Here is a 57671-nt window from a genome sequence, read left to right as displayed (position 1 = left end):
TTGATGGTGGCCAGCCTGCAATGACAGCACAAGATATTCTGCTAGCAATGAGCTTTGCAAAGCTGACTAAGCTACAAGACAACTTGATCCGCTTAAAATACTTTGGTGCAAACACCAAAGGCAATGTACAAATCTTTAGTGAAATTTTAGTCGGCAAGTATGAACAGCAGTTCACTGATGCGGGTGTGAATCAGATTTATCATCAGTCCATCGTGCTGATTGCATTGACCGAGTTTTGTTTGGTCCCTGCAAGTTATAAACCTACTGAGCGTGCACGTGCTTCAATTTGTGGCTGGAGTGATACGACTGTTAGAAATCATATGAAAATCTGTGTTGAGTACACACTTAAAGATTTGAATGCTGAGTTATCTTTTGGCGAAGATAAGATTTTTACCTGTATAAGTAAATCTAAGTAAACTTTGATATTGACTCAAAAGCAAAATGAGGTTAAATTTTACCACAATGGAAAACTCTAGATAAAAGCGCTGTAGTTCTCCATGGAACCGAAAGGTTCTTTAAACAAACTGCATGATTACCCCCTGAAAGTTCATGCAGTTTTTTTATGCCCGCATGTTGCACTGGTCGCAATCATGCGGGTTTTTTTATGGGATACGCAGACATGGGTAAAAAGAATCGAGCAGCTCACTGGCAGGAGCATGAGCAATCAGCCGACAAAGCTGAGAAGGCCAGAGCAAAACCGCTAAAAGATGACAAGGCCAAAGTATGGCGTAAAGCTTGTGCAGATTATCTACTGGCGAATCGATATTGCTATGACTGCACTAAGCGTGGTTATACAAGCCCAGCAGATCAGGTTGCGCACATTGATCAGCCTATCAGCCAAGTGAAGTTCTGGAACATCGATAACTGGCAGGCATTGTGTGAGCCATGCTTCCAGCGGATTACTGAGGGCAAGCCACTAACTGTGCAGGAACCCATACCTAAAGACGCAAAATTATATACGGTGAAGTAATGGCACGATTAACAAAGCTGGGTGGATCACTGCCCACACTTAAAAGTAATCAACCGACCTTGGCCAAACAAGAAAACTATGGCCAAGGTCGTGGCGGTCGGCCATGGCGTCGGATCAAACGTGAAGTGCATGTACGTGATAACTGGACGTGCTGCAAGTGCCAGCGTGTATCCATGAACCTTGAGTGTGACCATATCGTAAACAAAGCCCAAGGCGGAACGGATGACATGGACAACCTGCAGTCGTTATGCAAGCAATGCCATGACCAGAAGACACAACAAGAAAGCAAACACGGGATGCAACGCAAATGACCAAGATAGCAAAGCTCATAGTACCTGGTGGTATAGGTGTGATGGGAACTCATGTTGAACTTGAAGATGGAACACGCTTGAAGGGTGTTCAGTCAATCAAATTGGTGGGTGGTGTTGATAACCCTATTTGGCGTATGACTGTTGAAGTCACGCCAGAGTTTATTGACCAGTTGCCAATTGATGCTGAATTGACCACAGACATTGGTAAGCTTAATGACTTGACCGATGACCAGCTTGCCCAGATCGGACTGAAACGAATCAAAGATTAAAAGAACATACAGAACCGGCACACGTTAGCTTGGTTCAATGTTGGCAGCTCGGAATAGACGGCACGTTCATGTGTAAGCAAACTCATGATCTTCATTTACTCGACAGGATGTTGAGTCAAGGTGGGTATAAGATGGATTTGACTTTGGTGACGGCAAGCCATTAACACATCAGTTGGCCATAGTGAACGACTCTAATCCCTGTCGGCAACGGCAGGGATTTTTCATTAAAGAAACCTTTGCACGAACAGATACACAAAAGTTCGTTAAAATGATATAATGCTTTATAATCAACCACATAACAAAAGACACCGACATGGCATGGAAACAAACAGGGCAGCTGTCCCTAGCAGACAGTCTAGTTAATCACCACAAAGCCATTGAAGAACTCGATGAACTACACAACCTCATCAACTGGCAGACTATCGAACACACCTTACGTCATGTTCATAACAGCGACCGTGGCGAAAGTGCCTTTCACCCAGTCATCATGTTTAAAGTCTTATTACTACAAAAACTGTATGGCTTATCAGACCCAGCCATGGAAAAACAACTGGCACGAGACTTACTCTTTCGCCGCTTTGTCGGGCTATCGCTTACCGATAACGTACCTGACCACAGCACCATCTGGCGATACCACAAACACCTAGGCGAACTTGGACTTACCCAACCCTTATTCAACCAAATCAATGAGCAACTAGCCGAGCAAAATATTATCATCAAAGCAGGCAGTGTCAGCATCATCGATGCCAGTATCGTCGAAGCCAAGAACAAACGAGCTAAAAAAGGCAAACATACCGACAATACCCAAGACAAAGAAGCTGCCTACGTCAGTAAAAAAGACAGCACAGGCAAAGTGAAAACCACCTACGGCTTTAAAATCCATCTAAACTGTGATGAAGACAGCTTTGTCAAAAAAGTTGAAACCACCCCAGCCAATGTGCATGATTCACAATGTTTTACCACGCTTTTAACAGGGAATGAATCTGCTGTTTACGCTGACAGTGCGTATAAAAGCCAAGCCCATGACGACTATCTTGCCAAGCATGAACCACCGATAAACAATTATATTCATGATAGAGCATGGCGTAATACCCCTTTGACCGAACAACAAAAACGTTCCAATACCCAAAAGAGCCAAACCAGAAATACGGTGGAACGGGTATTTGGTCATTTTAAATTGCATTATGGGATGAGCAAGGCTCGTCATTTAGGGTTAATGCAATTTCATACCAGTACAGTGCTTGCTAGCATTGTGCATAATTTAAAAACGGCCCTAAGTCTGAAACAAAAATATGGATTGGCTTAGGGTTATTGTGTCTGTTGGTTGGCAAAACTAGCCAATAGATCTGAATTAACTGCAATTTAGGAGAGTGTTATGCCAATTCGGTGACTTTTTCTATCTTTTAACACCAATTCCAGTTTTTAGTTGAGTTTGAGATTGGTGTCGAGAGTAGGTCGCTGGTTTGTGCAAAGGTCTCTTAAATAATAACTTGGAGAACATTATGTTTAAGTTTGATCTTGGACAGAAAGTAAAAATTGGTATTTCAAAAAATGATGTAATTGTAACTGCTCGTGCTGAATACATTGATCGACCAAACCAGTATCTTTGTAAGCATTACGGTGAATCAGGTCTTCCTTCTTATGATTGGTTTGATGAATCCGATATCAGCTTATGACAGTTGATCTTCCATGGTCAGTTGTGACCATGGAAGACTATCGTGGAACATATATCGTGATTCATTTTATTAAAGTTTTCGTGGAACATTTTAATAAAATGAATGACTTGCATCATATTGGTGCACATTTTACCCCGTGGGGGGTATCAAATTTTAAAAAATTCGGTCCCAGCGGACACCGCCCCCTGTTCTCATTTATAAAAAAATTCCTGATTTGAGCAAAAGTAAATAAACTTTTTATTCAAAATCATAAATTTAGGTTAATTTTTTTAAATATTCAGCTTTAAAGGTGAAAATATGGCTTTGACTGAACAGATGAAAAAATTTGCTCGGGCCAAACTAAAAAATGATCCCGTAACTGGAAAGCAACTGTCAAATAAACAAGCGGCCATTGAAGCGGGCTATTCAGAGAAGTCGGCTGGGTCGAAAGGCAGCCAGTTGGCCCAAAATCCCGAGGTCATTACCTATCTGGACGGGCTTTTAAAATCAGGGGGAGAGGGGGCGGCGGTCTTTGAATCTATGCCTTTGGGCGAAGCCGCGATACAAGCCGACTTCAAGGAGATGGAGAGTGTATCAAACTCTTTAGAGTTTTTGCGTTCAATTTATAAAAATGCACGTTTGGAACGTAAGGTGCGAATTGAAGCTGCCAAAGCTGCTTTGCCATATGAATTTGGCAAAGTGGGTGAAATGGGTGTGAAGCAAGGCCGTGAAAATGCGGCTGGTGATGTTTCTGAAAATGACGATGACTTTGCAACTGCTGGTAATCAACGTGCAGCTCGGGGTCAACATAGAGTGAGTTGATATGTCTTCAATGTCCCCGATCTGGACAACAGCTTGCCCGGATTGGGAAAAGAAGATTCTTGCAAAAGAATCGCTGATTGCCTGCAAGCCGTTGTACCCAGATGAAGCCGAAATGGCTTTGAACGTTTTTAAAAAGCTGACATTGGTGGATGTTGCCGGAAAGCCGAAAGTAGGTGAAGTGACAGGTCAGTGGGTCTTTGATTTTGTTGGTGGTGTTTTTGGAGCTTATGATTACGAAAAAAATGAACGCTTAATCAACGAATTTTTTCTGCTCATTAGCAAGAAAAATACAAAATCAACGCTTGCTGCGGGCATCATGCTGACTGCGATTATTTTGAATGATCGTCATTCTGCTGAATTTATTATTTTGGCCCCAACGAAAGAGGTTGCAGATAATTCATTTAAGCCGATTCGCGACATGATTCGTGAAGATCCAAAGTTGAATGCGCTGTTTAGCGTGTCAGAACATACACGAACAGTCACACATCGTAAGACCAAGGCAACTTTGGCAGTTGTAGCAGCGGATACCGGATCTGTAGGCGGTAAAAAAGGCGCTTATATTCTTGTGGATGAGCTTTGGATTTTTGGTAAACGTGCAAATGCTGAGTCTATGCTTGAGGAAGCGACTGGCGGTATGGCTTCTTTCCCGGAAGGTTTCCTGATTTGGTTGTCTACGCAGTCGGATGAACCGCCAGCTGGTGTGTTTAAAAAGAAATTGGATTATGCTCGAAAGGTGCGTGATGGTGAAATTGATAACCCATCATTCTTGCCGCTGCTGTACGAATTTCCGCAAAGCATGATTGATGATGAAAGCTATCTGAACCCAGATTATTTCTACGTGACCAATCCCAACTTAGGGCGTTCTACCCATATTCGTTATTTGCTGAATAAGTATGAGCAGGCGAAAGAGAGTGGTGCAGATTCAGTTCAAATTTTCTTGGCGAAATATTTGAATGTCGAAATAGGAATGAACAAGCGTGCGGATCGTTGGGCAGGTGCAGATTTTTGGATGCTATCTGCATATAAAGATAAGTTGTTTGTTGAGTCAATTTTAGATCTTAGTGAAATTTGCACAATTGGTTTTGATGGCGGTGGCTTAGATGACCTTTTCGGCATGGCTGTAATTGGCCGTGATAAGCATGATCGTTCAAAATGGTACTGCTGGAACCGCGCCTGGGCGCATCCAATTGCGCTTGAGCGTCGTCAGGAAATTGCGCCGGCACTCAAGGATTTTGAGCAAGATGGTGATTTAGTTATTGTCCAAAATGTAGGTGATGACGTTCGTCAAGCTGCTCAAATTTGCAGGCGAATTTATGACGCTGGTAAGCTTCCTGAAAAAGCGGCAATTGGTTTGGATAAGTTGGGTATGCCATCGTTGCAGGATGGTCTGCTTGAAGAAATTCCATTTGAGTTGTTAATTGGTGTGCCGCAAGGCTTTCAGCTTTCAGGTTATGTCCAAACGACTGAGCGAAAAGTTGCTGAAGGAAAATTTTTGCATGCTGGACAGCGCATGATGAATTGGTGTGTTGGTAATGCAAAGGGTGTTTACCAAGGCAATGCAATGACAATCCGCAAGCAAGAATCAGGAAAAGCCAAAATTGATCCTCTGATTGCGACATTTAATGCTGTTGCGCTGATGTCAGCTAACCCAGAGGCTGCAGCGCAAAGTTATGGGGTATTTTTTGTATGACAAGAAATCAAAATATTCGTCAGGAGATTCGTCACCAGTTGGCAATTCAAAACCATTTAGGGGCCTGCACAACGACAGGTAAATCAGATAAAGAAATCGCTCACATTGATGAGCGATTTTTTTTGGCTTGTGAAAAGTTAGAAGCACTTCAAGCAGGCTTAAAGCGAAGTAAAACCAAGGAGTAGAAAAGCGATGAAGCTTGCTTACAGCTTACTCGAAGTCAAATCAGTCAATGATGAAGAGTGGAAGCTTGAAGGTATTGCAACAACACCGACGCCTGATCGTGTTGATGATGTTGTGGAACCTAAAGGCGCACAGTTCACTTTGCCAGTGCCGTTTTTGTGGCAACACGACAAACGACAGCCCATTGGTAATGTTACTGAAGCTCAGGTGACAGATGAAGGAATCAAAGTTGTTATTCAGATTGTGAAACCAGATGAAGTTGAATCGGATGAATTGAAGAAGCGCCTGCAGGAAGCATGGGACAGTATTAAAACAGGCTTGGTTCGCGGTCTTTCAATTGGATTCCGAGGTCTTGAAGTTGCGGATATTCAAGGCACTTGGGGCTATAAATTCATTAAATGGGATTGGTATGAATTATCGGCAGTTACGATTCCTGCGAATCAGGAAGCAACAATCACTGGCATTAAGACACTCTGCCATCCCGATCAGACAACTAAACAAAATACTGAGCAGCAGGAAAAAACTCTGCCGTGTAAACCGCCCGTAGTCACGCAGCCTGAATCAAAACATTTGGTCGTGAAATTGGCTGAAACATCAAAATCTTTTGGAGTAAAACTCGTATGAAACTTGCTGAACAGATTGCAAAATTAAAGGCAAATATTAAGTCACATCAAGACCAAATTGTTGTGAAATCAGGTGCATCAATTTCAAAGGGCGTTACGCCGGATGAAGCAACTGAAGCTGAAATTAAAGGTCTTCAGGATGAAATTGCTGTGATGCAAAAAAATCAGGACCGTCTTGAAGCTATTCAGAAATCACAAGCTGATTGGGGCGACTGTACAACACCAATTGAAGGTGACACTTCTAAAAAAGGTTTGAATTCTACCCAAGGCAACCCGCCAATTGTTGAAACTGAAAGCAACTTACCAAAAGGTATTGGTTATGCAATTGCTGTTAAAGCACAGGCTGTTGCTGCATTGAGCAAAGGCGCGGTGACTGCGTCACAAGTGTTGGACTCTTGGCATGCACCAGAGATTGTAAAAAATGCAGTTACACAAAAAGCTCTAATTGGTACAACGTCAGAGCCAACCTTTGGTGAATCACTTGTTGATTATCAAGTCCTTTCAGGTGAGTTTATTGAATTGCTGCGTGGTAAAACCGCAGTAGATAAGCTTGCATCTAAAATGCGTCAAGTTCCATTTAATGTGAAAGTTCCATCACAAACTGGCACATCAACAGTTGGCTGGGTGGGTGAGGCTAAAACTAAACCAGTGACTAATCCAACATTTAGCAGTATCACTTTGACGAAATCAAAAGTGGCGGGGATTGTGATGCTTTCGGAAGAGTTAGTACGCTTTTCGAATCCGAAGGCCGATGGATTGGTACTTGATGATTTAATTAAATCGACAGCGGCATTCATTGATGGTCAGTTCTTTGATCCTGCGAAAGCTGAAGCTACAGATAGCCCAGCTTCTATTCTAAATGGTGTGACCCCTGTGGATAGTACTGGCGAAACAGGTGCAGCTATTGAAGCTGATTTGGCAGCGGTAATTAAACAGGCTACTGATGCTGGCTTAACTTTGGAAGGTGCAACATGGGTGATGTCTGAAACCCGTGCTGCTAAGTTAAGTGTGCTGCGTGATGCACTGGGCAAAAAATATTTTGAAGGAATGAATATTAACGGTGCTAAAGAGCTTCTTACTTTGCCTGTTGAAATTTCTGCTGCTTGTACAGATAAGATTGTGTTGGTTATTCCATCACAAATTTTACTAGCTGATGATGGCGCTGTAGATTTTGCAATCAGTTCAGAAGCCTCAATCAATACAGGTACTGATGCTGCGCCACAATGGGTGAGTTTATACCAAAGTGATTTAATCGCGATTCGCGGAGAACGCTTCATTCGCTGGAAAGCACGTGGAATTGCCGCTGGTTATATTCAATTTACATAAACTTAAACTCTAAATTAAATTGCCACAAAGCTCCTTATTTTTAAGGGGCTTTTTTATGGACCAAGAAAATGCCAAAAGTTAAATTTTTAAAAGACCTTTGCTCTGGTCGTGCTGGCACTGTACATAGCCTGCAAGACTATGAAGCAAATGTACTGATTAAAATGGGTGCTGCTGAAATTTTTGATGATTCAGAACAAACTGAAGCTGCACGTTTAGCAGCTGAAAAAGAATATGAGCAGATACCGCCAGATGCTTTATTAAATTTAAATGGTCGTCCTGTAGTAGATGACTTTGGTGATATGGCTCAGCAACCAGAACCGTTACCAGAAACCGAAAAGCCTGCCAAAAAAGGCTCAAAAGCGTCTAAATAAGGGTGAATTTAATGGGTCTTTTTAGCAATATGTTTCGCAAAAAATCCTTATCACCGGTAAATGGCGGTGGCGGATGGCGAATACTGGAACCATTCATGGGCGCATGGCAGCGAAATATAGAGCTAAATCGTGAAGACTTACTTTCATTTCATGCTGTTTTTGCCTGCATTTCTATCATTTCAAAAGATATTGGCAAGCTGCCATTGGAGCTTCGCAAAAAAGAAAACGGAGTTTGGGTCAAAACCAAGGACAAAAACCTACCATTCTTTGAAAAACCAAATCATTTTCAAACCATGCAGCAGTTTCTTGAGTATTACATCATTTCCAAAGAAACCCGCGGCAATACTTATGTGCTCAAGCTGCGAAACTTTAAAGGTGATGTAGAGCAGCTCATTGTATTAAATCCTGACAATGTTACGCCTTTGGTCAGTGATGAGGGTGATGTCTTTTACCGCATTGGCATTGATAAGTTGGCCAAACAAACAGAATCAATCATCTTACCTGCTTCTGAAATCATTCATGACCGTTGGAACTGCTTGTACCATCCGCTGGTTGGGATTAGCCCTTTGGTCGCTTGTGGTTTATCAGCTTCGCAAGGCACAGCAATTCAAAAGTATGGCGCGAAATTCTTTGGTAATAATGGGCGTCCAAGCGGTATTTTAACCATGCCGGGAAAAATTGAAGAAGAAGATGCAAAGCGCATCAAAGAAGGCTGGGAACAAAATTATTCGGGCGAAAATATTGGGAAAACTGCAGTACTTGGCGGTGATGTGAAATACATTGCGATGTCTATGCCCGCTGCGGATGCGCAAATGATTGAGCAGCATAAATGGTCTGCTGAAATTTGTTGTTCTGTCTTTAATGTCCCACCTTGGAAAATTGGCATTGGCAGTATTCCACAAGGGCAAAAAGTTGAAGACATGGAACGGATCTACCTGAACAGTTGTTTGCAAAGTCCGATTGAAGCGATTGAAAACTGCTTTGATGCTGCTTTTGACTTAAAAGCCAAAGGCTATGAAGTATTTCTTGATCTTTCAACTTTGCTTCGTATGGATAGTATTTCACAAATGAACTTTTATTCGCTTGGCGTGCAGCGCGGTATTTTTGCACCAAACGAAGCGCGGGCAGTATTCAATTACGAACCTAAAACTGGCGGTGATACGCCATATATGCAGCAGCAAAACTATTCACTTGAAGCAATTTCAAAACGTGATTCGAAAGATGATCCGTTTGCTTCGGGTTCTGGAAAATCAAATGGAGAAGGTGATGGCGCTAACAGTGAATGACGTTGCGCGTCATCTTCGCTATGACGATGACGATATTGTGGCTTTAGACCTGAATTCCATTATGGACAGTGCAGAGCAAGCTGTAAAAGATCATGTACTGACGAAATATGATCCTGAAAACAAAATTCAGCAGCGGGCAGTTTTGATGATGTGTGGTTATTTCGATGAACATCGTGGAGTGAATAAAGATACCCCATCAAATGATGGTTTTTTGCCGCAACCGGTGAAGGATTTGCTATCGAAATATTATGTTCCTTTGGTGGTGTGAAATGACCTGTTCAGGATGTGAGGAAAGACGTGAGTGGATTAGAAAACACACCCAGCGCGCAAAGCTGCGAATGCAAAAACTGCTGCAGCAGCTTGGTGCATCAAATGTTGGAAACAATAAACAACCAAAGTCAGCAGATCACAGCATTGATCAACAGTCACACAGCACTGATCAATAGTCACGCTGAGCAAAACAAAGTTTTGGCGCAAATTGTTGATCAAAATAACGATCTGATTGCTGAGCTTATACAAGATGATGAGGATAATGAATCTTCATTATCCGGATATTTGGATGGCTAGATTATGAATTTAGCAAGTGAATTACGCCATCGTGTGATGATTCAACAAAAAGGGCCTGATCGTGATGCAGATGGCTATCCGATCCATGTAGCTTGGACTGAATACAAAAAACTCTGGGCTAAAGTGACGCATCTGTCCGGCAAGGATTTGATTGCGGCACAGGCGAATCAATCCAAAGTCGTTGCCCGCTTAAAACTGCGTTATCGTGAAGATATTAATACGACTATGCGCGTTGTTTATAAGGACAAAATTTACGCAATTGATAGCCAAGCCTTAGAAGACAACAATAGCGGCAACGAATACATCACTTTTTTACTTTCTCAGGGTACAGAGCACGCCTAAGGCGGGTGATATGTCAGTTGAATTTAAAATAAAAGGATTGGATAAGGTTAAGCCTAAATTAGATCAATTGGCCAATCCTAAAAAAGCAAAATCTATTGCACGTAAAGCAGCCCGTAAAGCAATGAACATTGTAAGAGATGCGGCTCGTACAAATGCAAAGTCAATTGATGACCCTGAAACTGTCGCAATGATTCATAAAAATATTGCAGTTCAGGCAGGGAAAACTCAAAGTGCTAACGATATTAAAATGCGCGTTGGTATTAGAGGAGGCGCAAGTCAAAACCAGCATTCGATCAGCACAGCTGGGTTGAGCGGTGGAGATACTCGGCACTGGCGTTATATAGAGTTTGGAACTAAATATCAGCCTGCCATTCCTTTTATGCGAATTGCATTTTTTAATAATTTTAATGCCGTGACAACCAAATTTGCTGAAGTGTTTAATGCAGAGCTGGATAAGGAGTTAGCATCATGACGGTTGAAATTTCACGAGCGCTTAAGGCGGATGATATTTTGGGGCCATTACTGGGTGTGCGTATTTTCCCGAATACTGCAGACTTGGATACACCTGTTCCATATATCGTTTTTCAGGGAATCGGTTCCGATCCTGAACATGCTATAGATTGTGGTGCAGTGAATGATAATAACCAGTATCAATTTTCGGTTTGGCATGACGATATTCAAGAAGCTGAAAGAATTCGTTCACGTGCAGTAAAAGTGTTAGAAAAGATTGGTTTTTTCTATCAAGGAAAGCATCCAGATAATGAAGATTTTGAAACAAAACTGTTTGGCCGCGGCTGGGATATGAGTTACTGGTCGGGAGTATGAGTCATTAATTAATTTGTTTTATATACCACCGAAAGGTGGTTTTTTTATGCCAAAAATTTGAGGAGTAGCTACTCATGGCAGCACAAAAGAAAGGTGTTTTATCTAATGGTACAGCAGTGTGGATCGTCCATGGCACTGTACCGACATTAACCAAAATGGGTTGTATTAAAGCTTTGGTACTTGGTGATGATAGCGCATCAGAAGTTGACACGACTTGCTTGGAAGAAACCAGTACAAAAACTTCTGAGTATGGTTTGGTGACACCGGGTGAAGGTTCTATTCAAATTGATACCGACCCGAAAAATGGTTCACATATGAAATTGCTTGAATTGGCGGCAGCTAAGGAAAAAGTAGAAGTATATGTGGGCTGGTCGGATGGTATTGCAGAGCCAACATTGACTGGCAGTGATATTGAGCTTCCTGAAACACGAACTTGGTCAAGTTTTGAAGCAATCTTGCGAAAAGGCTCACCAGTGTTTGCTGTAGATGCAATGGTGAATCACACGATTCCAATGAAGCGCCAAACTGAAGTGATTGATCAATTTAAGGTGTCGCCATAATGGAAAAATTAAGTTCAACTGATCTATTGGGGCTTTCGGATAAAATTTCTACGGAGTTAGTGCCTAAAGAGATTGTCTTTACCATTGATGGTAAAGATTACACAGCTGATATCGCAGTAAAACGTTTAAGCTTTGATGAAGCGGTAGATTTGACTCGCGGGAAAGATCTAACAGATATGCTTATGGCAGATCTGCATAAGCTTCGTGTGCAAAAAACGATTTATAATGCAGATACAAATGAACCGTGTTTTCCAACGCTTGAAAGTGTAGGTAAACCTGTTCCAGCCATTATTGATGCGATGTATAAAGCATCTGAAGCGGTCAATGATTTTACGGGAAAGCAGCAGATCAAGCACTTGAAGAAAATGAATTCTGGTGCGAACTCGTCAGCTGCGGAATCGGTGGAAACACGATCAGAGACGCAAAGCGAAACTTAGATAATGCTGAGCTTCAAATATGGAGAGCCTTTCGTAAAAAAAGAGGCTCTTTGTTTTTTGGTCGCAGAATAGAGCAAGGCTTTGGTAACTGGATGGCACACTACACGATGTTTAAAGTGAAAGATCCTGAAAGTGTTTCTGCTTTGGCCTATATGCCGCATGAAAATGTACCAGAAACGTCTTTTGAAGAAGAACGTATGAAAGCGATCAAAAAGAAATCAAGTTAACTTGGTTTCTTTTTACTAAAGTTAACCAAGCCTTGTTATTCACTTTATAAAGATTTTATATTTTGTTATTGTTTGTAAGCAAAATAATATAATTTGAGGGACAAGTTTGGAAATTTTACATTTTGATGAAGATTCTTTAAAAGCGACAGCGCGTGTTTGGATTGATAACGGAATTGCATTAAATCTTGACGATGAACTCATTGAGCTTAATGAGCAATTTTTTGAACATATACAAGCAAGTAAGGCTTATGGTGATTATTTAAATCGAGAAAGTTTAACTACTTATATTGGGATACGAGAAAATGAATGCAGTACACCGAGCATAATTGCATCTGTAGGCTATCATCGTCGTGGTCGTGAAGTAACTGTAAAGATTTTTGATATTTATATAAGTCCTGAACTTGATAGTTTGCTAGATTCAGCTTATGATTCAAAATATGCTGAATATTTGATCTTTTTAGTTCAAAATTTCTTGCAGCATTCTAATGTTCCTGGTAGTGCTACTAAAATCTACGCACGAACCGATTACAGTCAACAGTTCCTTCAGTTAATGCATGATGCAGCTGAAGGAATCAAAACAGAATTAGAGAAATCTGGTTTAGCGGTCGAATTTGAAGGCAAGCGTTGGCTTGCTTTCCGACGTAAACAAATGTCTGCTTAAATGGGTGGTAAATATGAAAGTCTTATCTTTGCAAAGGCATGTTCATTTAACAAAATCACAAGAAAAAAATGTTAATGACTTGGTAGCAAAAGTAATTACTAAAGCATGTAACAATATGCCAAGTATGCGTAATGTTTTACAAGGTGACATGCAACAAGTACTTAAGGATTCTCGAATGCGAAAAGCTTCATAAGTAACAAAAACCCTGCTTTTGCAGGGTTTTTTGCACCCTAAATATTAAGTTAACTTAAATTTAACCAAAAATATTAACTAAACTTAGATTTTGCTGTATATTGGCAAAAACCCGAAATGAAATTGACAAGATGCACAATCCAAGCTACCTTAAAAAGGTACTAGCAAAATCTAGTGCTTGGGTTAGCGTCCAATCAATTTCACAAGGTCAATATTGACCGCTTTCGCGGTTTTTTATTGCCTATAGCTTTCTGCACCTTGCAGAACAGCGCCTGCTATGGTGGGTTAGGTAGGAGCACTTCGGTGCGCCAGAACCTTGTGACTGGTAACGCTAATCCTGCTTAACTCGCCACCCAATTTATTAGCGTGAATTTGGTGGTGAACATTCCGATATCACAAGGAGTATTCATCATGAGTACGCAAGCTTCTACAGCCAAAAATCAAATTATCCGTTTTAAAAATCAACCTGTTGTGACAACTGCGCAGTTGGCTGAATTTTATGGCGTAGATATAAATAATATTCATCAAAATTTTAAAAGAAATGCATCACGTTTTCTTCAAGGTAAACATTATTTTAAAATCGAAGGTGCTGAGTTACGTGAGCTTAAGAACCAACCCTCTCAAAGAGGGTTAGTTGATTCTAATGACAGACTGACTGAAAGTCAGTTTGTTAAAAGAAATGCTAAAAGCTTGATTGTTTGGACAGAACGTGGCGCTGCGCGTCATGCCAAAATGCTAGATACCGACCATGCCTGGGATGTATTTGAGCGTTTGGAAGATAGTTACTTTAAACCAGAACAAACTGCGCCAGCAGTAGTTGAAAAAAAACCTTATAAGCCGACTGGCAATGATTTGTATTTGCCTAAAGCGGAAGGTCATTATTTTGTTGAGAATCAAAAGGACGGTACTTTGATTGTACGACGTGCCGATCAATACACCATGATCCGTCGGGCGCAGCTGGATGTAGTGAAAAAAGACTGCCAAACGATTATTCAGGAATTAGAGCTGTTTTCTAGGTCGCTGGAGCGATTGGGCGAAAGTTTGGAACTGGATGCAGACCTGTTGCCAATTTTAGGAAGATTGAATTGGCGCGGTGTGTAATAAAATTAGTTTTCTGAATTAGCCATCCTTAAGGATGGCTTTTTTGTGTTCTCTTTGTTAGATTCATGTGAATAAAACAGGGGGTAATATGAAAAAAAGTATTTTAGCAATTGGTCTTTTTATATCAGCTTTTTCACATGCAGATCGGCCTTTAATTATTCAACAAGGTGCACCAATTCCTTTAGGTAATGAGGTTACTCCAGTTGAAGAAACTAAGTTTCAACCTTTACAGCCTGCAAAATATAAAAATGAAGCAGAGCTTAATCATTCGCTAATGTTGGAGTATTCAGCACAAAAAGCTAAGTTTGAAAATAATATAGAAGAAGATTTGACAGGTTTTGGTATAGGGTATTCATCTTCACCACATAAAAATGGTGTATGGGGGAAGTTTGAATATCAGCAGAATAATGAATATGACGGTAAGGCTTATGAGTTTTCATTTGGCGGGCATTTAAACTTTATCAACTTAAATGGATTTTATGCTTTAGGTACGCTTGGTACAGGATTTAGCGTTTTAGATGCTGATGGGTTTGATACGTCTTCATATTGGACTATCCCTATTGGGTTGGAAGCAGGTTATACATTTACGCCGAATTTTTCACTCTATACAGGTATTGGTTATAAGTGGTCCTTCAATATTACAGGTGAAAAAGAAACCCGCTGTAATGATGGTACTTGGAGTGATAGTACTGGATCCGGGACTTGTTCTTGGCACGGTGGAATAGATTATGACTATAGTTCAAACTACATCGGTGACTATGATGGTGTAACTTATAAAGCTGGTCTACGTTATAATTTTTAAATTAAATGATTTTATTAAACCCTGCATTTGCAGGGATTTTTATGGTTTGAAATTAGATATGCCATCAAGAGTGGCAAATTCGGCAAAATATATACAATTAGTTTAAAGGTCCAGTATGAAAAAAATTATTTTATTAGCATTTGTTGTGGGTTTAGTTGGTTGTGGAAAGTCAGAGGCTGAAAAAGCTAAGGCGAAAGCTGAAATGACTGAAATAAAAGTTAATAGACTGGGGCGAGAAAGAGTTCAGCAATTTCTTAAAGATGCAGACTCGGCAAAGTTTAGAAATGAGGTTGCGTATTGTGGTGAAGTTAATGCAAAAAATGGATTTGGAGCATTTACTGGATTTAAAAAATATATAGCTGCAAGTGAGCAACTTGTGATTATGGACGGTGATATCCCTGCGGCCCAATTCAATGAACTTTGGCAAAAACACTGTATTAGTTATGCAAAATAACTAATTTGCTACTTTATAAATATAAACCGCCATCTAGGCGGTTTTTTTACGCCTAGAGGAAAACATATGGCTACTAAGCTTGGAACATTAACGCTGGATTTAATTGCCAAAACAGCTGGTTTTACAGAGCCAATGAAAAAAGCAGGTGATACTGCAGAGCGCGAATCTAAACGTATTGAAAACAGCGCGGGTTCTGCGATTGAAATGATCAAAGGTTTAGGGGTTACAGCACTGGCAGGCTTTACTGTTGGTTCAGTGATCAGCATGGCAGATGAATATACCCAGATGGCAGCGCAGATCCGCAATGCAACCAGTAGTCAGCAAGAATATAACCAAGTTCAAGAACATCTTTTGCAAACCGCAAATACCACATACCGTCCTTTAAAAGAGGCGCAGCAGGTTTATTTAGATGTTGGTGGTGCTTTAAAGGCTTATGGTGAAACGACAGAGCGCGCTTTGCGTATTACAGACAGTCTGTCATTTTCATTTACGCATAATGCAACGGCTGCAGATAAAGCAGCCAGTGCAACTGATGCTTATATGAAAAGCATCTATAGCGGCAAAGTTTCAGGTGATGCTTGGATTTCAATCTTGTCTGCTGTTCCAAGTATTGTTGGAGATTTATCAAAGAGTTTAAATAAATCTGAAGCTGATATTTTGTCTATGGGTAATGCTGGAAAATTAAGCACAAAAGATTTAAATAATGCACTTGATGCAAGCCGTGAAAAAAGTGAAGCGCTGGCCAACAGTATGGAGAATAGTCTTGCTGATGGATTTACAGTGCTATCAAATGCTGTGACTGATTATTTAGGTAAAGCAAACGAATCAACTTCTGCGACTGGAATGATGGCTGGAGCATTGGGCATTTTAGCTGGAAATTTAGAAACTGTTGCAAATGTTGCGATGTTGGGTGGTGTGGCCTATTTGACAAAACGAATTGCTGAACAATCCGTCGCTGTTCGTGAAGCTATAATCGCATCTACAGCCAGAGCAGCTGCTGCAGAAGCAGAGGCTGCTAGTCAAGCTCGTCTATTGGCATTAGAGGTTCAGCGAAGCCGTCAAGCTGCTGCACAAACACTAACGGAACTTAATCTTGCACGAGCGGAAATGAATTCGGCAACAACACGTCAAGAACGTGCTGCAGCAACAATGCGTCTAACCCAAGCAGAAATTGCACACAACATAGCGATGAAGCAATCGGCTGCTGCTGTGGCAACGCAAGTAGCTGCAGAATCTGAACTTACTGCAGCACGCACAGCAAGTTCAAGGGCGTTGGCTTTAGTAGGCGGGCCGATTGGTGCAATCACTATCGGTGTGACTGCGCTGGCCGCTGGGTATATGTATTTAAGCAATAACTCAAATGAATCAACTAAGTCGTTGCGTGAAAACAATGAGGCTGTGGGTGATGCAATTGTTAAATACCGTGAACTAAATGGTATTCAGCGTGACGCCCAAATGGCTGCAGAACGCCAGAAGCTAGAAGAGCTTAATGAGGCATACCGAAAGGCATCTGCTGAACTCATGGTTTATGCTAGTAATATGGGCAATATGGGGGAAATTGTTACTGAATCTCAAGTTGAGTTATCAAAGTTATTTGCTGAATATAAGAAAACTGGTGATTTGGATGCATTCAATACTTCTGTTCAGAACTCAAGCAGGGTATCGCAAGATGCAAAAGACAAAACGGCAAATTTTGCAAAAGCTGTTTATGAGGCCGGCACTGAAGCAAAAACTCAAAAAGATTTTATTGCACAATTATCTGGGGAGCTAAACGGAACTGCAAATGCTGGCCATAATGCAGCAACAGGTGTGCGCAATTTAGCTTCTGCTCTGAATGAAGTAAACACGAAATTAAGTTCTGATGTTTTTTCGGCAAAACTGCAGAACGCATTTGAAAAGCAAGGGAAGTCAAGTCAATCTGCTGCTCGATGGACAGAAGTTTATAATGAGAATGCCAAGAATGGTTTTAAGGGTGTAACGATTGAGCAAAAGAAAATGCTTGACCAGCTTGATGCTGTAGATAAACAGCGTGAGGCTCGTCAAAAAGCCGCTCAAGCAGCAGCGAGTAATTCTGCCAAGTCATCAAAAGCAGCCCTGTCGCAACAGGCTAAAGATGCTAAAGAGGCAGAGCGTTTGAAGGAGCAGCAGGCTAATGCACGTGAGCGAATTGCGTATGAATTCGCAACTCGTGAGATGCAGATTGAAAAAGACTTAGCTGCTAAGATTGAGGAGATACGAAAAGCCAAATTTAGTGTAGGTGATACAAGTGGCTTTATTCAAAATGCTACGCAGAGAGCAAGCCTTGAAAAGCAACTTTATATTGAAATACTTGCTGCTGATCTAAATGAATGGCAAGAGACTGCGACGGAAAAACTTGACCGGCAAGTGAAAATTAATTCATTAAGAATTCAATTGGATTCTCAAATGAATGATGAGCTTAAAGAGCAAGCTTTAAAATCATTGGCTGATAAGAGTAATGCTGAAATTGAAAAAATTAGGATTGCTCAATCTAAGCAACTGCTCGAAGCAAAACGACACTGGATTTCAGTCGCTGACTACGCCAAAGAATATTACGCATTAGTACGAGAAGAAATTCTTAATACTGCTGAATATTCACCTGAAATGAAGCAAAGTCTTGTTAAAGAGGCGAACTTCAATCAAGGTTTAGAATCAAACGCTGAGCGTGAACAGGTATGGGGAGACTACAAGTCCATGATGGGCTTGGATAAATCGCCATACCAAGAAGATATGGATCTTTTAGCAAAAGCACGTAAACACATGCTACTGACAGAAGAGGAGTATCAACAACAGCGTTTGGCCATGCAGATGTCATACGGTGCCCAGTACGGTGCAGATTTTGCAGGCATGATGATGGGGTTGGTTGATTCATCAAGTTCGGCTTATGCCATTCTTGGTGGGGTTCAAAAAGGTGCTGCACTGTTTTCTACAGCGTTAAATAGTTATCAAGCTATTTCGGCAGCCTGGGCATCATCACCTTTTCCATATAACTTGCCTGCTGTCGCAATGGCAACTATGGAAACAGGTTTGCTTCAGGCTGCGGTTTCAGCGTTGAGTCCGGTTGGTTATGCGACTGGTGGTCACATCACTGGGAAGGGTACTGGTACGAGTGATGAAATCCCAATTATGGCTTCAAACGGTGAGTTCATGATGCGAACCGCAGCCGTAAATATGCTTGGTCTTGATACGTTGAACTTTATGAATCAAACCGGCAGATTGCCAAATGCTTATGCAGATGGTGGATCAATCGCACTTGATGCGCCTAAGGTGCTGAATATGCAAAGTCCAAGTATTAGTGGATATTTGCAGCAGGCAAGTCATTCACAGAAACAAATAATCGATAATCAAATTCGTGTAATTATGGTTAAAGATGAGGATGAAGCTAAAGATATGCTTTATAGCGCAGATGGCGAGAAAGCTTTCTTGTATCACATGAAACGAAATCGCAGCAAGGTATAGGCCCACTTCGGTGGGTTCTTTTAATAAGAGGACAAAATGAAAATACAAACCAAATATGGCGAAGTACACGTATTAACAAATTGCCCTCTGCTTGATTCTACTGAACGTCTTGAGTTTAAGACCGAGGTGCATGAATCGTTTGATGGTAGCGAAATTCGATACATTCAGCGTGATGCACCTCGTCAAGTCTTGAGCTTCAACTATGTGAATATGCGTAAAGCCATGGGTGACATGTTTCACATGCTCTATGCAAATTTGCGTAAACAGTGGGGCATTCCGTTACCACAGTTTCGACAGATTATTCCAGATCTTGAAGATAGCGACTTCATTGTCATGGATACGACAGCACACCAAGCCGACCTTAGAGTCGGTTTTATTTTGCTTGAAAGTCCAGAAGGTGCACAAGTTGCTGAGATTGTGAGTATTGGTCGATACATCATTGTGCAAGAAGAAATTCGAGATCCTGAAACACAAGAAATCATTCAAGAATTGATTACTGAATATCAGGATGGCTTCCGACTTGCAGCTAATGTGACAGCAACCAATGCTTCGATCATGCCGCTACGGATCTGCATTATTGATGGCGATGCGTCAATCAATACTGGCGGTTTTTGGTCCAACTCAAGCATAGTTTTTCGTGTGATTGCAGAGGATTCACCTGAGTTTGAAGCGGAAGTTCCAGAGCAATATCTAGGCAATGATATTTATTTCAAGCCTTTGTTGTTGGATGGCAACTCGTTAGAAATGACACTGACGCAACATCAAAACATTGTCGATGGTGATGTTGGTGGCTTTCAGGATTTTACCCATTGGGCCAAGCCACGATATTTAAAACCATTTAAGTCGTTACTACGTGACTGGAAACAATACACGGAATATCGCAAGTTTCTATTTCGTCGAATGGGGCGTTTTCAGGCATTTTGGATGCCGTTATATGAGAAGCATTTGAATATTCTCAATACTGGCAACATTACAACTTCACTCAGTACAAACACAAAGTATTTGCTTGAAGCGGATCGTAAACACATTGCAGTCAAACGCAAAGATGGCACTTGGACAGCGCACACGATTACTGCGAAAACAGGCGGTTCACTCACTGTATCGCCAGCAATCAATGCTCAACGCAGCAACATCCAAACCATTTGCTATTTAGGCCTGCATCGGCTTGATGCTGACCAGATTGAATTTCAATTTTTAGGTGCACATAAAACGCAAGTCACTGTGCCAATCGTGGAGCTTTCATCATGAAAACGAGAGCAGAACTTTATCAATTTAAGCACGGTACTCGCACGTGGTATTTCACCAATCAGCGTAAAGTAATCACACACGCAGGCACTGAATATCTGCCAATTCGCGGTCTTTCACGCACTGCGATTGAAGATGAAAGCATTGATAAGTGTGATACCGAAATTACACTTCCGCAAATGAGCTTATTGAATGCGGAAGGTGAAAACCTTGCTGCAGTATTTGCAGGGAAAATCTTTTATGGTGGTGTAACTGTCACAATCCTTGAGCTATATCAAAACGAAACGCTGGTACTGCATAAAGGCCGTGTGACGCAGCCGAAATTTGATGAAGATGCAGACACGCTAACACTGGTATGTGAAACAGGTGAATCGTACTTAAACCGCAATATTTTGACGCGCAAATTTCAGTCTTCGTGTCCAAATTCAATTTACGACCGCTGGTGTGGTTTGGATTTCGAAAAAATGTCATTTGAAGTCACAGTGACTGCGATCAATGGTTTGACAGTGAGCTTTGCTGTTGTGCCTACACAAATGATTGATGAAGAAGGTAATCCGATTTTTGAAAACGGCGCTCCAATCATGGAGACCAAAACATATTCGGCATCATGGCTGAATTTAGGTTTGTTAATGAAAGATGGTGTGCACACCTTAATCACATCGGGTGGCGGTAATTCTTTATCGCTGTATCGTCAACATGTAGGATTAAAAGTGGGTGATGTGGTGCGCGTTGCACCCGGCTGTGACCAATCTTTAAAAACCTGCCATGAAAAATTTAACAACCATATTCGCTTTGCCGGGCATCCAAACATGCCGGCAGAAAACCCATTAGAAACCCAATTGATTAAGTGAGGCGCCAGTGTTTTTATTAATTACTGCTTTAGTTAGTTTGGCGGTCGGCGTTTACACATATCTGCAAATGCGAAAAATGCAAAAAAAGAATCGCCCAAAACCAAATCAGCTTGATGGAACAATTGCTGATGAAGGTACTTCATTTAGCGACATTGCAGGCAGTCCACACATGTATGGAAACATCACGGATATTTGGGGTAAGACCACATCAACAATCAAGCAGAAAGGCGGCAAGAAATGAGAATTTATATGTCGGATATTCGAAAAGCAAAAATGTGCTCGGGCGGAACCCGGGCCTTTTTTTTGCGTCAAGGTTGGGATTGGCAAGATTTTCTTAAAAATGGCCGTGATGCTCAGGATTTCATAAACACAAAAGATGCAATGGCTTTGCAGGTGGTAGAGGTGGCGAGAAATGGGAAAAAGTAGTTCGCAGGTTGTTGGTTATCGTTACTACGCCAAATTCGCGGCTTTTATTGGTAATCGTATTGAGAAATTAATTGCTATTAATTTTGATAGTCGTGGCTGGCAAATTGGCAAGACAGTACGGGCATCACAGGGCACTGATTATATGTACATTAAAAAGCCTGGACTTTATGGCGAAAATGAAGGCGGTGTTAGCGGCATTGTGACAATAAAAACAGGCGAGCCAAATCAAACTGTTGCATGTGAGTTGGTTGATAGAAACGGAGATTTGGCTTCTGCTTATCCATACCAGTCATATCTTACATTTTCAGCAGATTTGGAGTCATTGTTTGGTGGTATTAACCCAGAATTAATGCTGGAAGAGGATCTGCTTGACTTAACGAATCTTTATGATGGTTCCGCAGGGGCGCAGATAGGTTTCTACCTCGGCAACTCAGGTTACATGAAAGAGATGTTGCTTTGGCCAAAGCGTATTCATGTGCGGAATGATGGGCGGGTGCAGTGGTATGACGAGAAGGCTGAGATTCCTAAAACCTCATATGTTAGTCGAGGATCAGAATATATGCCTTTTTCAGTCAGCATGAATACTATTTGCTATTCAAGTGCAGAAGACGGGGTTGGTTTTGGAGAGTTCACGCTCCCGATGTATGAGCAAGAAATCAGTTATGGGGTTAAGTTTTTGGGTGGAGGCTTAATTGGAAATGGGGATCCAGTTGGATCTAACCCAAGTTTATTTGCTTCAGCATCATTTATTGAAAACAAAGGTTTACCAGCAATCAGCGGTGGCACCGCAATTCCCTCTCTAGATTGGAAATACGACAATTTTCCAAAATATGATGACTATGTTTTTAACTCAAGTGCTGAGCGAAAGTTTAAGGGCAGTGGTAATTTTTACTGGGGTGGCGGAGCGTTTTCATACAAAGCTGTCACTAGTGGAAATAATGCGACTCTTCAAATAAAAAAAGAAGGAAATGTTGTTTTGTCAGTTGGAGCAAGCCTTGATCAACTAGCATGGATATATCATGAAGGGGAGTTAAATTTAGCAGCAGGGCTTTATCAGATTGAATTTGATGCCGGCGAAAGATACAGATTACATCAAGATCCAAGACCACTTATATATTTCATAGTTAAGCTTAAAGAAATAAAAGAGATTGAACATGGCGACATGAATCCAATCCACAAAATCCGCGAAATTCTCACTGATGATACAGCAATGAATAAGCCTGAATCTGATGTAAATGATATTAATTTTATGAAAGCGGCAGATCGGATTTGGAATGAAGGTCTTGGAATTTCGTGGTCGATCACTGAAAAATCATGTTTAGAGGCAATTGAGGAATTATGCGGTCACATTGAAGCCGGGGTGCGTGTAAATCGTCAAACTGGACTTTATGAAATGGTTTTGTTTCGTGACGACTGGTTTGATGAAAATGAAATCCACACGCTTGCAGTCAATAAAATCAAAAGCATGTCGCTTGAAGTTGCAAATGCTGATGAAGCAATTAATCAACTCAACGTGAGCTACTACAATCGAGATGCAATTAAAGACTCATCATTTTCGATTTCAGAAAATGCATCGATTCGAAACTTGCAAGGTCGCGTAAACGCTGAGGATGCCGACTTTCCATATTTCATGAATCAGCGGAATGCTGCCGTCGTTGCGCAATGGAAATTAAAACAGATGTCTTCACCGGTGTGGAAGGGGTCTTTCACCACTGCTGAGTACAATGCACGAAAATGGAATCGATACGACTTGCTAAAATTAGCTTGGCCACGAAAATGGCAAGGCACAATTACAGTTCGAATCATGAAAATCAATCTCGGTACTGGTGCTGATGTGTCAATTGATTTTGTAGAAGTGGTTCCGTATTCAAGTAATTTGTTATCAGATATTGCAATTGATGAACCGATTGATATTGCACCACAGCCGCCACTTCCTTGCCAGTATGAACCGTTTGAGATGCCATATTATTTAGCGGTTATGGCTCTGGGTCAGCGTCAAGTTGATGAGGAATTGAGTTATGAAAATAACTTTGGCTTAGTTGGTGTTGTAGCTAAACAACCGCAATCGAACTCTCTTTATGCTGTCATGATGACGCATGACAGCACAGAGGGCGAAGAATGGGTGCGTGCTGCAACAATTAACTATGAGCCTACCGCCGAACTTGATCAAATTATTTCGAGAACCTCAGTAAGTTTTACAGTTAAAGATATCTCTGAGATTTCAGCGTTATCTATTGGCACATTAATTAAATGTGGTAGTGATTGGATTGGAACACCTGGTGAGTGGATGGTGTTTGAAGGCGTTGATGCATATACCGGTGTTGTGAGTGTGAAGCGTGGTGCTCTTGATTCGCTGCCGCAAGACTGGGGAATAGGCACAAAACTTTATTTCTGTGGAAATGATGTTGCTTATGACTCATCAGAATATGTTGCGGGGGAAGAGGTTCTTGTCTCTGCGCTCACAACAACCCCGTCGGGCATGCTTGAAAATAAAGGTTCGATTGCGATTGAAATGAATGCGCGGGCAATTCGCCCTTATCCACCTGCTAACGTGAAAATTAATGGGAGTTACTATCCAAATGAAGTAAATGGAAATCCAATTCTTACATGGGTTAATCGCAATCGAATTCAGCAAACCGGAGGGGGTATCTTGGGCTGGTTTGATGGAGGGGTTGCTCTAGAGCCTGGGGTAACTTATCAATTAATTGTTACTACGATTGATGCATTAAATACTGAATCTGAGTTTTTAAATGTGAATGTTGGGACATTAAATAATTACACAATTGACTTATCTACCGCCCCGAGCAGTGCCAAGCAATTCAAAATTATTCTTAAATCTATCCGCGACACATATGAGTCATTGCAGTATTTTGAGCATATTTTTGTAAGACCGCTGTCAGCACCAATAAATCTAACTGCAACCTATAACGCTTTTTAGGGTGATACATGGCTAGAAATATAAAATTAGAATGGGATCAAGCCTCATTTGCGGATGAATTTATAATAGAAAGAAGAGAGGGTGGAAATGCGTGGATCCCCGTAGGTAAAACTCAAAACCTTTACTATTTTGATGTGGATGTGGATGAAGAGAGAGATTATATATATCGTGTAGCAGCCACGCGTGGCACTCAAACTATGTATAGCGGTGAGGTTTTTGTGTCAACCCATACTGTTATTATTGGAGATCCCTACTGGTCTGATGTGGTTTTTTTATCGTATGCGGATGCTGTAGAGTTTCCAAGCACAATCTTTAAAGACTCCTCGTCATTTAATAAAAGTGTTACAAAAAATGGGGGTATTCAGATTGTAGACACGGATAGATATGTTGATCTCGGATCTATTTACTTTTCTGGAGTGGCTAACCAATATTTCGGCTATTTGCCTAGTGGTTTGGGTGATGAATTCACAATTGAATTTTTTGCCAAATTCCCAACAAATCCAGCGAGTATGGCATTCGATGCTTATCTGATTAATTTAAACTCATTAAACATTATGATGGATAAAAGCAATCTTAGAATTCAGCTGGGAAATGGGGGTCGTTCTGCTGAATTAGCTATTGTACGAAATGTTTGGCAGCATTACTGCTTTATGAGAAAAGCAGGGATTGTATATTTGTTGATTGATGGTGTTAAAAAGCTGCAAATGAGTGTTGGATACAATCTAACATCAAATCACTGCTTGTTTGGTGGTGGGGCTATCTCTGATCGATCTACAAATGCTTGGATAAATTGCGTCAGGGTAACAAAAGTAGCAAGGTATTCAGAACAGGGGTTTACTCCTCCCGACTCAAAGTTCCCAGACTCATAGATCTCATACAACTATCAAGCACCCGATTGGGTGCTTTTTTATTGCCAAAAATTAGGGGGTAACATGTCCGAAACGACAGCAGCGGTGGCAGAAACATCAGCTGCAGCTTTGGGTTCAAAAGCAACAGTGACCGGTGGAGCAGCAAGCTTTGCCGGTTTTTTTATGGGCATTGATTGGATGGGGTGGGTAGGTATAGGCGTTGCCGTGTTGGGCTTGCTCATTAATGTTTATTTCTCATGGCAACGAAATCAGCGCGAAAAAGAAATTCACGAGCTTACAAAGCGAAAATTAAATGGTGAATGCAATGTCAAACAAGACTAAATATTGGACGTATGGATTAGCAGCTTCGGCTGCTTTTTTTGTGGGCTTAGAAAAGTATGAAGGTTACTCAGCAAAACCCTATAAAGATAGCGGTGGGGTTGTAACACAGGGCATTGGATCTACAACCAAACCAGATGGTAAGCCAATCAAAATGACTGATCCACCAATCACGCGCAAGACCGCACAAGAATGGGCAAAAGCGCACGTGTCTAAAGATGAGGTTGTTTTTCGAAAGTCACTTGAAGGCGTGAAGCTTTCGCAAATTGAATACGATGTGTACCTCGATTTTTCATACAACTTCGGTGCTGCGAATTGGCGCTCATCTTCAATGCTACGCAATTTGAAAGCGGGACAATATAAGCAGGCATGTAACTCATTGCTGAAATGGAAATATGTAGCTAAGCGGGACTGTTCCATTCGCTCAAATAACTGTTATGGCGTTTGGATTCGACAATTAGAGCGTCATCAAAAATGCATAGGAGTACAATAGTGCCATTACTTATTTGGAAATATAAAACATGGATCGCAATTGCGGTCTTTTTTGTTTTATACGTGGGGCAAATTGCTTATACCAATCACTTGTCTGGCAAGTTGCGTTTAGCTGGTGAGCAATGTAACGCAAAGATCCAAGAAATTGAACGAAAACACCTTAAGGCTTTGGCTGAAAAACAAAATCTAATTAATCAGGTAAGTGCAGACTATGAAACACTTAAATCAGAACAGCGCATTAAAACAGAAACAGTCACACGTGAAGTTCAAAAAATCATTGAGCGGCCTGTTTATCGCAATGACTGCTTTGATGACGACGGCGTGCAGCAACTCAACTCACTTATCGCCAGTGGTGCCAGCAAACCTCCTTGAACCTTGCGCAGAACTACAGCAATTGGAGTCAGGGCAGGGAAAAGCTTTAATGCTTTGGTCTGTTGATACGGTTGCTAAATACAATGACTGTAAGGCACGACATGGCGCAGTTGTAAAAGCCCTCATGTGAGGGCTTACTTTAGAATATCTTTAAATAATATATACCCTTTAAGGTCAGATTGAATAGATTGTGAAATGTCATCCAGTCCTGATGTAAATACTTTCCCACTTAACACAAAATCTTGGGATATTAATTTATTATCTGGACACTTAATGTAGCTATCTAAATAATCAACATGTTTACTTACCAAATTATTATAAGTCTTGATCAAGCTATTGAGCTTGGACTCTGACGACAGATTTTCAAAATATTTCAAATCAACTATTATTTCTTGATTAAACGATACCAAGGGCCCCATAGACTTATCAATATTACCAATGGAAAAGGTAACAGAGTTGCCTAACATTTGATCTAATGATTTGTTATAAGTAGCTAATAATAAATAGGATTCACTAATTTTTCTAAAAATTATTTTAGCTTCGTGTGACAAAATAGATTTATTGTGCTGCTCTTTCCAATCATGAAACAATAAAGATGCAATATAAGACGCAATAAGGGCAGCACCACCACTAAAAAAAGAGGAAACAATAGACCAAGTGTCTTTTAGTGAGTTTGATGAACCTTTAAATTCAAATAATATCCATGATGAAGCAAAACAGAAAAAACCCACAGCTACCGTAATCGCAATAACATTAATAATTTTATTTTGAATTTCACTCACTAACAATCTCCACACCTTCCCAAAATTCCCCCTTCTTTTTAGCCAAGAATATATCAGCATCTCGTTTACTCATAAAATACTTGGCTTTCTCATAATCACTAGTCCAACACCAACCCGATTGATCTACAAAATTCACTTCTGATAATTCCCAATAACCCAAATCATCTTCTTGTTTTACATAAGAGAGATACTTTTTGTTTTTCTTCATGACAATCATAGTTAGCGCCCGTATCTTAAGATGATGTGAGTATATAATTCACTAATGTGAATATCATCTGGAAAAAAACTATAAGTATGAAATGAAAATGCATAAATGAATTAAGTTGATATGCGGCAACATAGCGTCAGAATTAAATTAAAGTATTGAAATTTAATTTATTAGCTTGTCCTTGACATAGTGGCGCTCTGCAAGTTTTCCGAAAAATTATGCGTGTCGCCAGTGCTTTATAAGAAGGGATAAGAACCCAGAGCAATTTTTTTAGTGGTACATTTAGTGGTATTTATTTTCTAATAATTAAATTAATTTAATAAAAACAATTATATATATTGTTATTCTTGTGCACGCTGAGCGCACCATTTTTTAGTTTTGACTGTTTAACTAAATTTTGCGAATCAATAGCTTTTTTTATTACTACTTTTCTATTCAACCCGATCAATCTCAAAGCCCAATATTGCTTTAGCCATCATTGATGTATCTTTTTCTATATATAAAATTCAAAATATTTCTCAGTTCTTTTTATTCTAAGTTCAAAGTCATACAAAACATCTAAATTGAAATTATAAAGAGTGAAAATAGAAAGTTCACTGTATTTATATCTGCATCTAAATGAAAAGAATCTATTGAAAACACGATTATAAAAGTCATGCACCAAAATAGTGGAGCTTGGAAACTTAATAGAACACTTATCGTTTTGTATTGCCTAAATAAAATAGGGAAATGATTGTTTTTTTAATATTAAGATATTGAAAAATAATAAAAAATTAATTTTGGCATGATGTGTGCAATACAGTATTCAAACTTGGATACAAGAATGAGCACATCAATGAACTCAATAAAAACTTTAGGCTGGACTTTAGCAGAATGGAAAGCGGGCTACACGAATAACACAATTCAACTCGAAGACTTATATGCCTTGGTCGAGCAATTTGATCATGCAGATCCAGCATGGATTTCCATTGCCTCTATAGAGCAATTAACTGCGCAGATTGAAGCTTTAAAACAAATTGAGAATGCTACTGCTTTGCCTTTATTTGGTGTGCCTATCGCAGTTAAAGACAATATTGATGTGGTGGGCTTTGCGTCAACGGCTGCATTCAAATTATTTACCGAAATCAAAATTGAAGATGCCTTTGTGGTGCAACGCTTAAAACAAGCGGGTGCGATTATTGTAGGCAAAACTAATCTAGATCAATTTGCCACAGGATTGGTCGGTACACGTTCGCCATTTGGTGCAGTGCCGAATACTTTTAATTCTGACTTTGTAAGCGGTGGTTCAAGTTCAGGTTCAGGTAGTGTGGTGGCGCGCGGTTTAGTCCCGATTGCACTCGGTACAGATACTGCAGGTTCAGGACGAATCCCTGCAGCTTTCAATAATATTGTCGGTTTAAAGCCGACCAAAGGTCGCTTTTCAAATACAGGCTTATTGCCTGCCTGTAAGAGCTTAGATTGTATTTCAATTTTTGCCTTAACCGTCGCTGATGCAACTGCAGTGGCAGAAGTTATGGAAGGTTTTGATGTAACCGACAGCTATTCACGTGTGAACCCAGCAACAGCGCCTGCAAAGTTCAGCGCACAATTAAAGTTAGCCATTCCAAAACAGTTAGAATTTTTTGGCGATGCTCAATCTGCTGATGCATTTCAGCAAGCACTAACTGAATTAAAAAACTTAGGTGCAGTACTAACTGAAATTGATTTCAGTCCTTTTGCAAAATTGGCTGCACAACTGTATCAAGGGTCATGGGTAGCAGAGCGTACGGCAGCCGTAGCTGAAATTTTAGACAGCCATGCAGATGACTTTGATCCAACAGTTTTAGAAATTATTCAAAAAGGGCAGCAGTACACTGCGGTGGATGCTTATAACGCCGAATATTTAAAGCAAGATTTGGCACGCCAAATTCAGCAAACCTTAGCGCAATTTGATGCTTTAGTGGTGCCAAGTTCGCCAACCATTCACACACTGGCTGAAATGGCAGAAGCGCCAATTGAAAATAATAGCCACTTTGGCACCTATACCAACTTTACTAATTTAGCTGACCTCAGTGCCATCGCTGTACCTACAGGCTTTCGTGCCGACGGGCTGCCTTTTGGAATCACATTCATTGCGCCGGCTTGGCACGATACGGCTCTAGCAGACTTTGCAGAAAAATGGCAAAACCACCTGCAATTACCGCTGGGTGCAGTAGCTAAAACATTGCCTGACGCAGCTTCAGTCATTTCTGCACCATCAGCACAGCATTTTCGTGTTGCTGTTGTAGGCGCACATCTCACAGGTATGCCACTCAATTTCCAACTGACAACACGCCAAGCCGTGCATGTTGAAACCACAACGACTTCTGCCGATTACGCCCTCTATGCACTGCCGGGCACAGTACCGCCGAAACCAGGTTTAGCGCGTCAGGAAGCGGGTCAAAAAATTATTGTCGAGCTTTGGGATATTCCAAAAGCACGCTTTGGTGAATTTGTCGCCGAAATTCCAACACCACTAGGTATGGGCAATGTCGAGCTTGCCGATGGACGTTGGGTGAAAGGCTTTATTTGTGAACCTTATGGCCTAAACGGTGCAAAAAATATCAGTGAATTTGGCGGCTGGCGCGCTTATATCCAATCACTGCAAGCAACAACAGCAAAATCAAATTAAAAAAATCGGGGAAATAATCATGTTTAAAACAGTTTTAATTGCAAACCGTGGTGAAATTGCTGTTCGTGCGATTCGTACATTAAAGAAACTCGGTGTTCAGTCAGTTGCCGTGTATTCAGAGACAGACCGTTATGCACAACATGTCTTAGATGCAGATGTGTCAGTTTCACTTGAAGGTGTTAAACCTGCAGAGACTTATTTAAGTATTGAAAAACTGATTCAAGCAGCCAAACAAACCGGTGCTGAAGCTATTTTTCCTGGTTATGGCTTTTTGTCAGAGAGTGCTGACTTTGCCCGTGCATGTGAGGAAAATGGTATCGCCTTTATGGGGCCAACGGCTGAACAAATTTTAGAATTTGGTTTGAAGCATCGTGCGCGTGAATTGGCTGCTGCAGCCAATGTGCCTATGACACCGGGCACAGGTTTATTGGCAAGTTTAGATGAAGCACTCGCATCTGCGGCAGAGATTGGCTATCCCGTCATGCTGAAAAGCACCGCGGGTGGTGGCGGGATTGGTTTAACCCGGTGTGATGATGAGCAATCATTAAAAGATGCGTATGAAAGTGTAAAGCGTCTAGGCGAGCAGTTCTTTAAAGATGCGGGCGTGTTTCTCGAACGTTTTGTCGATAAAGCTCGTCATGTCGAAGTACAAATTTTTGGTGATGGTTTAGGTCAAGTCGCTGCTTTTGGTGAGCGTGACTGTTCCTTGCAGCGCCGTAACCAAAAAGTGGTGGAGGAAACACCAGCACCGCATTTACCAGAAGCAACACGTCAAAAATTGCACCGTGCTGCCGTAGAGCTCGGTCAATTGGTGAAATACCGCAGCGCAGGCACAGTTGAGTTTATCTATGATGCTGCCCGTGATGAAGTGTATTTCCTTGAAGTGAATACCCGTTTGCAGGTTGAACACCCAGTCACTGAAATGGTGACAGGATTAGATCTGATTGAATGCATGCTTAAAGTGGCGGCAGGTGATGCTCTGGACTGGGAAAAACTCAGCAATATTCAGCCCAATGGTGCTGCCATTGAAGTGCGAATTTATGCGGAAGATCCAGTGAAAAACTTCCAGCCAAGTCCGGGTGTACTCACAGATGTGTATTTCCCTGAAGATATTCGTGTGGATACTTGGGTGTCTACAGGGACTGAAATTTCACAATATTTTGACCCGATGATTGCCAAAATTATTGTGCATGCTGCAGACCGAGACAGTGCGATTGCTAAGTTAAAAATAGCCTTGGCGGAAACCCGCTTGAATGGCATCAGCACCAACTTAGACTATGCACATACCGTAGTATCAGATGCACGCTTTGAAAATATGCAAATCTGGACACGTCTACTGGATGATTTTAAATATGTGCCAAATGTGATTGAGGTGCTGCAACCAGGTACACAAAGTACGATTCAGGATTATCCGGGGCGTGTGGGCTATTGGGATATTGGTGTACCACCATCAGGCCCGATGGATGATTATGCATTTCAGTTGGCCAATCAAATTGTCGGTAATCCAAAATCGGCAGCAGGCTTTGAGTTTACCTTACAAGGGCCGAGTCTAAAATTTCATGCAGACAACATTGTAGCCCTTGCAGGTGCGCCATGTAGCGCGACTCTAGATGGTGTGAATGTCGATTTTTGGCAACCGATCAGCATCAAAGCAGGGCAAACATTAGTACTTGGACAAGTTGAGTCGGGTTGCCGTACTTATCTTGCGATCCGTAACGGGCTAAATGTACCTGAATATCTAGGCAGCCGCTCAACCTTTGCATTGGGTAATTTTGGCGGTCATGCAGGGCGAGTGCTGCGTGCAGGTGACATGATTAAAATGGTCAATCCAAGCTTGCCTTTAGATGGATTGGAAATTGCAACAGCAGCACCGCAAGCTTTAGCTGCAGACCGTATTCCAAGCTATGGCAAAGAATGGAAAATTGGTGTGCTCTATGGCCCGCATGGCGCACCAGATTTCTTTAAACCTGAATATATTGAAGAATTTTTTGCTTCAACATGGAGTGTGCACTTTAACTCAAACCGTTTAGGTATTCGCCTAACTGGCCCGACACCAAGCTGGGCACGTGAAAATGGCGGTGAAGCAGGTTTGCATCCATCCAATGTGCATGATTGCGAATATGCCATTGGAGCAATTAACTTCACTGGAGATTTCCCAGTGATTTTGGCGAAAGATGGCCCAAGCCTCGGTGGCTTTGTTTGCCCAGTGACGATTGCCAAAGCAGAACTTTGGAAGATTGGTCAACTTAAGGCGGATGACAGCATCAGTTTCTATCCGATGAGTGTGGAACAAGCCAATGTCTTGGAAGCTCAGCAAATTGCCGATATCCAAAACTTTGCTCAAGCACCTGAAAACTCAGAGGTGGCAAATTTTGAATGTAAGCCTGAAGGGATATTGGCTGTGCGTGAAGCTGATGCACATGCGCCAAAAGCGGTGTACCGTCAGGCAGGTGACAGTTACATCTTGCTTGAATATGGCGAAAACGTCCTCGATTTGGCTTTACGCTTACGTGTCTATCGTTTGATGCAGCTGATTCGTGAAGCGAACATTGATGGCATCTTAGAGCTTTCTCCAGGTGTGCGTTCACTGCAAATTAAATATGATGGATTGCGTTTCAGCCAAGCGAATTTGATCCAGTTTTTATTGGGACTCGAAAATGAGATGGGCGATTTGAGCCAAATCAAAATTCCATCACGAATTATTCACTTGCCGATGACATTTGAGGATTCGGCCACTTTAGGGGCTGTAGAACGTTATCAAGAAAGTGTCTGTGCAAAAGCGCCTTGGTTGCCAAATAACGTCGATTTCATTCAGCGCATTAATGGCTTAGACAGCCGTGAGCAAGTCAAAGACATCATTTTCGATGCCAATTACTTGATTTTAGGTTTGGGCGATGTGTATTTAACTGCACCTTGTGCTGTGCCAATTGATCCACGCCATCGTTTACTCAGCTCGAAATATAACCCTGCACGTACGTTTACCGCAGAAGGCACAGTTGGTATTGGTGGAATGTACATGTGTATCTATGGCATGGACTCACCAGGCGGTTATCAATTGATTGGTCGTACCTTGCCTATTTGGAATAAGTTTAAAAAGAACAAGCAGTTTAGCGATCAGCAATGGTTCTTACGTTTCTTTGACCAAATTAAATATTATGAAGTGACTGAAGCTGAACTTGATCAATTTCGTGCTGACTTTGCCAATGGTGTGGCTGAAATCAAAATTGAAGAAACAGAGTTTGATTTTGCAGCTTATCAAGCCTTTTTAGAAACAGAGAAAGACAGTATTGCCGAATTTAAAGCACAGCAGCAGCAGGCATTTACAACTGAAGTTGAACGCTGGAAAGATGAGTTCGATGCACCTGCGGAAATGGAAATCCTGCAAGATGATACCGACTATAGCCAATTTGCAGCCTTGAATGCATCGATGACCGGCAACATTTGGAAAATTTTTGTCGAAGCTGGACAGTCTGTGAAGAAAGGTGAGACTGTAGCCATTATTGAAGCGATGAAAATGGAGCTTCCAGTCTATGCCGATGATGATGGTATCGTGAAAGCGATTATCTGCCGTGCAGGACAAACGGTACATAGCGGTGAACCGCTGGTTTATATGGAATAAACATGACCACAACCACCATTGTTGGGAAAAGCTCAGACAACTTGTCTGAGCTGGTTTTCCAAAAAATAAAAAACGATATTTTTGATTTCCAGCTCAAACCGGGCGCACGTTTTACCGAATCTGAAATTGCTGAATTGTATGAAGTAAGCCGTACACCCGTACGGCAGGCTTTATACCGTTTACAGCAAGATGGCTATGTAAGGGTGCATTTTCGTAGCGGTTGGGAGGTGAAGCCACTCAATTTTAAAGCCTATGAAGAACTCTATGATTTACGGATTTTGCTGGAATGCTATGCCATTGAGCAGCTCTGCAAAATGGAAACAGAACAACTCAAACAGGCTTTACAGACATTGGTGAATTTGTGGTGTATTCAGCCCGAACAGTTTTTGCATGATTTAAAAACTTTATCGATGCAAGATGAAGCATTTCACTGTCAATTGGTTGAGGCAATCGGTAATAGTGAAATGGCGAAAGTGCATCGGGATGTGAGTGAAAAAATCCGTATTATTCGACGTTTAGATTTTTCTAAAGATTATCGAATTGAAGCCACTTATGCAGAGCATCAACAGATTTTACAATTGATCCTTGGACATAACGTGACAGCGGCATTGGAGAAAATGCGCAGCCATATTCAGCAAAGTAAAGAAGAGGTGAAAAAAATTACTTTGGAAATGTTGGCGCGAATGGCATAGAAGTATTTGCAAAAGATCTACCTCATGGAAAGTCTTGGAAAATATGCATTTTACGAGTCAATCTGTGTCGTTCAGGTCGCGCTTAGAGCTACTAATATCTATATTCATTGGTTAATATGATGGAGCAAAATAAAAAAAACCACGAAGGGGAGGTTCTATATTTCAACTTTAGAAAACGCGATTTCTTTGGCGACTGAACGCCATTTCGGACAAGTCGATAAAGCGGGACAAGCCTATATTCAGCATCCACTTCGTGTGATGCAAAATGTGCAGCATCTTGATGCTAAAATCGTCGCTGTATTACATGACATTTTAGAAGATACTGCGACAACGACGGATGAGCTTAGTGCTATGGGTTTTCAAGCGCATATTATTGACGCGATACTGGCACTGACTAAAACAGCAGGTGAGAACCGATTTCAAGCTGCGCAGCGTACCGCTAAAAATGCAATTGCTTGTGAAGTAAAACTCAGTGATTTGTATGACAATATGGATTTATCTCGCCTAACAACGGTCACAGCAAAAGATCGACGTCGTTATCATCAATATTTAAAAGTTAAACGTAGATTAGAGCGTGCTCGGAGCGTCCATTTACATCTGATCGATTTAAATCTAACAACAGATTATCCGAGATTGCAATTTCAAAGTTCACAGCAAAATTTTCAATATCTGCTCAATGCGATGTTTGATCTTCAGCATTCATTAGGTGGCATTCAGATTGGAAGTCCACAGGAGTGGTGGATTTTATTTGAAGATGTCAGTGCATATTTTGCATATTGCCAAAGAAAGGGAGTGGTTCCTAACCAAGCAACGTTCTTCGATTTAATTTTAAACACAGATCGGGACTATTTCGGTGGCATCTTTCAATCTGAACAAGATCGGCAATTATTTTTCTCTATGTTTAACGTCTTTATGCAAAATCATTTTTATCGCGTGGAAACTGAAGGCTGATTAGATAGATTGCATCAGCAATAGAATAAAATCACCTTTGATTGATGAATTTTATCTAGATAATTAGATGCTGAGTGTCATTTAAGAATATCTCGAAATGCTTAATTTCGAGATGTTTAAAGTGATTCCATCCATTGACATCTCCAATGAAGCATGATGCCATGCTTGCTGAACCTTATGCCTCAATCCTACATGACATCATGGTGGCTGCAGGGTTTATCATTCCAACTTTGGTGTTGATGTGGTTGTATAAACGCAGTGAACGCCTTAGCCAAGCTGGATAAAAAAGCCCTCACATTTGAGGGCTTTTAATTATTTTACTTCGGGTAAATCAAACCAAATCACTTGAGCATCTTCAAGCGCTTCAATTTGGCTATCTTCTAAGAACGCAATTGCACCACCAGCTTCAACTTTATGTTCAGCAATTTGCACTGAACCTGAAATAACATGGATATAGTTGATATGCTGCGTTGCATGGATATCTAAAGCTTGACCTTTCGTCAAAAATGCAGATTTAACTTCCGCTTGCTGGCGAATATGCATAGCTGCATTGTCATTTGGACCGACAATTAAATGCCATTGATTGGGTTGATCGCGTGGATCACATTTAATTTGTTGATAGGTCGGTTCAGCATCACGTTCATTTGGAACGATCCAAATTTGTAGTAAATGTACATCTTCATCACCTTGGTTCATTTCGCTATGACGCACACCTGTACCTGCGCTCATCAGCTGCCATTCACCCGCAGAAATGCCACCATGGTTGCCCATGCTGTCTTTATGCGTAATGGTACCTTTTAACACACAGGTCAAAATTTCCATGTTGTCATGTGGGTGTTGACCAAAACCTTCATGTGCTGCAATTAAGTCATCATTAATTACACGAAGCGCACTAACGCCCATGTATTTCGGGTCATACCAGTTACCAAAAGAAAAGCTGTGTTTAGACTCAAGCCAGCCCATTTTTACGTGACCACGGTTTTCACTTGGATGTAAAAAAGCATTCATGGCATTCATCCTTATCTTAATTATTGAACATATGCCTATTTTAGGATTGAACTAAATAGTGATATATAGTTTTTTAGCGACAATTCATCCTATTTTTGCAACGATCATTCATGATTGAGTCTTTTGTTATGCATGAATGCACAGCTATAAAAAAAGCCTGCACGAAGCAGGCTTTTTTAAATGTGACTAAAATTATTCTAAGAATTTAACAGTCACACCAGATTTCACTTTCTTACCTAAGTCATTTGCATCCCAGTTGGTCAAACGAATACAACCGTGTGACGCAGTTTTAGAGATAGCAGATGGGTTCGGTGTACCGTGAATACCGAATGATTTTTTGCTCAAGCCAATCCAGATATTACCAACAGGACCATTTGGACCAGGTGGTAATGAAAGTGGTTTTTTGTTGTTGCCTTGAACAAAGTTAGACGGTGAGTAGCTGTACCAAGGGTTTGGTGCAACACCTGTGACTTTGTAAGTACCTGTAGGCGATGGAGTATCTGAACTACCAATCGTTGCAGGGAATGAACCGATCATTTGGTTGCGGCTATTAAACAAGTAAAGTTGTTTCGCGCCTTTATGTGCAACGATCAGGTGAATATCTTCAGGAACTTCGTTACGAATATTCGCAACTAAGATTTTTTCACCAGCTTTTTTAAATGTCGCTTTTGGATTCAACTTTTTCAAAAAGTCTTCATCCATGTGGAATTTTTCACCCAACATTTCAGTTACACGTGTGTAGTACAAGCCTTTCATTTTTGCTTGTAGTGCATAGTCGTGTGGAATCGATGCTGCATAAGGACCTTTCAAGTCTGCGTCAGTCAACGTATATTCAATAAATGCAGGTTTAGAACTTTGTTTTGCAATCAACGCATCCCAAGTTTCTTTGGTTAAAGTCCCTGTAGGTTTCAAGCTATTCATTTGTTGGAATGAAGCGATCGCCTTTAAGGTATTTTTACCACTGGTACCATCAATTGCACCCGGTGAAGCATGTGCATTATTGAGCATGACATGCGCACGTGCATAAACAGGGAACTGACCTTTACCAATGTTGTCATACCACTGTGCATTATTTAGGTCATTTAAACCCCAAGCAACTTTGGCAGCAGGCGAAGTTGATGTTGGAGTTGTAGCAGTCGATGTAGCAGGTGCAGCACCGATGTCGGCTTTAACATCTTCTGATTGTTGCAGGCTGTCTAAAGTTTGCGATGCTTGGTTCAGATCTTCTTGTTCTTGAGCGCTAATCTGGCTAGTTGCAGATGAAGCTTCAGTCGCTAACGGATCAATGGGATCCTGAACTGCAACATTAGTCACTTTTTTTGGCGTTAATGGTTGTTCAGCAGTAGATGCGGCAATAGCTGTACCAGCAAATATGCAACTTAGGCTCAGTGCGAGCATGGTGCGAACGAACATGTAATTCAACCTTAAGAATTATTCATTTACTGTGTATTAAAAACTGGCTAAGTATTACAGAAAAAAAGTGAAGATGCAGTAGTTGTTTTGTGTAAATATCATTTTTGGCACTCAACATGATCGGTTTTTAAATGCTTGAGAAGTTATTATATTTACAACCTTTTTGATATGATGATGCCAATATCGAATTAAGTTGGGAAAGTGAATGACGACCTTAAAAAATGATCGTTTCTTGCGTGCCTTATTACGTGAACCGGTAGATGCAACTCCGGTTTGGATGATGCGTCAGGCTGGCCGTTATTTACCAGAGTATCGTGAAACACGTGCAAAAGCGGGTGATTTCCTATCCCTTTGTAAAAATACAGAATTTGCTTGTGAAGTTACTTTACAACCTTTGCGTCGTTATGACTTAGACGCAGCCATTTTATTTTCAGACATTTTGACTGTACCTGATGCGTTGGGTTTGGGACTGTATTTTGAGGCAGGTGAAGGTCCGAAGTTTCATAAAACTGTACGTACCGAACAAGATGTACTGAATTTACCTAAGTTTAATGCCAAATCTGACCTAGATTATGTCATGAATGCTGTGACTACGATTCGTTCAGCATTGGGCGGACAAGTTCCTTTGATTGGATTCTCAGGCAGTCCTTGGACACTGGCAACCTATATGGTGGAAGGCGGTTCAAGCAAAGATTTCCGTTTTACGAAACAAATGATGTATGCACAACCTGAAGTGCTGCATGCCTTATTAGACCGTTTGGCTGTGGCGGTGACTGAATATCTCAATGCGCAGATTGATGCAGGTGCCCAAGCCGTACAAATCTTTGATAGTTGGGGTGGGGCATTAGCACACCGTGAATACATCGAATTTTCACTAAACTACATGCAAAAAATCGTGGCAGGTTTACAGCGTGAAAAAGATGGACGCAAGGTTCCTGTGATTTTGTTTACCAAAGGTGGTGGTCAATGGTTAGAGCCAATGATTGCAACGGGTGCAGATGCTTTTGGTTTAGATTGGACTACGCCATTAAATGTGGCGCGTCAAACAGTTGCAGGCCGTGCAGCATTGCAAGGCAACTTAGACCCAGCAACATTGTATGGTTCGCCTGAAGCGATTGCGAAAGCGACGCGTGCCATGTTAGATGATGCATATGCCAACGGTGAAAAAACTGGTTATGTGGCGAACTTAGGCCATGGTATTACCCAGTGGGTAGATCCAACCAATCCGAAAGCCTTTATTGATACGGTACACGAATATAGTGCCAAGTATTTATAAGGCTTCAAGGAAATAGGTTTAGGATTCAACCGTGGTCAAGATGATAAAATCATGTTTTGAGTTCTCTTATAAGGCAGCTTCGGCTGCCTTATTTGGGATATTACTGTTGATTGCTTTTGCATTAACAGCAGCAATGGGAAGTCAGGAATATTTTGGCTTTTTCCGTTATGACTATTTATTGTTTTATGCACTGATCATTCAAGTGTGTTTGCTCTGCTTAAAACTTGAGTCTTGGGCGGAAGCCAAAGTCATAGCACTGTTTCATATCCTTGCAATGGGGATGGAAATATTTCTGACCCATCCACACATTGCCTCATGGCAATATCCGCAGCCTGCCGTTTTCAAACTGCTGACCGTGCCATTATTTGCAGGTTTCATGTATTCGGCAGTAGGAAGTTTCTTTGCACGTTCGTTACGTCTATATCAGGTGTCGTTCAGTAACTTACCGCGTTTTGGCAATATGCTGTGCTTAGCCGTTTTGTCATATCTTAATTTTATGACCAAATTTTTTGTGCCAGATATTCGTATGCTTTTGTTTGCTTGGAGTGTGGTGATCTTTTGGAAAACCAAGCTCAGTTTTCAATTACAAAATCATGTGATTCAGTTGCCCATGTTACCAGTACTGTTGATTTTGGCATTTTTGATTTGGATTGCAGAAAATATCAGTACCTTCTATCAAATTTGGTTATACCCAAGTCAGGTCGATGCATGGCATATGGTCGGTTGGGGGAAACTTGGTTCTTGGTATTTGTTGCTATTACTCAGTCTGGTTTTAGTACTCAAAATCCTTGGAAAACGTGATGAAAATGGTACTTGGTTGCTCAAAAAATAGTGAAAAAGAACGTATTATTTTTAGCCAAAAGTTTTAGATGAAAATGTTTTGCCTTATCTGAAAGATCAAGTTAATCTACAGGTGTGTAATCAAAATTACACATGTTTTAATAATTAAAAACAATGGAATAAAATTCCCTGGAGAAGTGCTATGTTAAAAAAATTAGCTTTAGTTGCAGTCGTTGCACTAGGTTCTACAGCTGCTTTTGCTGACCGTGACGTAGGTTGTGGTGTTGGTTCTCAAGTTTGGGCTGGTCAATCAGGTAAAATTCCTAAAATTTTAGCTGCGACTACCAACGGTATTTTTACTAACCAGTTACTTGGTATCACCTTTGGTACTTTAGGTTGTAGCGGTACAGGTACAGTGACTGCTCAAGCAGTAACATTTACCAATGAAAATGCTGAATCACTTGCTCGTGATATGGCGGTTGGTCAAGGTGAGAGCCTGAATGTTTTGGCTGAGCTTTTAAACATTCAATCGACAGATAAAGCACGTTTCTTTGCTGTGTCTAAAGCAAATTTTGCTGAAATCTATTCAGCTGAAAACCAGTCTTCTCTACAAGTACTTGCTTCATTACAAAGCGTAATGGCGAAAGACGAAGTACTTAAAGCATACGTTTAATTGATGCTTTTAAAACCCTGTCTTTCGGCAGGGTTTTTTATTATCTAAAATATATAAAAATGGATATGAATATAACTGAATGAAATCAATTGCTTTATTTTGTACCTTTATGATTCCGAGTATCTTATATGCTCAGCAAGTTGTAGATCCAAACCTCTCTAAAACCGCTGAGGTACAACGATATATTGAACTTGCACAATCAAAAAAACTGTCTGAACACATCAGTTGGCAGCGACTTTTATATACAGATCATAAAGGACAAAGTGAAGTTGCCTATACAGGTTATTTTTTAGCTGAAAATGGCCGTCAAAGTGCTCAAGCTGAATTAGAGGCAGATGTCGCGGCACTGTTTAAAACCGCCGAACCTAATCAAGCCTTTCGTTGTCGTTTCCCTGCGCGTAGTCAGTGGCTGATGCAAGAGTTAGCCATCCGTTCGGAGCAGTTACCTGTGGTAAGTTGCCCTGAGTTTGATGAATGGTTTGGAAAAATTAAGCCGTATAAAGCGACATTAATCTACGCCACAGACTTTATGGGTAATCCAAGTTCTATGTTTGGACATACCTTATTGCGTCTCGATCCGAAAGATCAGAAAGAACTAAATTTGGTGTCCTATGCCATTAACTATGCAGCGACAGTTGCAGGTGAAGATAACTGGTCTTATGCATGGAAAGGCTTAACAGGGCAATATCCTGGTGAATATTCCTTGATGCCGTACTACCGTAAAGTGAAAGAATATGGTGATTTTGAAAGTCGTGATTTGTGGGAATATGAGCTAGCACTGACCGAGCAAGAAACCAGTTATTTGGTTAAACATATTTGGGAAATGCAAAATGTAAGTTTTCCCTATTATTTCGCCAGTGATAACTGTGCATATCGATTATTGGGCCTAATGGATTTGGTTCGCCCGACACTGAATTTAACCCAGAAATTTAAAGTCGCTTCGATTCCCGTTGAGACGATTAAAGCAATTAATGATGAGCAACTGATTCAAGCAGCGGTTTATCGTCCTGCATTAGAAACGCAGCTTTTATCACAAGCCCAGCAACATGGATATCGTTTAGCACGTGAAGCGCATAAGCTCGCTGAAATTGAACCTGCGAACATGTCGACAGCACTCGCTCAGTTTAACGAAGCAGAGCAAGCGAAAATATTGGAAATGGCGTACGACCATCTGTATTTATTACTGATTGGTCGAAAGGTGAGTGCGGAAGAAACGCAGCCTAAATTGCGTCAAATCTTGGCCTTACGTAGCCAATCTTCACAACCCAAACAACGGACTGAACCTAAGCAGCCAAGTCTAGATCCAGTCAATGGACATCATGCGCGAAATTTTTCAGCCGCAGTAGGCGAAGTTCAAGGTGAAAAATATATCGAACTCGGGCATCGTCAGGCATATCATGACTTGATCGATACGCAAGGTGGCTTTCGGATTGGTACGCAGTTGATGTTTTGGGATGGCTCGATCCAATATCGAGACGACCAACTCAAACTCAATCATTTTGATTTTTTATCGGTCAATTCTTACAACCCGATCACGCCATTTAAAACACCGCTAAGCTGGGGTTTTAATTTTGGCTGGCAGCAAGTGTCAGTAGATGCAGGTCAATTTAGCGAAACGAAACAACATGGTGTAGCTGAATTAAAAGCTCAATCTGGATATAGCTGGGCCAATCAGGAACGCACACATTTGTGTTATGTGCAGTCTCAAATGCAGGTGCAGGGCGGCAAGTCACTAGATGATGGATGGCGAGTGGGCCTTGGGCCGACATTGGGTTGCCAAAATATTTGGTCGGAAAAATTCAATAGTTTGGTTCAGGCAGAGCTTCCGTATTGGGAAGACACACATCAATGGAATCTGAAACTCGATGCTGAATTACAATATATCGTCAACCAACAAAATGCTTTAAGACTAGGCTATGAATACCAGCAGCAAGATGATCAAGATTGGAATAAATTGAAATTGAGTTATGTATTTTTCTATTAATTTTTAAGATAGATAAAATGTGAAATATCAAATAAATTTGTTTTTTTATGTAAGTAAAGCAAGGTATGATTGCTAGCTTTGTAATAGCTGTGGTTTGTGTCACCGAATGAATCAAGAATGTATTACAGGTCTAAGTCAGACTTGGAAAAATATTTGTGATCAATATACTGAAAATGAACATCTTGCAGCATTGCAATTTATCCAAAGACATGTTGAACATTTAGTAACTGTTTTTTATGAACAAATGTCACGTGAGCCAGAGTCAGCTGAATTTTTTAAAGACGATATCATTCAAAAAAGGCTCATCGACACTTTAAGAAAATGGTTGTTAGAAACGTTTAATGTCGCACTGAATGGTGAATTTGAAAGCTCAGTCAAAAGACAGCAGAAAGTTGGAATGGTACACGCGCGTGTTGGTATTCCGTCATGGTTCATCATACGTGGTGTGCGTGAAATAGAACGTAAAATATTTGAAATTTTAGAGCTAAACCAAACGCAAAGTATTCTCCATATGTGCAGTTATATTGTGCAAATTATGGGGTTCAGCACAGAAATTATGTGCCGCTCTTATGAGATCAATACAGAAAAAAACCAAGAAACAAAACACAATTATCGCTTATTTTCAGCGATGCAAGATGTGGCCGTGCATAAAGATAAACAACGGGGTTCATTGCTCGACTGGGAAAATGAACTGATGTTTAAAATCTTTTCGGGCAATGTTGGTTTTTATCATCCCTTATTTTCAAAATCAGAGTTTGGGCTATGGTTCATTCATAAAGCGGCATATGCTTTTTCTGGTTCAGATCAGGTGCAACTGATTATTGACCGAATTTATGAAGTGGATCAATTAACCCAGCAAACGATGCAGATGACGGAAAAAGATCAGCTGCAACAGTTGATTCAACAGATTCGTGAATTGAACCGTGAAATTCAGCATCTAGTCGATCAATTGTTTCAGGTGGCTGAATATATTGAGTCTGGCAATGATTCTTTGACTCAACTCCTAAACCGCCGCTATCTCAGTACTATTATTTCACGTGAAATTACCTTTGCGCGGCAAAATGAAACGCCGTTGTCTTTGCTCGCCTTTGACGCGGATTATTTTAAAATGATCAATGATAAGTTTGGTCATGCGGCAGGTGATCTTGCGCTCAAATTTATTGCCGAAGCTTTACAGCGTTATAGTCAAGGTAGCGATTATGCATTCCGTATCGGTGGGGAAGAGTTCTTATTACTCTTGGTGGATACTGGTGTAAACCGTGCGATGAAAATTGCAGAAAATATTCGCCAATATATTGAAAAGGGCTTGATCCGAACGGCACAAGGTCAGCAATTTAGTTTTACCGTAAGTATTGGTTGTGTACAGTATGATGGTCATCCTGACTATCAGCGTTTTTTAGATGCCGCAGATCATGCCTTATACGCAGCAAAAAATAATGGTCGAAACTGTATTCAAGTCACAAAGCATTTGTCGTATATCTAATTCATTCTGAGAATAAAAAACTCCCTTATGTGGGAGTTTTTTTATGGGTAAAGAAGTTTAATGGCGAGATGTGCCGTAATTTAAACTTCGACAACTACATAGTATTTTTTGACGGCTTCGACAACTTCAAACTTGCCCTGAAAAGATGGGGGAATAATGCCCGCATGGCCAGCGGAAACTTCAATATACCCGCCTTGTTGATCATGAATACGTACTAATCCTTCAAGGATTGTAAAAAACTCTTGTTTATTGGGTGCAAAGACAATATTCCATGCGCCAACTTCACATTGCCAAATCCCGCAGTCCATATTGGGGTGTGCATACATGCTTGCAGTTTCACGTTTGGGATTGCCCTGAACCAAACGGTCTGGGCGAGGGTAATCTATGCTGTGATCGGCTTGCGCTAAACCCTGACCAGCAATATATACATCTGACATGATTCATCCTGAAAATAGTGCTTTGCTATCAAAGCAAATGATTTGGGACATTAAAACACAAATAAAAAAGCCTCAAGAGTTTGAAGCTTTTTTATGAGTGCTAACGCTGAATGTTCTGTTAATAGCTTTCAGGTACAGCACTTAGGAATTCACGGCGTTCTTCTTTATTGGTTTTAAAGTCACCGACAAAAGAAACGGTACGGGTTGTAGACTCTTGTTTACCCACACCACGCATCATCATACACATGTGAGCTGAATCAATCACCACAGCAACACCACGCGCGCCGGTCACTTCAGCCACAGCTTCAGCAATCTGCTGAGTAAGGTTTTCCTGAATTTGTAAGCGACGGGCAAACATTTCTGTAATACGTGCGAATTTTGATAAACCTAAAACATTGCCTTCTGGGAGATAAGCAATATGTACACGGCCATAAAAAGGCAATAAATGGTGCTCACACAAAGAATAGAATTCAATATTCTTAACTAAGACCATTTCACGGTTATCGGATGGGAAAACCGCATTGTTGGTCACTTCTTCAAGTGTCTGGCTATAACCAGAAGTAAGATATGAAAAAGCTTTAGCAGCACGCATAGGCGTATCTTTAAGACCTGGGCGATTCAGATCTTCACCAACGGCAGTTAGGATATTTGCGTAGGATTGCTGCATAGACATAAGACGTGTTCACTTACACTGAGAGATTGAACAAGGACGGCATTGTAGCAGAAAACTATTACAATGCCTTCTTTTGGAGTTAAATCCGATTATTGTTTAAACTGTGGGTTCTTTTCTGCACGTTTAAGCAGAACCAGTACAGCACCTGTACCGCCTTGTTTTTCTGGGGCGCTCACAAATGCCAATACATCACGATGTTGACGTAACCAACTATTTACATAAGTTTTTAAAATTGCTTCTGGTCCTTTGCCATGCACAATTTTAATGACGTTTTGATTGTCATCTTTCGCCATTTGAATGATTTGCAGCACAGCCGAACGAGCTTCTTCTACAGTGCAACCGTGTAAGTCGACTGCTTCGAACCAACGTAGATTACCGGCTTTTAAATCTTCAAAAACTTTATGTTGTAAGGTTGCAATGCGATAGCTTAAGGCCGCTTGACTGGCAACAGGGTTGAGCATCGCTTGAGTATCAGAAAGCAATGCATCATCTGTTTCCATAGGACCAATTGCAGCAGCACGTTTAGCCAAGGTTTGCGCATCAGGTTTTTTACGACCCACTTTTTCCATTTTTGCAGTATTTCCTGCATTCATTTTTTGAACACCTTGCATTTGCTTTTGGAAAAGCGCTAAGTCTTCTTCCTGCTCTTGTTCAACAGTCTTTGGCGTTGGCTCAGGCTGTTTAGCAATCGTAGAGGAATGTGGATTCGTAATTTGCTTTTTAAAAGATTTCAGTAGGTTGTACTGATCTTTTGAAAGCGAAGAATCGTGTTTGCTCATAATGAAAAAACGGGAAATATACAAAAATTTAGAGCAATTATAGCCTTAAATGGCACTGATTTGAACTGGAAAGACTTTATATCAAGAAGATCTCTTAATTCATTACAAGTCCTATTTGGGCTTCAAAGTTGAATTAATTAATTTAATAACTTTTTTATTTTTATATTGTTCTGCAAGAGCTAATGCTGATTGTTCTTCATTAAATTTAGAAAGACACACGATTTCGGTTGAAGCGCCTTTTTCAAGTAAATAAGAAATTATCTGATATTGATTTAGGCGAATAGCTTTACCTAATGGGGAGCATCTAGTGAAATAATATGTTTGTGGTTCAACTTCATCTACTACAAGTTCATTTATTTTTCTCAGCTTCATTTTTTTGATGAAAGAAATATCTGTGTGCTCGATTGCCGCCATAATTAAGGTGGTATCATAAAATTCATTGTTTTCACCTAAATTTAAATATTCAAGATACAAATTTTTGGCTTTTTCATAATTATCAATATCATTTTTTTGTGTCAGGTTCTTTATCGCATTTTGGAAAAAATCATTCATATCATCAAAATCATTTATTGCTGCATGGAACATGAATAGGTTTATTAAATATGGCTCATCAGCTAAATTCTTTTTCAATAAATGAGAATTATCTTTATAAAAAATCTGTTCAAAATGATTTAATTTTTCCATGGAATAAGGGTGAGATTTAATATTGATTGGTTTTGATAAAGAATTTTTATGTCCTTTAGAAATAGAAAAATAGGCTGAATTTTCAATATTCTTGTTTTTAGTATTGATTGAGAAATTAATGACTATTGGTAAGCCTTGATAACTAATGATTTCAATTTGATTCTTATTGAAAACATAATTTTTGCCCTTTAGCACGTTAGTATTTATATTTGGAAAAATTTGATTTAGGTCAATCTGCGCAGCAATGATGCCTTCGGGCATAGTGGAAATATTAAAGTAGAGGATATGATTTTGGTCAATATGATACGGTGAGCCAGTATACAGAGTTATATTTTTTGCCCAACTTATCTGGTGTATTGAAACCAAGATTAATGAAATGAATAGAAGAGTTGAAGAAATAATCGACTTCATTAGATTTCTTTCATAAGTCATTTTTCACTCAGCTCCAAGTTATAAATTCCAGCAATTAGATTGAATCTTAATGCTAGTCTTTTGCATCGATTGCGATATCGCTCAGCAAGAATTTTGAAGGTTTTCAAACTGCCAAATACATGCTCAATTCCAATTCTTCTTTTATTGATTTCCTGATTATAGATTTTTAGTTCGGAATCCAGTTTACAGCGCTTCTTTGCTTTTAATGGCAACAAGCTATTTGGATACACTGTATAAATTCCCTGATAACCCTTATCCGCAAGGATAAATGCACCTGCAGGAATCTGATTCAAGTTACGTTTGAAGAGTTCGAAATCATGTACGGCACCACGACTCGTACATAAACTCAGGATTTTTTGAGTTTGATAATGAATGATGGCCTGTACTTTGAAAGTGTGGGTCTTTTTCTTGCCGCTATAGCTTTTCTTCTGTTTTTTTAGGCCTTTGGATTGGAATTTCTGTGGCATCCACGATCACAACATTCCAATCGATGCCTTCGCCCTCGGGTAAATCTTTGGGTAAATTAAAGAGATTGGACCGAATCAGGCAGTCTTCAACATGACGGACAATTCTTGAGGCTGTGGGCTCTGAAACCCCGTAGCTCGTCGCAACGTGAAATAAGGTTCGGTATTCCCGCCAATAGCTTAGACAGAGCAGAACCTGGTCTTCCAGGCTTAACTTGGGCGGTCTGCCTTTGGCAGGGACATGTTTCTTCAATTGCTCAACCATCAAATAGAAAGTTGACCATGAGATGCCTGTGTATCGCTTGAACTGAGGATCAGAAAGCTTGTTTGAATCGATGTATTTCATCCGCAGATTATGCACGAATGCTAAGAAATCCGGAGTGCAAATATTAACCAAAAAGAAGATCGTTTTTTGATTTATGAAAGAGATCTATTATTTTTAATTCTCAATTGAATAAAAATTATAAAAAGGATGTGTAATTTTTTAATATGGATGCAAAGGAGAAAAAGGGTGAGCGAACTCACCCTACATATTTCATTTATATTTTATCAGGCACACCAAACAGCTCCTTAAACGCCTGATCAGGACGTGGCTGCTTCATAAAACTTTCACCGACCAAGAAGGCATGAATATCATGTTCTTGCATCATCGCGACATCAGCAGGTGTTGCAATACCGCTTTCTGTCACCAGCAGGCGAGAAGGCTCGAGTAACTTTTTCAAACGTAATGATGTGTTGAGGTCAACATCAAAGGTTTTTAAATTACGATTATTGACGCCTAGTAGACAGTTGTCAGAAAGACGCATTGCACGCTCAAGTTCTTCTTCGTCATGTACTTCAACCAACACGTCGAGATTGTGCTCAAAAGCAGTTTTCGACATTTCTTCGAGTTGTTGATCAGACAAACAAGCCACGATTAATAAAATACAGTCCGCATGTAAAGCGCGTGCTTCAATTACGCCATAAGGATCAATTAAAAAATCTTTACGCAGCGCAGGTAAGTCACAGTTCTTACGTGCAATCTGAATGTTTTCATCGGCACCTTGGAAAAAATCCACATCGGTGAGAACAGACAAACATGCCGCACCAGCATCTTGATACTGCTGCGCAATTTCAGCAGGGTTAAAGTTTTCACGAATGATGCCTTTCGATGGTGATGCCTTTTTAATTTCAGCAATCACCCCCGGACGTTTAGAGCCGAGGTTTTGTGCAAAACCTCGAACGGGTGTAGCTGCTTGAGCTAGCTCTTCGACATCTTTATAGCTACGTTGTTTAAGACGGGCTGCAAATTCTTCTTTTTTACGGTCAACAATTTTACCTAAAATTGTATTGGCGATATCTACCATGATTTGAGTCCTAATCTTAAGCTTCGTATTCTTTTAAAGTTTTCGTAAATTCAGACAAAATGCCCATTTTCTCTAGTGCTTGACCGCCATAGATAATGTCATGTGCTAATGCAACACCTTGTTTATAGCTATTGGTTAAGCCTGAAACATAGATACCGGCACCTGCATTTAGGGCAATCATATTCGCGGCTTTATCACCGAGTGCAGATTTATTTTTACCTAAAGCATCTTTAATTAATTTTAGACTTTCCGCAGCACTATCTACAGATAGACCTGTTAAGGTTTGCGACTCGATATCTACAGCTTCAGGTTGAATTTCCCATTCAGTGACTTCGCCATCTTTGAGTTCAGCAACATAAGTACTTGATGCAAGGCTAATTTCATCTAAACCGTCTTTTGAATGCACCACCAAGACATGTTCTGCACCAAGCTGTTTTAAAACTTCAGCCATAGGACGACATAATTCTGTTGAGAAAACACCAATCACAAAACGTTTTACGCCGGCCGGATTTGTAAGCGGGCCAAGTAGGTTGAAAATACTACGGAAGCCCAATTCTTTACGTGGACCAGCAGCATATTTCATGGCTTTATGATGATTAGGTGCAAAGAGGAAACCCACGCCCATTTCACGAATACAGCGTTCAGTTTGCTGCATGTTCAGGTCAAGGTTAATTCCTGCCTGTTCTAAAAGATCAGAAGAGCCTGATTTTGATGAAACACCACGACCGCCATGTTTGGCAATGGTTGCGCCTGCTGCTGCAATGACAAAACTAGACGCAGTAGAGACGTTAAATAAGTTTTGACCATCACCACCTGTACCAACGATATCCACCAAATGTGGCAGATCACTGACATCGATTTTGATCGCAAACTCACGCATTACACGTGCTGCGGCAGTGATTTCATCAATACTTTCACCTTTTTGGCGTAAGCCCATCATGAGTGCGCCAATTTGCGCATCGGTCGCTTCACCTTGCATGATGGTACGCATCACTTCTTCCATTTGAGGTTGAGTGAGTTCAATATTTTTAGTGATGTTATTTAAAGCTTGTTGAATATTCATAATATTTTTTGCACTCGATTAAGCGTAAATTTCTAAGAAGTTTTTAAAGATTTGATGGCCATGTTCACTAAGAATTGATTCAGGGTGAAACTGCACGCCTTCGACAGGCAATGTCTTATGTTTTACGCCCATGATTTCTTCCATCGTGCCATCTTCTTCATTGGTCCAGCAGGTCACTTCTAAACATTCAGGCAAAGTCGCTTGATCAATCACCAAAGAGTGATAACGCGTTGCTGAAAATGGCGAAGGGAGGTTGCTGAAAATGCCTTGATCGCTGTGATACATGTCAGATAAACGACCGTGCATCACTTTTTTAGCGCGAATAATATCGCCGCCAAAAGCTTGTCCTATGGCTTGGTGGCCTAAACACACACCGAGTAAAGGAATTTTTCCCGCAAAGTGTTGAATCGCAGGAATTGAAATACCTGCTTCACTTGGCGAACAAGGGCCAGGACCAATGACTAAATACTTCGGTTGCCATCGCTCGATATCTTCCAATGTCACGGCATCGTTACGTACAACTTTTACTTCCTGATTTAACTCGCCAAAATATTGGACGATGTTGTAGGTAAAAGAGTCATAATTGTCGATCATCAAAAGCATGAGCGTATTAACCTTTGAAATTTATGCACTTAACTGTGCTTAGAATAGTCCGAAATGATTCTAAATAGTTGTATATTGACCCAAATATCGTGTGGATATTTTAAATAGAAAAATAGTGAAATATTTAGAATGCAGCCAATCATAGCAAATATTATTCAATTTCTGCTGAACAATTTCGCCAAAGTTCATCGCAACTGAAATCATTTCAGCAAATTATCGACTTATAAATTTAGGATTTAAGTTGAACAAAGCAATAGGCTGAATTTAAGTGTTTAAAATGTGTTCAATTGATATTTTAAAAAGATCTGCTTACTGTCGTTAAAAATTGCAATTCAGGCTCTAGCTGGAAAAATATGAACCGTTTTGAAGCAAAATCACCAAAATGGAGCACAATTAATGCAAAGGTAGATTGATCAAAATTAAAACAAAATGGTTAAATCTACTTCAAAAAAAGAGTGCTTTAAGGGCTCAAAAAACCTAAATATCGATCATGAATATAGTTATCACGCTGGTATTTTTCCATCTAGAACTAGCTAAACCATTAGTTTCTATCGTATTTAAATTCGACCTTAAAGCTTGAATAAAATCCTAATAATTTTATCGTTGAAAGCGATTAATCATTTTGGTGCATACTGGTGCAAAACCAAGTTGCACTATTTTGATACACCTGCGAGAAGTTTTTAAACAAAAGTGATGAAGAGTGGCTGAATATGGTGCATTTACTGTTACACACAGTATAATAGTCGAAAAGCAAGGAGCTAAAATCTTCTATTCTGATAAGGAATTCAGTATTTTAGCTTAGCTTTTAAAAGTTGGTACGGTAATTGCTTAATAACTACCAACTACTAACACGCACTTCAGTGTGCACAAAAAAATCATCGGAGCAAAATGAGCATGGCGAACAAGGTCCTTCAACTCATCCAAGAAAGTGGCGCAAAATGGGTCGATTTTCGCTTTACTGATACTAAGGGTAAAGAACAACACGTAACTTACCCAGCAGATTCAATCGACGAAGATACGTTTGAAGATGGCAAAATGTTTGATGGTTCTTCAATTGCTGGTTGGAAAGGCATTGAAGCATCTGACATGATCTTACGTCCAGATGCAGAAACTGGTTTTATCGACCCGTTCTTTGCAGAAGCTACAGTTGTTGTGACTTGTGACGTTATCGAACCTTCAACTGGTCAAGGTTATGAACGTGACCCACGCTCTATTGCTCGCCGTGCGGAAGAATACCTAAAATCAACTGGTATTGGTGATACTGCTTTCTTTGGTCCAGAACCAGAATTCTTCGTTTTTGACGAAGTAAAATGGGACATCGATATGTCTGGCGCGCGTCACACATTAATCGCTGAAGAAGCTGCTTGGTCTACTGGTAAAGATTACGAAGCGGGTAACTCTGGTCACCGTCCACGTGTGAAAGGTGGTTACTTCCCAGTTCCTCCTGTAGATTCTTCACAAGATATGCGTGCAGATATGTGTGCAAAAATTGAAGACATCATGGGCCCAGGTCGTGTAGAAGTACATCACCACGAAGTTGCATCTTGCCAGCTTGAAATCGGTGTAAGCTTCAACACTATGGTTCGTAAAGCGGACGAAGTACAACAGTTCAAATATGCTGTTTGGAACGTTGCTCACCAATATGCTAAAACTGCTACGTTTATGCCTAAACCAATGGTTGGTGATAACGGTTCAGGTATGCACGTTCACATGTCGATCTCTAAAGATGGCAAGAACTTGTTTGCTGGTGATGAATACGCTGGTCTTTCAGAAATGGCGTTGTACTTCATTGGTGGTGTGATCAAACACGCTCGTTCATTGAACGCAATCACAAACCCATCAACTAACTCGTACAAACGTTTAGTTCCACATTTCGAAGCACCGATTATGCTTGCTTACTCAGCACGTAACCGTTCAGCTTCTATCCGTATTCCTTACGTTTCTAGCCCTAAAGGCAAACGTATCGAAGCACGTTTCCCAGATCCAATGATGAACCCGTACTTAGGTTTCGCTGCGCTTCTTATGGCTGGTCTTGACGGTATTCAAAACAAGATCCACCCAGGTGAAGCTGCTGACAAGAACTTGTACGACCTTCCTCCTGAAGAAGAAGCTAAAATCCCTACAGTGGCTCATAGCTTAGATATGGCGCTTGAAGCTCTTGCAGCTGACCATGATTACCTTCTTAAAGGTGGCGTGTTCACTAAAGAAATGCTTGATGCCTACATCGAACTTAAAACTGAAGAAGTTCGTCGTCTTAACACGACTACTCACCCAGTTGAATTCGACATGTACTACAGCTTGTAATTCTGTACAGAATTTCACTGTAAAAAGACCCGCCTTGTGCGGGTTTTTTTATGGGATGGATTAAGATAAGGCAAAGAGTTGAATGAATATCTAAACATGGCAAAACCACGTAAAAAACATACCGGTTTTTTCCCTTGGATTGATCCAGCAGATCAGGCAAAGGGATTTAAACTTAACTTCTCAGAAGTGACTTATTTGGAAGTGGGGCGGACCGTTGAAGGTTATAAGCAGGCTCAATTTATCGAGCTGAAAAACCCAGAGCTGGCATTGGAGTTTCATTACCCTGAAAGTTTTTATATTACAACCGAAGGGTTGGTTTTAATAAAAACGCCGCAAGGCAAGTTTGAAGCTATTGCCAAGACAGATAACTTTTAATTCAACACTAAAAAATTGAACTGAAAAAATGACCTACAACGTTGCAGGTCATTTTTTATTGAGCTTTAAGTGATTTGCTAACCGTCATTGCAAACCATGCTGTTTTAAATTGTCGCCTTCATAAGGCGCATCTTCGGCGGGGTAGCGCAGCTGTGTAATTCCTTGAGTTTTGGCAATCGACCAAATCACACTTTCACCCGCAGGAATGTTTTGACTGCGCTGCGCATATAAGGGGTCTTGTAGGGCGTTTGCTGCTGAAATAAAAGTCCAGCCATGTTGCTGAAATGCGGTAATGACATCCTTTAAAAATGCAGCATTAATGGCATTTACATGTAAAAGTAAAACATGTTGTGGCGAACGATTTATGGTGAGCTGTGCAAGTTGGTCATAATAATCTGCTCGGTGAAGCAGGTGAGCAATATAAGCTTGTTTTAGTCGGTCTAATTTGTCCTGATCTTGCTGTTTGGCATTGTCGAGATATTTTCGGTTATAAAACCAGTCACTGGCATCAATACTCACACCGCCAATGCGGTATTGATGCTGCTCTAACCACTGATAGACAGCATCACGTTTTTCAGCGCTATTACCTTCTTTTAAAAATGGATAACGATAGATACGTGTGTAATTCGGCAGCGTTTTTAACACTGTATCCGCATGTTCAATGCTGTGCAGATAATCTTTTAATGTAACATTTTCTTTATTCAGATTTTGGTGTAGTGCACTATGATTGCCAATCAGATGGCCAGATTGTCCCCACGCTTGAATCAGTTGTTTACCTTGATAATCGCCAATTTTAATCAGGCTAGGGAAGACAATAGTTTTGATTTGTTGATCATGCAGATGTTTTAAAATTTGGGCATTGATTTGTTCTGCTTGTGCGTTAAACACTGGATTTAATCCATCATCAAAACTGAGCGCAATAGATTTTGCTTAAACCGTGATATTGGCACAAAGTAAAACGAAAAAAATAAAAACATGTAGCGGGTAAAATGGAAACATTATGCTTGTGTAATTTAGTGGTTATCCACGACATCATACTGTGTAAGTGAGGTTTGTGTTGATTGCAAATGTAATGAAGTACTTAAGCAGTTTTGGTTTTGTTCATTTTACTGAAAACAAGCTATGGGTCATGAAAAACGATGTTGAGTTGGTTACACTAATGATTCGCTATACTCAGCAAATGGTTATAAGGGAAATGAAATATGCAGCGTCAAGCATGCGAAATGCGGGATAAAAGAATGTCTCCTGAATTAAGAACATGGTTGTATGCTTCGGGTTCATTAACCCAACAATTAACAGATTTTGCCCAAGGTGTATTTAAAGTTGAGCCGAGTATTGAGCAATTTCAACGCATGACGCTTCAAGATGCACGGTGGCTACAAATGCCAATACAGCACACAGCTTGGGTACGTGAAAGTTATTTATATGGCTGTGAAGCTGAGCCGTGGGTCAAGGCAAAAAGTATATTTCCAATCCTCAGTATACAAGGCCGTGCGCGGATTTTTCAGCATATTGGTAAAAAACCGATCGGACATTTTTTATTTCAGCGTACCAATCCGAAGTGCGAGCGGCGTGTATTGTGGCTAGACGATGGTTGGACACGTCAGAGCTGTTATACTTGGCATGGTTGTAAATTTATTGTTCAGGAAACTTTTTTAGCGAGTTTTGAACAATATTTGCAGAAATAACATTACCAGATGAAGGACAATCATGGCCGTGGTGCAACAGATTACTTGGCAGCAGCGTTTAGAAGCTTATTACTATTTATGTCGCTTCGATAAGCCAATTGGCACGGAACTGGTTTTTTGGCCAACCATGTGGGCACTGTGGATTGCCAATCAAGGAACACCGCAATTCAGTATTTTGATTCCCATGATTTTGGGCACGATATTTATGCGTGCAGCAGGTTGTGCGATTAATGACTTTGCTGACCGTAAAGTCGATGGTGCTGTGGAAAGAACCAAACATCGTCCTTTAGCCACTGGAGTGATTAGTGCTAAAGAAGCCATATATGTGTTCTTGATCTTGGTGCTTGCTAGCGCATGTATGTTGTTCTTTTTACCGATAGAAACTTTTTATTGGTCCTTTGGTGCATTGTTTTTAGCGTTCATTTATCCCTTTATGAAACGCTACACGCATCTGCCACAAGTATTTTTAGGCGCGGCATTTTCATGGTCGATTCCTATGGCTTATACCGCTGTGGGGCAAACACCTGATTTGACTTGCTGGTTATTGTACTTTGGTAATTTGGCGTGGACCGTTGCATATGACACACAATATGCCATTACTGACCGTGAATATGATTTGAAAATTGGTGTGAAATCAACTGCGATTTTATTTGGTAAATATGATATAGAAATCATTTCTTTATTACAGGCGCTAAGCATTGTACTGATTGGTTCTGCGTTGTATTTAGAAGATCTCTTGATGCCATTTGGTTTAGTTGCAATGTTGGCTGTGGCTGCCGATTTTATTTACCAGTGGACTAAAACCAAAGGCCGTGATCCTCAGTTATGTTTTTGGGCGTTTCGCCATAACCGTTGGGTAGGGCTTATGATTTTTATTGGAATTTTCATGGCACTGACGCTTTAATGTCATTGATCTGAAACTGTTTAAAATGAGCTAAAGCATCCTATTTGGGTGCTTTTTTTTATGCATTAATAAAAAGGCATGTAGTTTCATGCTTAAAGAATAATGATTAAAAAGGATATTTTATGAAACGTTCAAAAATAGCATTAGCTCTGACAGTTGCAGTTTCTATGCTGTCTTTAACCGCGTGTAATGACGATGATAATGACTCATCATCTTCGAATCAAAAATCAACATTTGTGTCTGAAGCAAATTATGCTTTAGATACTGTAGACAATACATCGTCCATTAAAGTCATGACGTATAACATGACCAATGTGCAGGGGAAAGCAGCAACAGCAACAGCCTTAGTATTATTTCCAAAAGCTACACAACCTAAAGATGGGTATCGTGTTGTGGTATGGGAGCATGGAACAGTCGGGGCTGGAGATGAATGTGCGCCAAGTAAAAATCTAATTCATCCACGTTTTAAAATTCTAGCTAATACGCTTATGGCGGCAGGTTATGTAATTGTGGCACCAGACTATGAAGGTTTAGGTACGAAGGGGGTGCATCCATACCTCAATTTATCGAGTGCGGCAAATTCGGCACTTACTGCGGTTAAAGCGGCAAAAGAACATTATGGTAAGCAACTCAATGGTCAGTGGATGTCGATCGGTCAATCGCAAGGTGGTCATGCATCCTTAGGGACGGCGGAATTTGCAAATACGGATGCAAACTATAAAGGGGCAGTGGCAGCCGCACCTGCATCGAGTTTGGGGACGATTATTAAGATCTATCTTGATCCTGCTTTAAATCTGGATGACAACGGCGTGAGTAAGGGCGTCAATATCTTAGATGAACAATTGCTTCAAATTCGTTACGCGCTTGCAAATAACATAATCAATGCACAGCAAGCGGATGCGTTAATGGGGCAACTTGCAGATGGCTATGCTGAGCTTTTGGCATATGCTGCATTGACCAGTTCGGGTATTAAAGCCTATGAGCCAAATTATGATTTAAAAAATATCTTTACTGCTGATGCTGGTGTTATTGCAGAAAAAGCCTATGGACGTACAGGGGATGACGGTGCATGTTTAAGTTATTCTGATCCAAATGGCGCAAATGGTTTGCAAGAACAGTTTAAAGCAGCTGTGATTGAATTCTTAAAGGATCCAACGCATACGGTTTCACAGTATGGAATTGATTTGAATAAAATCGATACCGATCCTGTTGTTCAGAAATTTTTAAATGATAATCAACCAGCGACAAATGCAAGCGCTGATAAAGTGATTAAAGCACCTGTTTATATTATTCAAGGTGCAAATGATAAGGCCGTTATTCCTGTGGTTACGCAAGCGCTATTTGCAAATATGAAAACGCAAGCGACGAAGTATTTCCCAGAGGCAAATTATGCTGAAGGTTATCAATTAGACATTGTGCCAAATGCAAGTCATACACAGGCAATTATCTGTAGAAATGCGCAAGCGGTCGAATTTATTCAAGCTAAAATGTCTGCAGGTACAGGTATTGTCTTAACCAATGAGCAAAAAGATGCAAGCCAAAGTCCACATTGTACGGGTGTAGCTGCTTCAAGCTAAGTTTTTTCAATAATAAAAAAAGGAGCATGTCTCCCACTGCTGTCCCACAATTTTTCACAAGAGGAAGCTCATTTGAGCTTCCTCTTGTTTTATGGGTATTTTATCGGGTGAAAATAAAGCTTTTAAAGTTCTTCTTTCAAACAAATTCACTTGAATTATTC

At 40.5% G+C, this 57671-nt stretch carries 64 protein-coding genes and 1 pseudogene (1 of these 65 running past the window's edge); 51 read left to right on the top strand and 14 right to left on the bottom strand.

Annotation, left to right across the window (positions count from 1 at the left end):
* The 36 genes from FTT72_RS00325 to FTT72_RS00150 all read left to right on the top strand — a co-directional run.
* Positions 1-416, top strand: partial view of a hypothetical protein gene (locus FTT72_RS00325; RefSeq protein WP_257233379.1) — the 3' portion only. 46 nt of this gene lie to the left of the window's left edge; 416 of the gene's 462 nt are visible here — the last part of the coding sequence; its start codon lies off the left edge, out of view; its stop codon occupies positions 414-416.
* Between the two features lie 203 nt (positions 417-619).
* Positions 620-970, top strand: coding sequence for an HNH endonuclease signature motif containing protein (locus FTT72_RS00320; RefSeq protein ID WP_180177674.1), 351 nt, complete (start codon positions 620-622; stop codon positions 968-970).
* Positions 970-1281 carry an HNH endonuclease gene (locus FTT72_RS00315; protein WP_180040756.1) on the top strand — a complete coding sequence of 104 codons (312 nt, stop codon included), beginning with the start codon at positions 970-972 and terminating at the stop codon, positions 1279-1281. Before FTT72_RS00320 ends, FTT72_RS00315 begins: the two co-directional genes overlap by 1 nt.
* Positions 1278-1550, top strand: coding sequence for a hypothetical protein (locus FTT72_RS00310; RefSeq protein WP_180040758.1), 273 nt, complete (start codon positions 1278-1280; stop codon positions 1548-1550). Before FTT72_RS00315 ends, FTT72_RS00310 begins: the two co-directional genes overlap by 4 nt.
* A 313-nt stretch (positions 1551-1863) precedes the next feature.
* Positions 1864-2856: an IS5 family transposase gene (locus FTT72_RS00305; RefSeq protein WP_180036307.1), complete on the top strand. Its 993-nt coding sequence runs from the start codon at positions 1864-1866 to the stop codon at positions 2854-2856.
* A gap of 196 nt (positions 2857-3052) precedes the next feature.
* Positions 3053-3226 carry a hypothetical protein gene (locus tag FTT72_RS00300; RefSeq protein ID WP_180177673.1) on the top strand — a complete coding sequence of 58 codons (174 nt, stop codon included), beginning with the start codon at positions 3053-3055 and terminating at the stop codon, positions 3224-3226.
* A gap of 297 nt (positions 3227-3523) precedes the next feature.
* Positions 3524-4027, top strand: a complete 504-nt coding sequence (locus FTT72_RS00295; protein ID WP_180177672.1) for a terminase small subunit — start codon at positions 3524-3526, stop codon at positions 4025-4027.
* Between the two features lies 1 nt (position 4028).
* The gene (locus tag FTT72_RS00290; RefSeq protein WP_180177671.1) at positions 4029-5717 is read left to right on the top strand and encodes a terminase large subunit; all 1689 of its coding nucleotides are present in this window, start codon (positions 4029-4031) and stop codon (positions 5715-5717) included.
* Positions 5714-5902 (top strand): hypothetical protein, encoded by a 189-nt coding sequence (locus FTT72_RS00285; protein WP_180040767.1) that lies wholly within the window; start codon positions 5714-5716, stop codon positions 5900-5902. Before FTT72_RS00290 ends, FTT72_RS00285 begins: the two co-directional genes overlap by 4 nt.
* 7 nt (positions 5903-5909) lie before the next feature.
* On the top strand, positions 5910-6524 hold the full coding sequence (locus FTT72_RS00280) for an HK97 family phage prohead protease (protein WP_180177670.1): 615 nt from the start codon (positions 5910-5912) through the stop codon (positions 6522-6524).
* Positions 6521-7849 (top strand): phage major capsid protein, encoded by a 1329-nt coding sequence (locus FTT72_RS00275; RefSeq protein ID WP_180177669.1) that lies wholly within the window; start codon positions 6521-6523, stop codon positions 7847-7849. Before FTT72_RS00280 ends, FTT72_RS00275 begins: the two co-directional genes overlap by 4 nt.
* A gap of 68 nt (positions 7850-7917) precedes the next feature.
* Positions 7918-8220 (top strand): hypothetical protein, encoded by a 303-nt coding sequence (locus FTT72_RS00270; RefSeq protein WP_180165575.1) that lies wholly within the window; start codon positions 7918-7920, stop codon positions 8218-8220.
* Positions 8221-8315: 95 nt separating this feature from the next.
* Positions 8316-9506, top strand: a complete 1191-nt coding sequence (locus FTT72_RS00265; RefSeq protein ID WP_257233378.1) for a phage portal protein — start codon at positions 8316-8318, stop codon at positions 9504-9506.
* Positions 9487-9774, top strand: coding sequence for a head-tail connector protein (locus tag FTT72_RS00260; protein WP_180177667.1), 288 nt, complete (start codon positions 9487-9489; stop codon positions 9772-9774). Before FTT72_RS00265 ends, FTT72_RS00260 begins: the two co-directional genes overlap by 20 nt.
* A 104-nt stretch (positions 9775-9878) precedes the next feature.
* Positions 9879-10073 carry a hypothetical protein gene (locus tag FTT72_RS00255; protein ID WP_180165581.1) on the top strand — a complete coding sequence of 65 codons (195 nt, stop codon included), beginning with the start codon at positions 9879-9881 and terminating at the stop codon, positions 10071-10073.
* A gap of 3 nt (positions 10074-10076) precedes the next feature.
* Entirely contained in the window at positions 10077-10415 is a 339-nt protein-coding gene (locus FTT72_RS00250) for a phage head closure protein (RefSeq protein ID WP_078188986.1), read from the top strand.
* Positions 10416-10425: 10 nt separating this feature from the next.
* Positions 10426-10887, top strand: a complete 462-nt coding sequence (locus tag FTT72_RS00245) for an HK97-gp10 family putative phage morphogenesis protein (RefSeq protein ID WP_180177666.1) — start codon at positions 10426-10428, stop codon at positions 10885-10887.
* Complete coding sequence (locus FTT72_RS00240; protein WP_078188984.1) at positions 10884-11240, top strand: DUF3168 domain-containing protein; 357 nt, start codon at positions 10884-10886, stop codon at positions 11238-11240. Before FTT72_RS00245 ends, FTT72_RS00240 begins: the two co-directional genes overlap by 4 nt.
* Positions 11241-11314: 74 nt before the next feature.
* Positions 11315-11800 (top strand): phage tail tube protein, encoded by a 486-nt coding sequence (locus tag FTT72_RS00235; RefSeq protein ID WP_180177665.1) that lies wholly within the window; start codon positions 11315-11317, stop codon positions 11798-11800.
* Positions 11800-12237 (top strand): hypothetical protein, encoded by a 438-nt coding sequence (locus tag FTT72_RS00230; RefSeq protein WP_180177664.1) that lies wholly within the window; start codon positions 11800-11802, stop codon positions 12235-12237. The genes FTT72_RS00235 and FTT72_RS00230 overlap by 1 nt, the downstream gene beginning before the upstream one ends.
* Positions 12238-12287: 50 nt before the next feature.
* Positions 12288-12464, top strand: a complete 177-nt coding sequence (locus tag FTT72_RS00225) for a hypothetical protein (RefSeq protein WP_218953459.1) — start codon at positions 12288-12290, stop codon at positions 12462-12464.
* A gap of 106 nt (positions 12465-12570) precedes the next feature.
* Positions 12571-13125 carry a hypothetical protein gene (locus FTT72_RS00220; RefSeq protein ID WP_180177663.1) on the top strand — a complete coding sequence of 185 codons (555 nt, stop codon included), beginning with the start codon at positions 12571-12573 and terminating at the stop codon, positions 13123-13125.
* Positions 13126-13138: 13 nt separating this feature from the next.
* A complete protein-coding gene (locus FTT72_RS00215) occupies positions 13139-13318 on the top strand; it encodes a hypothetical protein (RefSeq protein ID WP_180177662.1) in 180 nt (59 codons plus the stop codon).
* Between the two features lie 410 nt (positions 13319-13728).
* A complete protein-coding gene (locus FTT72_RS00210; protein ID WP_180177661.1) occupies positions 13729-14418 on the top strand; it encodes an ORF6N domain-containing protein in 690 nt (229 codons plus the stop codon).
* 88 nt (positions 14419-14506) lie between these two features.
* On the top strand, positions 14507-15220 hold the full coding sequence (locus FTT72_RS00205; RefSeq protein WP_180177660.1) for a hypothetical protein: 714 nt from the start codon (positions 14507-14509) through the stop codon (positions 15218-15220).
* A gap of 115 nt (positions 15221-15335) precedes the next feature.
* Positions 15336-15674, top strand: coding sequence for a hypothetical protein (locus FTT72_RS00200; protein ID WP_218953458.1), 339 nt, complete (start codon positions 15336-15338; stop codon positions 15672-15674).
* A gap of 66 nt (positions 15675-15740) precedes the next feature.
* Positions 15741-19151 (top strand): tape measure protein, encoded by a 3411-nt coding sequence (locus tag FTT72_RS00195; RefSeq protein ID WP_180177659.1) that lies wholly within the window; start codon positions 15741-15743, stop codon positions 19149-19151.
* Positions 19152-19187: 36 nt separating this feature from the next.
* Positions 19188-20399 (top strand): hypothetical protein, encoded by a 1212-nt coding sequence (locus FTT72_RS00190; protein ID WP_180177658.1) that lies wholly within the window; start codon positions 19188-19190, stop codon positions 20397-20399.
* The gene (locus FTT72_RS00185; protein ID WP_180177657.1) at positions 20396-21247 is read left to right on the top strand and encodes a phage BR0599 family protein; all 852 of its coding nucleotides are present in this window, start codon (positions 20396-20398) and stop codon (positions 21245-21247) included. Before FTT72_RS00190 ends, FTT72_RS00185 begins: the two co-directional genes overlap by 4 nt.
* Before the next feature lie 7 nt (positions 21248-21254).
* A complete protein-coding gene (locus FTT72_RS00180) occupies positions 21255-21488 on the top strand; it encodes a hypothetical protein (RefSeq protein WP_180177656.1) in 234 nt (77 codons plus the stop codon).
* A gap of 8 nt (positions 21489-21496) precedes the next feature.
* Positions 21497-21673, top strand: coding sequence for a hypothetical protein (locus FTT72_RS00175; RefSeq protein WP_225215699.1), 177 nt, complete (start codon positions 21497-21499; stop codon positions 21671-21673).
* Entirely contained in the window at positions 21660-24611 is a 2952-nt protein-coding gene (locus FTT72_RS00170) for a phage tail protein (protein WP_180177654.1), read from the top strand. Before FTT72_RS00175 ends, FTT72_RS00170 begins: the two co-directional genes overlap by 14 nt.
* Positions 24612-24619: 8 nt before the next feature.
* Positions 24620-25480 carry a LamG-like jellyroll fold domain-containing protein gene (locus FTT72_RS00165; protein WP_180177653.1) on the top strand — a complete coding sequence of 287 codons (861 nt, stop codon included), beginning with the start codon at positions 24620-24622 and terminating at the stop codon, positions 25478-25480.
* Between the two features lie 63 nt (positions 25481-25543).
* On the top strand, positions 25544-25801 hold the full coding sequence (locus tag FTT72_RS00160) for a holin (RefSeq protein WP_180026358.1): 258 nt from the start codon (positions 25544-25546) through the stop codon (positions 25799-25801).
* Positions 25785-26291 carry a lysozyme gene (locus tag FTT72_RS00155; RefSeq protein ID WP_180177652.1) on the top strand — a complete coding sequence of 169 codons (507 nt, stop codon included), beginning with the start codon at positions 25785-25787 and terminating at the stop codon, positions 26289-26291. The genes FTT72_RS00160 and FTT72_RS00155 overlap by 17 nt, the downstream gene beginning before the upstream one ends.
* Positions 26273-26662, top strand: a complete 390-nt coding sequence (locus FTT72_RS00150) for a hypothetical protein (RefSeq protein WP_218953457.1) — start codon at positions 26273-26275, stop codon at positions 26660-26662. Before FTT72_RS00155 ends, FTT72_RS00150 begins: the two co-directional genes overlap by 19 nt.
* 134 nt (positions 26663-26796) lie before the next feature.
* Here FTT72_RS00150 and FTT72_RS00145 read toward each other — a convergent pair whose 3' ends face one another.
* Entirely contained in the window at positions 26797-27444 is a 648-nt protein-coding gene (locus FTT72_RS00145; protein ID WP_180177651.1) for a hypothetical protein, read from the bottom strand.
* Positions 27437-27661, bottom strand: a complete 225-nt coding sequence (locus FTT72_RS00140; RefSeq protein WP_180177650.1) for a hypothetical protein — start codon at positions 27659-27661, stop codon at positions 27437-27439. The genes FTT72_RS00145 and FTT72_RS00140 overlap by 8 nt, the downstream gene beginning before the upstream one ends.
* Positions 27662-28487: 826 nt before the next feature.
* Between FTT72_RS00140 and atzF the strand changes: the two genes are divergently transcribed.
* From atzF to FTT72_RS00115, 5 genes and pseudogenes are all read left to right on the top strand, one after another.
* Complete coding sequence (gene atzF, locus FTT72_RS00135) at positions 28488-30302, top strand: allophanate hydrolase (protein WP_180177649.1); 1815 nt, start codon at positions 28488-28490, stop codon at positions 30300-30302.
* Positions 30303-30321: 19 nt separating this feature from the next.
* Positions 30322-33921, top strand: coding sequence for an urea carboxylase (gene uca / locus FTT72_RS00130; protein ID WP_180173957.1), 3600 nt, complete (start codon positions 30322-30324; stop codon positions 33919-33921).
* 2 nt (positions 33922-33923) lie between these two features.
* On the top strand, positions 33924-34613 hold the full coding sequence (locus tag FTT72_RS00125; RefSeq protein WP_180107134.1) for a GntR family transcriptional regulator: 690 nt from the start codon (positions 33924-33926) through the stop codon (positions 34611-34613).
* Positions 34614-34772: 159 nt separating this feature from the next.
* Positions 34773-35174 (top strand): annotated as a pseudogene (locus FTT72_RS16190) (guanosine-3',5'-bis(diphosphate) 3'-pyrophosphohydrolase); the annotation flags it as partial.
* Between the two features lie 536 nt (positions 35175-35710).
* On the top strand, positions 35711-35848 hold the full coding sequence (locus tag FTT72_RS00115; protein ID WP_180173956.1) for a hypothetical protein: 138 nt from the start codon (positions 35711-35713) through the stop codon (positions 35846-35848).
* Positions 35849-35876: 28 nt separating this feature from the next.
* Here the strand turns inward: FTT72_RS00115 and FTT72_RS00110 are convergent, their stop codons facing one another.
* Together FTT72_RS00110 and FTT72_RS00105 are read right to left on the bottom strand one after the other, a co-directional pair.
* On the bottom strand, positions 35877-36572 hold the full coding sequence (locus FTT72_RS00110; protein ID WP_180173955.1) for a pirin-like bicupin family protein: 696 nt from the start codon (positions 36570-36572) through the stop codon (positions 35877-35879).
* A 192-nt stretch (positions 36573-36764) separates the two neighbouring features.
* A complete protein-coding gene (locus tag FTT72_RS00105; RefSeq protein WP_180177648.1) occupies positions 36765-37985 on the bottom strand; it encodes a L,D-transpeptidase in 1221 nt (406 codons plus the stop codon).
* A gap of 205 nt (positions 37986-38190) precedes the next feature.
* Here FTT72_RS00105 and hemE point away from each other — a divergent pair, with 205 nt between their 5' ends.
* From hemE to FTT72_RS00080, 5 genes are all read left to right on the top strand, one after another.
* Complete coding sequence (gene hemE, locus FTT72_RS00100; protein WP_180055009.1) at positions 38191-39261, top strand: uroporphyrinogen decarboxylase; 1071 nt, start codon at positions 38191-38193, stop codon at positions 39259-39261.
* 40 nt (positions 39262-39301) lie between these two features.
* Complete coding sequence (locus tag FTT72_RS00095) at positions 39302-40093, top strand: DUF817 domain-containing protein (protein ID WP_180109405.1); 792 nt, start codon at positions 39302-39304, stop codon at positions 40091-40093.
* Between the two features lie 150 nt (positions 40094-40243).
* Positions 40244-40714: a DUF3015 family protein gene (locus tag FTT72_RS00090; RefSeq protein WP_078190276.1), complete on the top strand. Its 471-nt coding sequence runs from the start codon at positions 40244-40246 to the stop codon at positions 40712-40714.
* Positions 40715-40823: 109 nt separating this feature from the next.
* Positions 40824-42698, top strand: coding sequence for a DUF4105 domain-containing protein (locus FTT72_RS00085; RefSeq protein ID WP_373686876.1), 1875 nt, complete (start codon positions 40824-40826; stop codon positions 42696-42698).
* A gap of 106 nt (positions 42699-42804) precedes the next feature.
* The gene (locus FTT72_RS00080) at positions 42805-44181 is read left to right on the top strand and encodes a diguanylate cyclase (protein WP_180007659.1); all 1377 of its coding nucleotides are present in this window, start codon (positions 42805-42807) and stop codon (positions 44179-44181) included.
* Between the two features lie 80 nt (positions 44182-44261).
* On the opposite strand, the gene FTT72_RS00075 is transcribed toward FTT72_RS00080, so the two are convergent.
* The 9 genes from FTT72_RS00075 to FTT72_RS00035 all read right to left on the bottom strand — a co-directional run bounded on the left by FTT72_RS00075 (position 44262) and on the right by FTT72_RS00035 (position 50662).
* Positions 44262-44618: a cupin domain-containing protein gene (locus tag FTT72_RS00075; protein WP_180177646.1), complete on the bottom strand. Its 357-nt coding sequence runs from the start codon at positions 44616-44618 to the stop codon at positions 44262-44264.
* 118 nt (positions 44619-44736) lie between these two features.
* Positions 44737-45285, bottom strand: coding sequence for a GTP cyclohydrolase I FolE (gene folE / locus FTT72_RS00070; protein ID WP_171262632.1), 549 nt, complete (start codon positions 45283-45285; stop codon positions 44737-44739).
* 95 nt (positions 45286-45380) lie between these two features.
* On the bottom strand, positions 45381-46070 hold the full coding sequence (locus FTT72_RS00065; RefSeq protein ID WP_180007661.1) for a Smr/MutS family protein: 690 nt from the start codon (positions 46068-46070) through the stop codon (positions 45381-45383).
* Between the two features lie 111 nt (positions 46071-46181).
* Complete coding sequence (locus tag FTT72_RS00060; protein WP_180177645.1) at positions 46182-47165, bottom strand: hypothetical protein; 984 nt, start codon at positions 47163-47165, stop codon at positions 46182-46184.
* A gap of 17 nt (positions 47166-47182) precedes the next feature.
* The gene (locus tag FTT72_RS00055; protein ID WP_180177644.1) at positions 47183-47653 is read right to left on the bottom strand and encodes a transposase family protein; all 471 of its coding nucleotides are present in this window, start codon (positions 47651-47653) and stop codon (positions 47183-47185) included.
* On the bottom strand, positions 47601-47996 hold the full coding sequence (locus FTT72_RS00050; RefSeq protein WP_071851480.1) for a transposase family protein: 396 nt from the start codon (positions 47994-47996) through the stop codon (positions 47601-47603). Before FTT72_RS00050 ends, FTT72_RS00055 begins: the two co-directional genes overlap by 53 nt.
* A 193-nt stretch (positions 47997-48189) precedes the next feature.
* On the bottom strand, positions 48190-48996 hold the full coding sequence (trpC, locus tag FTT72_RS00045) for an indole-3-glycerol phosphate synthase TrpC (RefSeq protein ID WP_180026398.1): 807 nt from the start codon (positions 48994-48996) through the stop codon (positions 48190-48192).
* Positions 48997-49012: 16 nt separating this feature from the next.
* The gene (trpD, locus tag FTT72_RS00040; protein WP_078191968.1) at positions 49013-50059 is read right to left on the bottom strand and encodes an anthranilate phosphoribosyltransferase; all 1047 of its coding nucleotides are present in this window, start codon (positions 50057-50059) and stop codon (positions 49013-49015) included.
* Between the two features lie 18 nt (positions 50060-50077).
* Positions 50078-50662 (bottom strand): aminodeoxychorismate/anthranilate synthase component II, encoded by a 585-nt coding sequence (locus FTT72_RS00035; protein WP_078190263.1) that lies wholly within the window; start codon positions 50660-50662, stop codon positions 50078-50080.
* An 888-nt stretch (positions 50663-51550) separates the two neighbouring features.
* Here FTT72_RS00035 and glnA point away from each other — a divergent pair.
* Positions 51551-52966, top strand: a complete 1416-nt coding sequence (gene glnA, locus FTT72_RS00030) for a type I glutamate--ammonia ligase (RefSeq protein WP_171262625.1) — start codon at positions 51551-51553, stop codon at positions 52964-52966.
* Positions 52967-53062: 96 nt separating this feature from the next.
* Complete coding sequence (locus tag FTT72_RS00025; protein ID WP_168379164.1) at positions 53063-53341, top strand: hypothetical protein; 279 nt, start codon at positions 53063-53065, stop codon at positions 53339-53341.
* Positions 53342-53425: 84 nt separating this feature from the next.
* Here the strand turns inward: FTT72_RS00025 and FTT72_RS00020 are convergent, their stop codons facing one another.
* Entirely contained in the window at positions 53426-54262 is an 837-nt protein-coding gene (locus FTT72_RS00020) for a polysaccharide deacetylase family protein (protein ID WP_180177727.1), read from the bottom strand.
* A gap of 281 nt (positions 54263-54543) precedes the next feature.
* Here FTT72_RS00020 and FTT72_RS00015 point away from each other — a divergent pair, with 281 nt between their 5' ends.
* The 3 genes from FTT72_RS00015 (at position 54544) to FTT72_RS00005 (ending at position 57510) form a co-directional block, all read left to right on the top strand.
* A complete protein-coding gene (locus tag FTT72_RS00015) occupies positions 54544-55029 on the top strand; it encodes a chorismate lyase (RefSeq protein ID WP_111884531.1) in 486 nt (161 codons plus the stop codon).
* 22 nt (positions 55030-55051) lie between these two features.
* Complete coding sequence (gene ubiA / locus FTT72_RS00010; RefSeq protein WP_180004818.1) at positions 55052-55933, top strand: 4-hydroxybenzoate octaprenyltransferase; 882 nt, start codon at positions 55052-55054, stop codon at positions 55931-55933.
* A gap of 122 nt (positions 55934-56055) precedes the next feature.
* Positions 56056-57510, top strand: a complete 1455-nt coding sequence (locus FTT72_RS00005) for a S9 family peptidase (RefSeq protein ID WP_180177643.1) — start codon at positions 56056-56058, stop codon at positions 57508-57510.
* Positions 57511-57671 lie beyond the last annotated feature (161 nt).

It is taken from the genome of Acinetobacter sp. YH01005, from assembly GCF_013420465.1.
GTDB lineage: Bacteria > Pseudomonadota > Gammaproteobacteria > Pseudomonadales > Moraxellaceae > Acinetobacter > Acinetobacter amyesii.
Note: the sequence above shows the minus strand (reverse complement) of the source record. Positions and strands in the feature narration are given on the sequence as shown.

Bases quoted from the DNA above. Each gene is read 5' to 3' on its own strand.
- FTT72_RS00050 (WP_071851480.1), bottom strand. From the start codon at position 47,996: ATGAAATACATCGATTCAAACAAGCTTTCTGATCCTCAGTTCAAGCGA.
- FTT72_RS00140 (WP_180177650.1), bottom strand. From the start codon at position 27,661: ATGATTGTCATGAAGAAAAACAAAAAGTATCTCTCTTATGTAAAACAA.
- FTT72_RS00270 (WP_180165575.1), top strand. From the start codon at position 7,918: ATGCCAAAAGTTAAATTTTTAAAAGACCTTTGCTCTGGTCGTGCTGGC.
- FTT72_RS00240 (WP_078188984.1), top strand. From the start codon at position 10,884: ATGACGGTTGAAATTTCACGAGCGCTTAAGGCGGATGATATTTTGGGG.
- FTT72_RS00035 (WP_078190263.1), bottom strand. From the start codon at position 50,662: ATGCTTTTGATGATCGACAATTATGACTCTTTTACCTACAACATCGTC.
- FTT72_RS00305 (WP_180036307.1), top strand. From the start codon at position 1,864: ATGGCATGGAAACAAACAGGGCAGCTGTCCCTAGCAGACAGTCTAGTT.
- FTT72_RS00095 (WP_180109405.1), top strand. From the start codon at position 39,302: ATGATAAAATCATGTTTTGAGTTCTCTTATAAGGCAGCTTCGGCTGCC.
- FTT72_RS00235 (WP_180177665.1), top strand. From the start codon at position 11,315: ATGGCAGCACAAAAGAAAGGTGTTTTATCTAATGGTACAGCAGTGTGG.
- FTT72_RS00105 (WP_180177648.1), bottom strand. From the start codon at position 37,985: ATGTTCGTTCGCACCATGCTCGCACTGAGCCTAAGTTGCATATTTGCT.
- FTT72_RS00115 (WP_180173956.1), top strand. From the start codon at position 35,711: ATGAAGCATGATGCCATGCTTGCTGAACCTTATGCCTCAATCCTACAT.
- FTT72_RS00090 (WP_078190276.1), top strand. From the start codon at position 40,244: ATGTTAAAAAAATTAGCTTTAGTTGCAGTCGTTGCACTAGGTTCTACA.
- FTT72_RS00230 (WP_180177664.1), top strand. From the start codon at position 11,800: ATGGAAAAATTAAGTTCAACTGATCTATTGGGGCTTTCGGATAAAATT.
- FTT72_RS00275 (WP_180177669.1), top strand. From the start codon at position 6,521: ATGAAACTTGCTGAACAGATTGCAAAATTAAAGGCAAATATTAAGTCA.
- FTT72_RS00065 (WP_180007661.1), bottom strand. From the start codon at position 46,070: ATGAGCAAACACGATTCTTCGCTTTCAAAAGATCAGTACAACCTACTG.
- FTT72_RS00215 (WP_180177662.1), top strand. From the start codon at position 13,139: ATGAAAGTCTTATCTTTGCAAAGGCATGTTCATTTAACAAAATCACAA.
- FTT72_RS00265 (WP_257233378.1), top strand. From the start codon at position 8,316: ATGGGCGCATGGCAGCGAAATATAGAGCTAAATCGTGAAGACTTACTT.
- FTT72_RS00150 (WP_218953457.1), top strand. From the start codon at position 26,273: ATGCATAGGAGTACAATAGTGCCATTACTTATTTGGAAATATAAAACA.
- FTT72_RS00075 (WP_180177646.1), bottom strand. From the start codon at position 44,618: ATGTCAGATGTATATATTGCTGGTCAGGGTTTAGCGCAAGCCGATCAC.
- folE (WP_171262632.1), bottom strand. From the start codon at position 45,285: ATGCAGCAATCCTACGCAAATATCCTAACTGCCGTTGGTGAAGATCTG.
- FTT72_RS00060 (WP_180177645.1), bottom strand. From the start codon at position 47,165: ATGAAGTCGATTATTTCTTCAACTCTTCTATTCATTTCATTAATCTTG.
- FTT72_RS00245 (WP_180177666.1), top strand. From the start codon at position 10,426: ATGTCAGTTGAATTTAAAATAAAAGGATTGGATAAGGTTAAGCCTAAA.
- FTT72_RS00175 (WP_225215699.1), top strand. From the start codon at position 21,497: ATGTCGGATATTCGAAAAGCAAAAATGTGCTCGGGCGGAACCCGGGCC.
- FTT72_RS00195 (WP_180177659.1), top strand. From the start codon at position 15,741: ATGGCTACTAAGCTTGGAACATTAACGCTGGATTTAATTGCCAAAACA.
- FTT72_RS00025 (WP_168379164.1), top strand. From the start codon at position 53,063: ATGGCAAAACCACGTAAAAAACATACCGGTTTTTTCCCTTGGATTGAT.
- FTT72_RS00080 (WP_180007659.1), top strand. From the start codon at position 42,805: ATGAATCAAGAATGTATTACAGGTCTAAGTCAGACTTGGAAAAATATT.
- FTT72_RS00190 (WP_180177658.1), top strand. From the start codon at position 19,188: ATGAAAATACAAACCAAATATGGCGAAGTACACGTATTAACAAATTGC.
- FTT72_RS00155 (WP_180177652.1), top strand. From the start codon at position 25,785: ATGTCAAACAAGACTAAATATTGGACGTATGGATTAGCAGCTTCGGCT.
- FTT72_RS00160 (WP_180026358.1), top strand. From the start codon at position 25,544: ATGTCCGAAACGACAGCAGCGGTGGCAGAAACATCAGCTGCAGCTTTG.
- FTT72_RS00125 (WP_180107134.1), top strand. From the start codon at position 33,924: ATGACCACAACCACCATTGTTGGGAAAAGCTCAGACAACTTGTCTGAG.
- FTT72_RS00280 (WP_180177670.1), top strand. From the start codon at position 5,910: ATGAAGCTTGCTTACAGCTTACTCGAAGTCAAATCAGTCAATGATGAA.
- FTT72_RS00055 (WP_180177644.1), bottom strand. From the start codon at position 47,653: ATGCCACAGAAATTCCAATCCAAAGGCCTAAAAAAACAGAAGAAAAGC.
- trpC (WP_180026398.1), bottom strand. From the start codon at position 48,996: ATGGTAGATATCGCCAATACAATTTTAGGTAAAATTGTTGACCGTAAA.
- FTT72_RS00185 (WP_180177657.1), top strand. From the start codon at position 20,396: ATGAAAACGAGAGCAGAACTTTATCAATTTAAGCACGGTACTCGCACG.
- FTT72_RS00110 (WP_180173955.1), bottom strand. From the start codon at position 36,572: ATGAATGCTTTTTTACATCCAAGTGAAAACCGTGGTCACGTAAAAATG.
- hemE (WP_180055009.1), top strand. From the start codon at position 38,191: ATGACGACCTTAAAAAATGATCGTTTCTTGCGTGCCTTATTACGTGAA.
- FTT72_RS00260 (WP_180177667.1), top strand. From the start codon at position 9,487: ATGGCGCTAACAGTGAATGACGTTGCGCGTCATCTTCGCTATGACGAT.
- glnA (WP_171262625.1), top strand. From the start codon at position 51,551: ATGAGCATGGCGAACAAGGTCCTTCAACTCATCCAAGAAAGTGGCGCA.
- FTT72_RS00285 (WP_180040767.1), top strand. From the start codon at position 5,714: ATGACAAGAAATCAAAATATTCGTCAGGAGATTCGTCACCAGTTGGCA.
- FTT72_RS00300 (WP_180177673.1), top strand. From the start codon at position 3,053: ATGTTTAAGTTTGATCTTGGACAGAAAGTAAAAATTGGTATTTCAAAA.
- FTT72_RS00315 (WP_180040756.1), top strand. From the start codon at position 970: ATGGCACGATTAACAAAGCTGGGTGGATCACTGCCCACACTTAAAAGT.
- FTT72_RS00170 (WP_180177654.1), top strand. From the start codon at position 21,660: ATGGGAAAAAGTAGTTCGCAGGTTGTTGGTTATCGTTACTACGCCAAA.
- FTT72_RS00290 (WP_180177671.1), top strand. From the start codon at position 4,029: ATGTCTTCAATGTCCCCGATCTGGACAACAGCTTGCCCGGATTGGGAA.
- FTT72_RS00005 (WP_180177643.1), top strand. From the start codon at position 56,056: ATGAAACGTTCAAAAATAGCATTAGCTCTGACAGTTGCAGTTTCTATG.
- ubiA (WP_180004818.1), top strand. From the start codon at position 55,052: ATGGCCGTGGTGCAACAGATTACTTGGCAGCAGCGTTTAGAAGCTTAT.
- FTT72_RS00205 (WP_180177660.1), top strand. From the start codon at position 14,507: ATGAAAAAAAGTATTTTAGCAATTGGTCTTTTTATATCAGCTTTTTCA.
- FTT72_RS00165 (WP_180177653.1), top strand. From the start codon at position 24,620: ATGGCTAGAAATATAAAATTAGAATGGGATCAAGCCTCATTTGCGGAT.
- trpD (WP_078191968.1), bottom strand. From the start codon at position 50,059: ATGAATATTCAACAAGCTTTAAATAACATCACTAAAAATATTGAACTC.
- FTT72_RS00255 (WP_180165581.1), top strand. From the start codon at position 9,879: ATGTTGGAAACAATAAACAACCAAAGTCAGCAGATCACAGCATTGATC.
- atzF (WP_180177649.1), top strand. From the start codon at position 28,488: ATGAACTCAATAAAAACTTTAGGCTGGACTTTAGCAGAATGGAAAGCG.
- FTT72_RS00320 (WP_180177674.1), top strand. From the start codon at position 620: ATGGGTAAAAAGAATCGAGCAGCTCACTGGCAGGAGCATGAGCAATCA.
- FTT72_RS00295 (WP_180177672.1), top strand. From the start codon at position 3,524: ATGGCTTTGACTGAACAGATGAAAAAATTTGCTCGGGCCAAACTAAAA.
- FTT72_RS00250 (WP_078188986.1), top strand. From the start codon at position 10,077: ATGAATTTAGCAAGTGAATTACGCCATCGTGTGATGATTCAACAAAAA.
- FTT72_RS00310 (WP_180040758.1), top strand. From the start codon at position 1,278: ATGACCAAGATAGCAAAGCTCATAGTACCTGGTGGTATAGGTGTGATG.
- FTT72_RS00200 (WP_218953458.1), top strand. From the start codon at position 15,336: ATGAAAAAAATTATTTTATTAGCATTTGTTGTGGGTTTAGTTGGTTGT.
- FTT72_RS00085 (WP_373686876.1), top strand. From the start codon at position 40,824: ATGATTCCGAGTATCTTATATGCTCAGCAAGTTGTAGATCCAAACCTC.
- FTT72_RS00015 (WP_111884531.1), top strand. From the start codon at position 54,544: ATGCAGCGTCAAGCATGCGAAATGCGGGATAAAAGAATGTCTCCTGAA.
- FTT72_RS00210 (WP_180177661.1), top strand. From the start codon at position 13,729: ATGAGTACGCAAGCTTCTACAGCCAAAAATCAAATTATCCGTTTTAAA.
- uca (WP_180173957.1), top strand. From the start codon at position 30,322: ATGTTTAAAACAGTTTTAATTGCAAACCGTGGTGAAATTGCTGTTCGT.